Raw genomic sequence first — 56,648 nt, forward strand, 5'->3', positions numbered from 1 at the left:
TACATAGAGCTCTATTACAATAGGGTGCGCATGCATTCCACCCTGGGCTACATGTCTCCAGTGGAATACGAGCGGCAATACGCTTGAGGATCCTTAAAAGAAAGTCCAGTTTATCCTTCCCACTCCACCGGGCGCGGTCGACTTCGCCCGGCCCTCGCCGCTGCTCTTGATGCAGATGGCGTCGAGCCAGATGTAGGGGAACCGGGCGCCTGGCAGGTCGCACTCCTGCAGCCCGGCGACTGCGTCGTCGGGCGAGGAGCACATCCTGCCACCTAGCTAACGCTCATGCGGCCTATGCCCATGGACTGTGCCACGTGCTTCACTTTCCTCGTAATCACGCCGTCGGTCGGCATCTCAGACGCGGCGGCGATGGTGCGTTAGGAGCAATATATAATTGAATCAAAAGCTGGCGAGGAGGTCTTGCGTGGAGCATAAGAGCGAACGTCATATGAGGGAAATACTCGTTCCCCTTGACGATAACGACAACATGCGCATCGAAGAAGAAAACGCGAAGTTCTTACGCAAGGTCTTTGCTAGTGCACATATTAATGTCTTGCTGGGCTCTGGCTTCTCTGGAAGTGTGGTTCCCGTCCTACAAGGACGGGAACCTTGGTTTCAGGCGGTTGACGAACACATGCGCGATTGTCCGGGAAACGAGAGGGGAATGTGGCTCTCGGCACGGGCGCTCTTGCGGGCGGAGTATTTCAAATCCATTATGCACCCCCTTCGCGAGGCGCATGCCACTGAGCCGCAGAAAGCGTTTGTTGCCTCGGCGTGTAGGCTCATCGAGAATCGAGGTACGACAACCCTCCCGAAACGCCTGAACTTCTTCACGACAAACTACGACCCGTTGATAGAGCTCTCACTCGAAAGTCTCGGCATTCCTTTCAACGACGGCTTTGTTGGGCGGGGAAAGCCGCGGTTCGACCCCTCTGCATTCAGCCGGCTTATGTGCGAGCAATCGCTTTTCATGGAGTACACCTCGCAGGTGACGACTGCTAATGTGCTGAAGGCGCACGGGTCGTTGACATGGCGACGGGTAGGCGAATCTGATCGCAAAGAGGTTGTGTACTCAAACGTCGAGAGCACTTTGGACGATTGCGTCGTGGGTCACGATGGCGTTCTTGACCTTCCTGCCGTTTCTGAGCTGGCCTCGTTGGTGAAGGACCCGTGCAACGCCGCGTCGTTACAATTGTTCAAGGAACTTGTCTCCGGCCTTTCCGTTGACGATGTGGATTTGCTCCAAGCATTCGGGAAGAGCTATGACTCAACGCTTTGTATCGTGAATCCTGCCAAGCGGAAGTTTGAGGAGACCGTTCTCGAGCAAAGCTACTACGATTTGCTGCGCATCTACGCCAACGAACTTGACCGCAACAACGCGCTGCTTCTGGTGTTCGGGTTTTCGTTCGCCGACGAGCATATCCTTGAGCTCACAAAGAGGGCCATACGGTCGAACCCGAAGCTCATAGTGCTGATTTCATGCCACACTAGAGACGACGCCGCCTGGTATCGCTCCCTGTTCCCCAATGCTGACAATGTCTATCTCCTTGTTCCCAGGGAAGACAAGGAGATCGGATTGGGTGAGCTCACGGAGGTGCTGAGATGCGTGGCGAGGTGAGCGGTGACCTCCTCCTGATCGGGGAGGTCACCGATGTTCGCGGCACCAAGGTCAAGGTGAAGGTGTACAGCCAGGCGAACGAGGCGAGCGTCTTTTACCATGGCGAGCTCGTGCGCGGCGTCTCCGTTGGCGGGTACCTCCGTTTGCCTTGCGGCTACGACGATGTAATCGGAGTAGTCGAAGGGGACTACCAGCAGGAAAGCAGAGCTGTGGCTTCAAAAGGGGCCGATGGGCGCGAGGCGCCGGGCTCGTACCTTGAACGCTACGTCGACGTTTCGGTGTTCGGCAGTTTCTCCTCTGGGAGATTTAACCGCGGCATTGAGGTGCTGCCCTTGGTACGTTCGAAGGCGTATCTTCTCTCGCCCAAGCAGCTCGCGGCCGTGAATTCGCCCGTCGAAGCCACCGGCGCGGGCTTTAGGGTAGGGGAGCTGGTCGGGCATGACGGGGTCGACGTGAGACTGCCGTTCAATGCGCTGTTCGCGAGCCACATTGGAATCTTTGGGAACACCGGCTCGGGCAAGTCGAACACGCTGTGTCGACTTTTCACTGACTGTCTCGGGCAGCGTGCCGGATGCGGGAGCAGCAAGTTCGTTTTCATCGACTTTAATGGCGAGTACACTGCAAAGGCCGTATTGTGTCATGACAAGGAAGTCTACGGGCCAAGCACTAGAACGGGAGCCGGCGCCAAAATCCCCGTTCCACCTGGCTTCTTCTTTGATGTGGACATGTGGGCAATGTTGGCCAAGGCGACCGAGAAGACGCAACGGCCGTTTTTGAAAAGGTGCATTCGCAAAGCCGGGGCGATTTTGGAAATGAGCGACCCCGGTGCCTACCTGCGCGGCATGGTCAGAAAGCTTCTGGAAGACTATTGCGGCTGTGGCCCCGCTTTCGATGAGCAGCGCGAGGATTTGGTAAGGCTCTTTTCACTTGTCCCCGGCGTAGATGTAGGCAGCCTGGAAAGGGCGATTGACTCTATTGAGGTTTATCAGCAGTACAACAATGCGCTCCACAAACGCGATAGTGGGAAGCTACTTTACTCGCCCGCCGATGTGCCTGAAGTTTTCTCCGATTTATGCTATGAGAGCATGGACTACTCATCGTTGGCTTCTGACAGGCCCGCGCTGCTGGAATTCATCGCGCGATATCGGTTTATTGAGGCGGTTCGCTCTCATACGATCACTCGTGAGCATATTGCGCCCTTGATACAGCGTTACTCGGCAGAGCTGAGGGAGGCTTCAAAGCTCTACGAGCCTTGCATCAGCGGTTTCAAATCCGATGTCTCCGTCATCTCGCTTCTCAACGTTAACCTTGAGCAGAAGAAGATCGTTCCGCTCGTCGTGGCGAAGACGCTCTATCAGTTCCAGAAGGAGCGCGGGCAAAACGAGCGTGGAAGCAGTGCTCACCTGGTCATCGATGAAGCACACAACGTCTTGTCGTACTCGTCGCAGCGCGAGAGCGAGAACTGGCGCGACTACCGACTTGAGACGTTCGAGGAAATCGTCAAGGAGGGGCGCAAGTTTGGCATGTACCTCACCGTGTGCAGCCAACGGCCGGCCGACATATCGCCTACGATTCTCTCGCAGATGCACAACTACTTCATCCATAGACTCGTAAACGACGAGGACCTGAGAGCGATTAGCAAAGCTGTTTCGTTCATCGACAGCGCAAATGCGAGCATGATTCCCGTGCTTCCGCAGGGGTGCTGCATAGTGAGTGGCACGGCGACGACGTACCCGGTGCGTGTGCAGGTTGACGTCCTTGAACTTGAGAAGCAGCCTATGAGCTTCGACAGGGATCTTGCGAAGGCTTGGGGCGTTGGATGAAAGAAGTGGCTGAGGTGAATGACGATAGTTTTGCCAAAATGACTGCCGGGTTGGTGGAGAGACACCCTGCGCTCTACTATCGGATGGTGCTGGAGGATTCGCATATTCCGCTCCATGCCGTGAAGAGGGGTTTCTTCGGTGATACATTCCTCGAGGTCTTCCGGCAATACAACAATGCACTCTTCGATTCGGTCAGGCTGATGATTCGCTACGAGAAGTCGTTGATGGCATGGGGGGAGATTGTCGCGGGGGTCGACGACAAGGTTCTAAGGGACACATTGGTCATGGATTACGTCCATCCGGTGTTCATGGTAGCGTGCGATCTACCCAACGTGTTCAAAGACCGGCTTGTCCGTGGGTGTGTCAAACTCTCAACGGTCGCGAAGGGCGACTACTCGTATCTACAGGAACGCAGACGGGACTGGTATGACGCATTCCGGAAGAAGTGTGTTGATGTTCCGCTTGGGATGAAGGTGTGCGATGTCGTTGACGACGATCTCTACAAAGACGCTGATGCGACGCATTTCCGGGAGTTGCACGGCTCTAGCATGCATGACTTGTCGCAGAGTCTGGTGAGCGGGCTTGAGCAAACGGTCTCGGTGGACAATTGCATTACAATGCAGACTTATATTGGAGCTTTCGACCTTAACAAGGAACTTGAGGCCCTGGACAGGCAGAGACGCAGAATCCAGAAAGCGTACCTATTGTTCGGGGAGTACGGCGATGCGCTGTACGAGGGGCGGTCTAGTAATTAGGGCGGTGGATTGTTGTAGGAGGCTGGAATGGATAACGTTGGGCCGGGGGAGCTGGAATCATAGCGAACGTCAAAGATAGCGAGTCTCAACACTTGCCTCTGTATGATCCAGACGATTGCGAACGTTTTCCGACCTTGGATGTTTGCGATGTCTGTCAACGGGGACGCCGCAAGGCGCGACATGGGTACCGTCAGGTACCGACAACAGTGCAGGCTGCGCCATGTTGACCTCCGAATGCATCCTGACCGACGGGCTCGTGTCCCTCTTTGGGCATAGGGTCCTCGACATGAAGCTGTTCCGTGGTAAGGAACTGCTGAACCGGCGTACTGCTCGTCACAATCATCGTGTTGGGTCCCTCCTTCTCGTAGCGCATTCGTAAGCCGATTCCTCCTTTCACCGACTGGCAAAACGATTTACACCTAATTGTGGACACTGCCCACGCGATTTCTCTTTGCCCCCGCATCGATCTCGCTAAACTAATAGCTGCTGCTACCAGGGCATTTTCTGGTGCACATTCTATTGGCTCCTGCGAAGATCGGAGCGGGTATGTTTGCTGCAAAGTCCTACACCAGCCGTCATTACATTGCGATTGTTGCCATGGCCTGCCTATGCGCTTTGCTGGGCGGGCCTTCTTATGCCGCGGGCGCGGAGAGCCTCATCATCGCGGGCGCGACGTACTACGAGCCGGGCGTGTCGGGCCCCGGCTGGGCCTGGACCGATGCCGACCACCTGGAGCTTAACGGCTACGCGGGCGAGGCCATCGGCGCCGAGGGCGACCTGGTGCTGACGCTTGCCGGGCAAAACTCCGTGACGGAGTCGCATGCGCCCGATGCGGACATCACGCTGAGCGGCATGGAGGTGTGGGGCAACCTGACGCTTCGCGGTACCGGGACCCTGACGGCGACGGGCTCGCAGTGCGGGATCCACGTCTCGCAGGCGCTCGTGGTGGATGGATGCACCGTCGATGCCCGGGCGGACGGGGCCGATATTACGGATGAGGCGGTCGCCGGCGTGATCGCAGGCGACATGGCCGTGCGCGGCGGCGGGCGCGTCGTTGCCGCGGGCGCCGGGTCCGGGGCGGGCGTGCGCGCCTACGGCGTGTATCTGCAGGACGCGGGCCTTGACGCTGGCGCGGCTGGATGCCAGCTTTCCGTCGACACCTCGTGGCTTGATGCGGCCGGTGCAGATGGCGGGGTTGCTTGCCTGGGTGGGTCGCTTGTGTCCGCGCGCTTTGTGGCGCCTGCTGGCGGAACCTTTGATGCTAACGGCGTGGTGGATGCCTCCAGTGCGGTGGCACCGCACGTGGTGGTTGAGCCCCACGTTGCCACGCCACCGGCGGGGGAGACCGTTGGGGTCGATGCGCCTGGCGATAGCGTGGATAAGTCTCCCATCGATGCTAACCCCGCTGCCGGAGAGCCCACCACGGGGCCCACGGCAAATCCCTCGCTGAAACCCGCGGCCGCGACAACCAAGACATCAACGACAGTAACCAAGACCACGGTCGCCAAGACCACTAAGCCCAAGCCTGCTACAGCAACGGTGTCGTCGCTCCCCAAGACAGCCGACAACAACTGGATCGCAGCCTCCTTTACGTTTTTCTTGCTTGGAACAACGCTTCTAGCCGCCGCATATCGCTGCTAAGGCGGTGCGACGCACCTGGCTGCGATACATGAGCCCTGTTGAAGCTTTAAAGGCAACACATTCGGATAGGGAGTGTTGTGTTTTCCATACATGCAATGTCTGTCATGCATTTATAGGCGCCGGTTGACGCTCAGAGCATGTGCTTGACGGGACGCAAGTTGAAAGATACTATCATGTCAGTGATTAGGGTCCAGAAACTTTCGATGCCTGGAACCGGAGGGGAGCCTGCGGGTTCCCTTTTTATTTTTCGGGAAGAGCGACGATGCCCAAAGAATTCCTCACCTACCAGCAGCAGATGGAGAAACTCAGAAGCTCCGGCCTCAGAATCGAGAACGAAGAGGTTTGCCGGAGGGTCCTTGCGGACATCGGCTATTTCCCGGTCGTGAACGGTTACCAGTCATTTTTCCGCGACCCGAGCACCCGGGTATACCGCGAAGGCGCCACTTTTGGAGACATCCTAGCGCTTTACGAGTTCGACGTCGAGCTCAGGGAGATAATGCTCGATGCACTGCTCAAGGTCGAGGCGAAGATCAGGTCGGCGCTTGCCTACGAGTTCTGCGCTGCATATGGCGAGTCCCAGAGTAAGTATCTAGACGCTCGCTGCTACGCGACATCGAAGGGTGCGAAGCGTGTTCTTCCGAAGCTGCTGAACATGCTTGATTATATCGCCAACAAGGATACCAGCCATGAATACCTCGCCTACTACCGCAGGGCATATAAGAACGTGCCGCTGTGGGTCGCTGTGAACGCCATGACCTTCGGACAGATTTCGAAAATGCTCACGGCACTTAGGGACAACGAGAAAACCAAGATCGCCAAGAGATTCGGGGTCGGAAATCCAAAGGAGCTCTCTTCGTTTATCCGCGTTCTCGCCCTCTACAGGAACGTCTGCGCGCATGGCGAGCGCCTCTTCTCCCACCGGTGCCACGTTGAGATTCCTGACACGACCTTGCACGCCAAGCTCGGCATCGAAAAGATTGGGCCGGATTACGTTTGTGGCAAGGTAGACGTCTTCTCGGCAGTGATCACCCTTCGATACCTCCTGCGCGACGACGAATTCAAGGCATTCAAGGCTAAGCTCGTCAAGTGCGTTAACGGATACTTCTCATTGGATGAGAGCATCGGCGAGGAGCGCCTCCTTGAGGCCATGGGTTTCCCGGCCGAATGGAAGAAGATAACCAGGTATAAAATTTAAGATCGACACACCTAAAAGTAAAATGGCTAAGGACTTATCTAACATTAACCACGAATCGGATCATACAGTTGAGGCTGCCAAGAACGTAATAGACGCCGGCGGTCTTGAGCTGTTCGAGCGCCTGCAAACTGTTAAGCATGCGGGCGCTCGAATCTGAATACGATCCTTGACATAAAGTCCGACCATCGCACAATGACGGTTTTCCATGTCAAAAAGACACTGAAGTGTGAGATGATTCGAGTCTCGCTAATACAAATAATCAGCAGTTCAGGTCTTATGGGAATAATTCAATTCGCATCACGTTGCTTCTAAGCGGTTGTTTATACTTGAATGTAAACACTAAGGAGGCAGCAATGCTTTGAAGCTATGTTCAGCTTGACGACGGCACTCAGTTTGCCTACTCAGAAACACGAGATGACGGGGCCGTTCGTGTAGCCGTCGAACGATCTGTTGACTTTGGCTTTGACCATGCGGAATGCTTCTTGCCAGCGGTCAAATGGTTCAACGTCGAAGGATTTACTGCTGATGACCTCAATTTCTTGACAGAATTTGTTAGATCAAACGCTCCGTTTATCTTTGAGCTTGCAGAACGGCAAAAGGCCGGACCGGCGGCATCGGCGCTGGCCCCCTGACGCTCTACTGTTGAACGGTAATTAACTCATGATTTCGCCTACCGACATATCCACTGCCGTCACCCGCGTGCTGGCTCAATACGACGTCAGCGTAGCCTATTTATTTGGTTCGTTTGCCCGAGGCGAGCAAACGCCCGATAGCGATATTGACTTGCGCCTAGTTTGCGGCAACACCATGACGTTCGGCACGCTTTACGAACTCTCCCATGAGCTCGAGAGGGAACTTGGGCGAAAGGTTGAAATCGTCACCAACCCACTAGAGCGCATGCGCCCAGCATTCCGCAAAAGCATCAAGCAGGAAGAGATACGCCTTTATGTCTCAACATAAACGAAACGATGAGTTTACGGATACAACCCTACAGCCCTGTCCTCCCAAAGAACCTAACGCCGAAAGCCTAGAGGCCATCCGCGAAGGGGATGCGTTCTTTGCCAGTGGAGAACTAGGTCGTTTCGACAACTCCGCCGACCTTATCAATGCAGCTCTAAATGCCCCTGAAGTGTGAGAAAACTCAATCACCAAAGAGACGGCCGTCTTGGAGGTGCCAGATCGGCGAGGTACGTACCTCGCCATTTTTGTCCTTCGACGGATAGCGGTACTATCCAGCCTTCTGGCATAGCCCGAGAGCCGACGAGCGCGACCGTGTGACTTCTGGGTTTGCCTTGCAGCTCTTCCCATTCATTTGTATGCTTGACTTTGATTTTGGTCGTAAGGCGCGACCAACGGAATCAAAAGAAAGCCTGCCGAGAAGACCTTGGTCGCAGAGCACGACCAACGCAATCAAAACAATGCTCGCGGAGAAGGCGCTTTCAATCGCATTGATTGGAGGCGCCTCTAATACCAAGAGATATCTACTCTGCCGGAGAGCCAGGAGCAAAGGTGGCGGTCGAACGCGCCTGATAACGGGTATCGCTCTAACGAAACCAGTACTACGCTTGGATCCAGGACCTCGTTTCCGGAAGCCGCTCCCGCGACAAGCTCGTCAAAGAGCTAAGGCGCAATTGCGTTGTGCGTGCCGGCGACCCGTCGCGCGTATAGAATCTAAGCATCCGCACAACGGCAATGAAATTGATTGGACGCCACATGGAGATCCCCAACACCCTGTGCAGCAATGTATACGACTTTGCGTTTTGCCCCGAGCCCTGCTACGACCGCCTAGTCGACCTCGCCGATCCCGAGGACTGGGGCCCCAGTAACCGCATCCTCAAAAACTACCTGTCGTTCACGTTTAGCCGCGCGGTGTTCCTGACCGAGCGCGACGTGGACCAGACCGCGCCGTCCAACCTGCCGCTGGTGTTCGACGACGACCGATGCCTGTTCAACACCGGCCTGTACACGCGCCGCTACGAGACCATCTACGGCCTGTTTGAGCCCAACACCAAGCCCGACGCGCGCCAGCGCTGGTTTTTGAAGGGCTTCTTTAAGGAGAGCGACCCCATGCTGGTCTCGTTTGAGTACCTGCCGTGCCGCGTGCGCTTTGCCGAGGACCCCTCCGAGCTGATCTTTGACTACCGCCTTCCCATCCGCTCCAACATCGACCACATTCTGGGCGACGAGGAGAACCTTACGCGCATCCCCGCCAGCCTGATGGGGGAGGGCAACTCGCTGCTGCTGCGCCGCGCCTTTGAGGGAGCTGTCGTCGAGGCCGCCCGACGCGCCGCCGCCAACTACACGCTCGCGGTGCCGCAGTTCTACGGTGGCCGGATCCAGCTGCTCTTGCCGCTGTGCCTGACCGGCGACAAGCCAGAGCTGGCGCTGACCATCCAGCGCGAGGACGGTTTCTACGCAGCGCGCACCTGCCTCACGCTCGACATGGCCTACAACAACGCGCGACTTATCTGCCGACCCGAAACCTCGTGGATCAAGCGATAAAGGGTGGTTTAGCTGGGGGTTTGTCGGCTGCCCTGATTGCTGTGGCGCGGTTTGCGCCCGCGAATTTAAAATCGGAAGCAAAAAGTTCTTGGTAAACCACGCACGGCTATGTTAGTATCTCTTTTGCCGAAAGGCGACGGGCGATTGGCTCAGGGGTAGAGCATATCCTTCACACGGATGGGGTCACAAGTTCGAATCTTGTATCGCCCACCATCTAAAGTACAGGTCAGAGGTGTTAAGCCTCTGGCCTTTTTTGATACCAAGGGTGATTCCAAAACGAATCGTAGTCGTATAAGGCGTCATTTTTTTCGCACCCTTTTTGCTGACGCCATTGCATGTTTTGTATAAAACTCATGCATATTTTCATTGAATTCCCCATGTGATCCGCGCGCAAATGTGGAGACAGGGACCACATGCCCAAAGCTTCTTCCAGCGGTTTTCTATCACACGACGGTTTTTCGGCGGAACTCGGCATGCTTTTGTCAGCATTTGGTTTGCTTCCCGTACTTACCCGCATGATGCCCCGGTAGATAATCGGCCATGCCCGCAATCCGCACGGCCTACGGTCGAAACCAGGGGAGGCCACATGGACGAAATCGTCTGCGCAAACACCGCATTCCGCTACTGGCGCTGCCCACCGCAGGTGCATGACCTCTACCCGCACCTACCCAGCTCCGATGACGGCTGGCGGGCCCTATCCCAAGCCCCTTTCGTAACCGATGTCCTCAAGACCCCGATTATCGCTGTTGCTTCGCCAGGTTGTTGTAATCACCACTCGGGATTGCGCTCCACTATTCGCTGGGAAGGGGCTTCGAATACCGGCACAACAACCGACACTCATTTAGGCTTTAGCGTCACCAATCCGCTTAACACGTTATTTACTATGACACGCTTTGTGTCCCAAATAGATCTCGTACTGGCTATGTACGAACTTTACGGCTGGTTTTCTGTTTTCGAGCCGACCCCCGCTGTCGAAATGCAGTTAAAAATCGCGTTAAAGGAGAATCGCAATTCCAGCACGCAGGATCAGTTCGAACTTGGAGAAGGCGAAGACGAGATTCCTTGGAAACGAGTTTATGCCCGCACAACCGTAAAGGTCCCAGCAAATGAAGGCCAAACGAACAATCACGAGGATGGAAGAGAGGTTACGAAACTCAAAGGTACTTCGCTTTGGATGAGAAAGCCACTCATCGAACTGAGCGACTTGCATCGATTCGCCGAAAAGGTCAAAAGCCAGATGTGGGGAAAGCAGTTTTATGATGCCGCTCAGCAGGTTATCGGCATTGCTGCATCTCCACTCGAGGTCGCGGGGGTCCTGCTTCTAAGTCGTTCTCGACGTCTAGGTGGTTCAGGATTCAGATACGTATACCTCAACGATTTAACCCCTCTATCCGAGGAAGCCCAAAGCATCGCAGGTCAAAAGGTTTGCTACGGTGACATCGTGATTGTAAACCCAATCCTAATGAACGCAGCAATTATCGAAATCCAAGGTGAGGTCATCCATGGGTCAGGCGCGGTACTTGACCAAGATGCGGAGCGCATGACTGCGCTCCAGAGCATGGGTTTCGATGTGTTCCTGGTAACCCACGATATGCTTAACGACAAAAAACAGCTAGACGCCATAGTCAAAAGCGTCTGCAGTCGTTTGGGGATTCGATATAAAGCCAAATCCGAGGCAATGAAGCGCACCGAGACGCGACTGCGAGCAAATGTTCTGTGCAACTGGTTGGAAATCGGAAATTAGCCGGCGACAAGGCGCTAAAACGACCTAGTTTTCCTGCTAGTGAATTAGTGTCATTTCAAAACTATGCCGGATTACGGGGCTGGACCCGGACCGGCCGTCCATACCCTGCATTTCGCTGAATGCGCAAGTCGTCTACCTGCGGTTTTGATTTTACCGATTACGGCATGCTCGGGGGTTCCCGGCCCGGCCCCGTAAACCGGCATGGTTTTGAAATCGCCGGGTCGGCGGGAGCGCGATCGGCCCCGGTAACGGGCCTGGCGCCGGCAGGACGGCCGTTGGGCGGATGGCGGCCCGCGCCGCGACTGCGAAATTTTCCAAAATTGTCCTTGCATCGCCGGGGGAGTTCCCGTATAGTACTTCTTCGCACGGGGGCGTAGCTCAGCTGGGAGAGCGCTTGACTGGCAGTCAAGAGGTCAGGGGTTCGATCCCCCTCGTCTCCACCCGAGCATTGAATGAGGCTCCAACGCAAGTTGGGGCCTTTTTTCATATAGGCACACAAGGTCAAAGGCGGCACCATGATCCTCCTGGTCGACAAGATCGTGCGTTGAACGGGCGCCACGTGCATGGTACTATTTCACGACGTGGTTCAAGATAGGGACCTGTTTTGCTGGCCTCTATCGCACACGCCATTTTATAAGGGCTCTTGGCGCAACGGTTAGCGCAGGGGACTCATAATCCCTGGGTTCTGGGTTCGAATCCCGGAGGGCCCACCAAAGAATCGAGAAGCCGGGCAAATAGCCCGGCTTCTTTTTGCCATAGTTCCCACTCCATATGCCTGCCAAATTGCTTTGATAAACGTTTGCGGTTCAAATCCACGTAATTGTTAATGCTGGTTGACAAGAACCATTTCAAAACTATGTCGGATTACGGGGCTGGACCCGGACCGGCCGTCCATGCCCTGCATTTCACGGAATGCGCAAGCCGTCTAACTGCGGTTTTGATTTTACCGATGACGGCATGCTCGAGGGGTTCCCGGCCCGGCCCCGTAAACCGGCATGGTTTTGAAATCGCCGGGTCGGCGGGAGCGCGATCGGCCCCGGTAACGGGCCTGGCGCCGGCAGGACGGCCGTTGGGCGGATGGCGGCCCGCGCCGCGACTGCGAAATTTTCCAAAATTGTCCTTGCATCGCCGGGGGAGTTCCCGTATAGTACTTCTTCGCACGGGGGCGTAGCTCAGCTGGGAGAGCGCTTGACTGGCAGTCAAGAGGTCAGGGGTTCGATCCCCCTCGTCTCCACCCGAGCATTGAATGAGGCTCCAACGCAAGTTGGGGCCTTTTTTCATATAGGCACACAAGGTCAAAGGCGGCACCATGATCCTCCTGGTCGACAAGATCGAAAAAAGCTTCGGCGCGCGCGTCCTCTTTAGCGGCGCGTCCTTCCAGATCAACCCCGGCGAGCGCTTCGCGCTCGTGGGCCCCAACGGCGCCGGCAAAACCACCATGCTCAAAATCATCATGGGCATCGACAGCCCCGACGCAGGCCAGGTCCAGTATGCCAAGGACTGCCAGGTAGGCTACCTAGAGCAGGAAACCAACCTCGAGCACAAAGACACCACCATCCTCGCCGAGGTCATGGCCGCTGCCAAGGAAATCCGCCGCATGGGCGAGCGCGTCAACGAGCTGCAGGCCCAAATCACCGAGCTCTCCGAACAGGGAAAGGACGTCGACGCACTCCTCAACGAGTACGGCCAGGTCCAGGACCGCTTTGAGCATCTGGGCGGCTACGAGCTCGAGAGCAACGCCCGCAAGATCCTGTCCGGTCTGGGCTTTAAGGTCACCGACTTTGATCGCCCGTGCTCCGAGTTCTCGGGCGGCTGGCAGATGCGCATCGCGCTGGCCAAGCTCTTCCTGCGCCACCCCGACCTGCTGCTGCTCGACGAGCCCACCAACCACCTAGACCTCGAGAGCGTCCAGTGGCTGCGCGGCTTTATCGCCAACTACGACGGCGCCGTGCTCATCGTCAGCCACGACCGCGCCTTCATGGACGCCTGCGTCGATCACGTCGCCGCGCTCGAGAACCGCCGCGTGACCACCTACACCGGCAACTACAGCAGTTACCTCAAGCAACGCGAGGACAATCTGGAGCAGATGCGCGCCAAGCGCGCCGCGCAGGAGCGCGACATCGCCCACATGCAGGTCTTCGTCGACAAGTTCCGCTACAAGCCCACCAAGGCCGCCCAGGCGCAGGAGCGCATCCGCAAAATCGAGCAGATCAAAAAGGAACTTGTCATCCTGCCCGAAGGCCACAAGCACATCGACTTTAAGTTCCCCGACCCGCCGCGCTCGGGCGACATGGTCGTGGACCTGGAGGGCGTATCCAAGTCCTACGGCGACAAGCACATCTACAGCGACATCGACCTCAAACTCTACCGCGGCGAGCACGTGGCGCTCGTCGGCCCCAACGGCGCCGGCAAGTCCACGCTCATGAAGATCCTCGCCGGCCTGGAGCCGCCCACCACCGGCACCCGGGACCTGGGCACCAACGTGGGCGTGGCCTACTACGCCCAGCACGCACTCGAGGGCATGACCGAGTCCAATACCGTCCTGCAAGAGATCGACACCGTCACGCCCAAGTGGACCGTGCCGCAGCAGCGCAGCCTGCTGGGCGCCTTCCTGTTTAGCGACAACGATTCCATCGAAAAGCAGGTTCGCGTCCTCTCCGGAGGCGAAAAAGCGCGTCTGGCCCTGGCCAAAATGCTCGTGGCCCCCGAGGCGCTCCTGTGCCTGGACGAGCCCACCAACCACCTTGACATCGACTCGGTGGACATGCTCGAGAACGCCTTGCAAAACTTCCCCGGAACCATCGTGCTGATCAGCCACGACGAGCACCTGGTACGCGCCGTGGCCAACCGCATCATCGACATCCGCGACGGTAAGGTCACTGTCTACGACGGCGACTACGACTACTACCTCTACAAGCGCGAGGACCTCGCGGCACGCGCCGCCGCCGAGGCAGCAGGGGAGAGTGCGCCGGCGGCGGGCAAGTCCGCCAAAGTCACCGCGGCCCAGCCCGATGCGCCCGCCGCCGCTCCCAAGCCGGCCGAGGGCAAGAAGACCAAGGAGCAAAAGCGTGCCGAGGCCCAGGCCCGTGCTGCGCTCAACAAAAAGCTCAAGGGCGTGCGCAACCAGCTCAAGAAGATCGAGACGGAGCTCGACAAAAAGCGCGCCCGCTATGACGAGCTTATGGAATTGATGGCAAGCGAAGAGCTTTATGCCGATCAGGATAAGTTCAACGCCGCGCTGGGGGAATATAACGGCCTTAAGCAGGAGCTGCCCAAGCTCGAGGACGAATGGCTGGAGCTTTCCACCCAGATCGAAGAGGAGACCGCGCGTGAACTCTCGTAAGGCCGCTGCCGTGGCGATGAATATCATCGCCATCGCCTGTCGCATCTGCGGCATCTTTATGAGCGCGATGACCGTGTTGCTGTGCTTTAGCGGCCTCACCGCTAAGCTGCAGATCGTGGGCTTTGTCGTTGAGCTTTCGCGCGCGCTGCCGAACGCCATCGCCGGCTACGGCGTCATCACATCGCCCTTTGGCGGCGTGTTCCGCCTGGATTACGCAATCGTGGCCGTCATCCTGTTTGTGGCCGACTACTTGCTCACGCGCGCCTCGCGCCGCGTCCGCTAGGGGAGCGCCATGTCCAGCAGCTACATCATGAACCTGCTCGCCAGCGCCGTCGCCGTCATTGTGGGCATCGTCATCCACGAGAGTGCGCACGCCGCCGCGGCCTGGGCACTCGGCGATAAGACGGCCCGTTCGCGCGGACGCGTCTCGCTCAACCCGCTCAACCATATCGACCCGTTTGGCACCATCATCTTGCCGCTGCTCATGCTTGCCGCCGGCGGCCCTGTGTTCGCCTTCGCCAAGCCCGTGCCCGTCTACCTCAACAACCTCAAGCACCCCAAGCGCGACGAGGTCCTGGTGAGCGCGGCCGGCCCCGCATCGAACATCGCACTCGCGTGTCTCGCGGCCGCCCTCATGCACGCGGCATACGGCAACCTCTACACCAGCATGTCCTTTGCCGTTGCATCACAAATCATGAACTTCGGCGCCACGTTTATCGTGGTCAACCTATCGCTCGCGTTCTTTAACCTCATCCCGATCCCGCCGCTCGACGGCTCGTCGATTATCGTGCCGTTCCTCAAAGGCAAGGCGCTCGCCAACTACTATCGTTTGCAGCAATACGCCATGCCCATCCTCATCCTGGTGCTGTACCTGCTGCCCATGTGGACCGGCATCGATGTGATCGGGCGCTATTTCGACGTTACCGTGTATCCGCTGGCCGAGTGGCTGCTCAACTTCGCAATCGCCGGCATCTAGGGTAAACTTACAGATCGACCGTGCAAAACGGTCGCAACATGCACCCAAACCGCGCCGCGAAGGCGCCGTCAAAGGAGGTCGAAGATGTCGTATCGCGTGTCGACGCAGGTATACAGCGGACCGTTCGACCTGTTGCTGCAGCTGGTAACTCGCCAAAAAGTTGATATCGGAGCCATCTCGATCAGCGAGGTGGCCGAGCAATACCTGGCCGAGGTCGAGCGCATCGAGGCGCTGGACCTGGACGTGGCGAGCGACTTTTTGCTGGTCGCGGCAACCCTTTTGGACATCAAGGCCGCCTCGCTGGTGCCCCAGGAGGCCCCGCGCAAGACAGACGACGATGACGAGGACGACGAAGACCTCGAGGAACTCAGTGCGCTCGACGGCGACGCCCTGCGCGAAGTCCTGATCCAGCGCCTGATCGCCTATAAGCAGTTTAAGGGCGCGGCGGCAGCCCTTGGCGCTCGCATGCAGGCCGAGAGCCGCATGCATCCGCGCGTGGCCGGCCCCGACCCCGAGTTCCTAGGCCTTATGCCCGACTACCTGGCCGGCATTACCCTGCGCGGCCTCGCCGTCATCTGCGCCGACCTGGACGGCAAGCGCCAGACCTTCCTGCTGGAGGCCGAGCACGTAGCACCGCATCGCGTGCCGCTCGACCTGACGGTGGCCTCGGTCGACCGCTTTACCATGGAGCACCAAACCTGCACTTTCCGCGAGCTGTTGGACGGCGATGCCACCACCGAGCAGCTCGTCGTCACCTTCCTGGCCATGCTCGAGCTCGCCAAGCGCGGCTCGCTCACGCTGAGCCAGGACGAGATCTTTGGAACCATTCAAATCAACCGCGTCGAGGGCGCCGAGGCCTATGTGCCCGGCGAGGGCCCCGAGCTCACCGAATAGGAGCCGCAACCATGTCAACCCTTTCCACGCTGGAGGCAAACAGCCTTAAAGGCGCCCTCGAGGCACTGCTGCTGGTGTCGAGCGACCCGGTGAGTGCGCCCGCGCTGGCCGGCGCACTGGATATCGCCCCCGGCGAGTGCGCGTCGCTGCTCGCCGAGCTCAAGGTTGAGTACGAGGAGGCCAACCGCGGCTTTCAGCTGCGCGAGGTCGCCGGCGGTTGGCGCTTGTTCACGCACCCCGCCTACCACGACGTGGTCGAGGCCTATGTGTTGAGCTGGGACACGCAAAAGCTGTCGCAGGCGGCACTCGAAACCCTGGCCGTGATCGCCTACCACCAGCCCGTGACGCGCGAGGTGGTCAAGGGCATCCGCGGCGTCAACTCCGATGGCGTCATCGCGTCGCTCGTTGACAAGGGTCTGGTGCGCGAGCTCGGCCGTGACCCCCAGCGCGGTCAGGCCATCATCTACGGCACGACCAACGCCTTCTTGGAAAAGTTCGGTCTGCGCTCCACCCGCGATCTGCCCGATCTGGAGCAGTTTGCCCCCGACGAGCAATCACGTCAGTTTATCCGCGAGCGTCTGAGCGGCCGCAGTATTCAGTCCACGCTCGAGGAGCAAGCCGAGGACCTGGACGAAGAGCGCGAACTGCTCGATACCGATGTTGAAGATGTTGAGGCAGTCGAGGACTTGGAGACCCTGGTCGTCGACGAGACCTCGGAGGATTTGCATGACGAGGACTAACGAAGTAGGGGAGACGCGCACCGTCGCTGCGGCGCCTAACGCGGATACGCACAAGTCCGACGCCCAGCACGTCTACCCGCACACCATGCGCCTGCAGCGCTTTTTGGCGCGCGCGGGTGTGGCGAGCCGCCGCGGTTCGGAGGACCTGATGACCGCTGGTCGTGTGACGGTAAACGGCGAGGTCGCAACCGAGCTGGGAACCAAGGTCGATGTCGACCGCGACCGTATCGAGGTCGACGGCATGCCGGTCAAGCTCAACCAGGGCGCCGTGTACCTGATGCTCTACAAGCCGACTGGCTACCTAACCACCATGAGCGACCCGCAGGAGCGCCCCTGTGTGGCGGACCTGATTCCCCGCGACCGCTTTCCGGGCCTGTTCCCGGTGGGCCGCCTGGACCGCGACACCACGGGCCTTTTGCTCTTTACCACCGACGGCGACCTGTCTCAGGACCTGCTGCACCCCAGCAAGCACGTCTACAAGACCTACCAGGCACTCGTGGACGGGCAGCTAACCGACCTCGATCTAGAACCGCTCCGTCGCGGCATCGAGCTCGACGACGGCCTCTGCCAGCCGGCAATCTGCCGCGTCATCACTGCACGCGAGGCCGAGGCCGTGGCTCCCCAGGGCGTCAAGCCCGGCACCACCGCCGTGGAGGTCATCATCCGCGAGGGCCGCAAGAATCAGGTTAAGCGCATGCTGAGCAAGATCCACCACCCGGTGATCCGCCTGCACCGCTGTAACTTTGCCGGCCTGGAGCTCAAGGATGTGGCCAAGGGTTCGTGGCGCGAGCTCACCGACCGCGAGGTACAGATCCTCAAGGCCGGTGGCATCCCGCCCAAGCAGGCCAGCTCCAAGCGCAACAGCGGCAAGCCCCAGGACACGCCCGCGGCACGCACGCGTCACCACGGCAGCCACGGCTCCGCACCCAAGCGCAACACCTACCGCGAGCGCTACACGGGCTAGGCAAACCGCCGCACCCCAACGCCCGCGAACCATACCAGCACGTCAACCACCGAAAGGAAGCATTGCATGATCGTTGCCATCGACGGCCCCGCCGGATCCGGCAAGTCCACCATCGCCAAGGAGATCGCCCGCCAGCTGGGCTTTAACAAGCTCGACACGGGCGCCATGTACCGCGCCGTCACCTTTGCCGCGCTCGACCGCGGCATCGATCTGGACGACGAGGCGGCCATCGACGCCCTCGCCGAGCAGATCGAGATCCGCTTTACCAACGGCACCGGCGAGGACACGCGCCTGACTATTGACGGCCAGGACGCCTCGGCTGCCATCCGCACCCCGCAGGTCGACGCCAACGTGTCCAAGGTCTCGGCCTACCCGGGCGTGCGCACCGCCATGCTCATCCATCAGCGCCGTGCTGCCGAGGACCGCGATATCGTGGCCGAGGGTCGCGACATCGGAACCGTCGTGTTCCCCAACGCGCAGGTCAAGGTCTTCCTGACCGCCGACCCGCGCGAGCGCGCCCGCCGCCGCGTGCTGCAGCGTCACCAAAACGACGCCCAGCCGCTCACTTCCGAGCAGCTCGAAGCCGAGGTCGACGAGACCCTCGACGCCCTCAAGCAGCGCGATAAGCTCGACAGCAGCCGCGAGGTCGCCCCGCTCGTGCCCGCCGAGGACGCCGTACACGTCGACTCCACCGCCCACACCATCGACGAGGTCGTCCGCATTATCGAAGACCTCATCAACCAAAGGAGGTAGCCCATGCGCCTGTTTAAGCAGACGCCCGAGGATTATTACAACGCCCCCTATGCCGAGTTCCCGGTGCTCATCCGCGGCATCGTCGTCGTGGTCATGGCCATCCTTTGGGCCTTCTCCAAGCTCATGTGGCGCTGGAAGGTCGAGGACGCCGACCTGCTGTTTGAGCGCCAGGACAGCCGCGGCAGCGTGGTCATCTGCAACCACACCTCGATGGCCGAGCTCTTGGCCGTGGAGACGGCACTGTTCTTTGGGGGCCGCCGCATTCGTCCCATCTTTAAGTCCGAGTTCGCCAAGAGCAAGATTGTGCGTTGGGCCTTTAGCCGCGTCGGCGGTATCCCCGTCGAGCGCGGTACCGCCGACATGAAGTGCCTGCGCGCCGCCCAGCATGCGCTGCAGCGCGGCGAGGACGTCCTGATCTTCCCCGAGGGCACGCGCATCCGCTCGCGCGAGATCAAGCCCGAGGTCCACGGCGGCTTTGCGCTCATTGCCCAGATGGGCAAGGCGCCCGTCAACCCGCTCGCTATCTGCGGCTGGTCCGATATTACGCCTGCGGGCAAAAAGCTCATGCGCCCTAAAAAGTGCTGGATCCGTGCCGGCAAGGCCATCTCGCTATCCGATGCACCGGCCGAGCTCAAGCGCAAGGAGCGCCTGGCATGGTTTGAGTCCGAGGCCATGAACCGCGTCTACGCTATGCGCGACGACCTGTGCGCCGAGCATCCGGGAAGGTTCTAACCATGAGCGAGGAAGTCATGAGCACTGCCGAGCCTGCGCCCGGCAAGGCAGACGCTCCCACCATCGAAATCGCAGCCCACGCCGGCACCTGCTACGGTGTACAGCGTGCGCTCGATATGGCGCTGGCCGCCGCGCCGCAGGCAGGGGAGAGCACTCAGGTCCATACCTTGGGTCCGCTCATTCATAACCCCATCGTGGTACGCGAGCTCGCTGAGGCAGGCGTTGGCTTGGCCGAGAACCTGGATAATGCCGCAACCGGCACCGTGATCATCCGCGCCCACGGTGTGGTGCCGCAGGTCATCGATGCCGCTCGCGAGCGTGGCCTTAACGTCATCGACGCCACCTGCCCTTACGTCAAGAAGGTCCACGTGGCAGCCGAGCGCCTGGTGCGCGAGGGCTACCACGTGGTGGTCGTGGGTGAGCCGGGGCATCCCGAGGTGGAGGGCATTCTGGGTCACGCCGGCAATGATGCGCAGGTCGTGAGCTGTGCCGCCGATGCCAACGCTTTGCCGCTCAAGGGCAAGGTGGGCTTGGTTGTGCAGACCACCCAGACCGCGCAGAACCTCGCCGAGGTCGTGGCTGCCATCACCCCGCGCGTGCAGGAGCTGCGCGTGATCAACACCATCTGCGCCGCCACGAGCGAGCGTCAACAGGCAGCAGCCACACTTGCCAACCGCTGCGACTGCATGGTCGTCGTAGGCGGCAAGAACTCGGGCAACACCCGCCGCCTGGCTCAAATTTGCGCAGACGCCTGCGAGCACACGCATCATATCGAGGAAGCTTCCGAGCTCCAGGACGCGTGGTTTACCGACGCTCACCACATCGGCATCACCGCCGGAGCCTCCACCCCGCAAGAACACATCGAGCGCGCCGTCGAGCGCATCAAGGAGCTTTACCGCTAACCATGGACCAGACCGTACCCGCATACGCCGCCGAGGTGGCCGATTACGGGCGCAGCCGCGACCCCGAGCCGGGTGAGGGCGCGCTCGTAAAGAACGTGCGTCCCGAATCGCCCGCATGGGATGTGGGTATCGAGCCGGGCATGCGCGTGCTCACGGTCAACGGCGAGCAGCTCACCGACATGATCGTGTGGCTCTGGGAGGCAGACGACGACACCGTCGAGCTGGAGGTATTCGACCCGCGCGACGGCACCGTCACCCCCGTCGAGCTCGACCGCTTCCCGGGCGAGGACTGGGGTTTGGAGTTCGATGGCCCCATCTTCGACGGCATGCGTACCTGCGTAAACGCCTGCGTGTTCTGCTTTATGACCATGTTGCCCAAGGGCGGCCGCTCCACGCTCTATATTCGCGACGACGACTACCGCCTGAGCTTTTTGCAGGGCAACTTCGTCACGCTCACGAACCTCACCGACGAGGACGTGCAAAACGTCATCCAACGCAACATGAGCCCTATGAACGTGTCGGTCCATGCCGTGAGCCCCGACGTCCGCCGTCGTATGATGGGCCGCAACGCCCAGCGCGGCATGGACGTACTCGAGGCCATCATGGCCGCCGGCATAGAGATTCACGCGCAGATCGTGTTGTGCCCCGGCATGAACGACGGCGAGGAGCTAGAAAAGACTCTGCGCTTTTGCGAGGAGCACGAGCAGATCACGAGCCTGGGCATCGTGCCGCTCGGTTTTACCAAGCACCAGAACCGTTTTAGCTGGTCCTACAGCGACAAGCCCGAGCTAGCGCGCGAGACCATTGCCATGATCCGTCCCTACCAGGACCGCGCCTTCGAGCGTTTTGGCCGCCACACCTTCCAGATGAGCGACGAGTTCTACCTGGACGCCGGCATCGAGCCGCCCGAGGCGGACTTTTACGACGGCTATCCGCAGTACTACGACGGTATCGGCATGATCCGCTCATACCTAGACGAGACGGACGATGTGCTTGCCGCCGATGCCGAGCGACTGGCCCGCGTCCGCGAGGCCATCGCCGCTCGCAGCCAGCACCTGCTGTGCCTCTCGGGCGCCAGCGCACGCGACACCGTGGCACGTTTCGTGGAATCGCCGCAGGGACTCGCCGGCACTGTCACGGCCATCAAGAACCGCTACTTTGGCGGCAACGTGGACGTGACCGGCCTCATCGTCGCGTGTGACATTCTGGAGCAGCTGCCGCAGGACCTCTCGGGGGTTATGCTCTTTGTGCCTAAGCTCATGTTCAACGCTGACGGCATGACGCTTGACGAGTATCATCGTGACGATTTACTCGCAAGCCTTACCAGTCGCGGCGCCGAGGTTCATGTGGTGTCGACCATGCCGCATGAGCTGCTCGATACCCTGGAGCACATCCTTGGCATTGTGCCCGCGGACTCTAACATTTCCACTGACCCTACCCATTAAAGGAGTGCAGATGAAACCTATCGTCGCCGTCGTCGGACGCCCCAACGTGGGCAAGTCCACGCTCGTTAACCGCCTGGCCCAGACCTCGGACGCCATCGTCCACGAGTCCCGCGGCGTCACGCGCGACCGCTCGTACCACACGGCCGATTGGAACGGCCGCGAGTTCACCATCGTCGACACGGGCGGCATCGAACCGCTCAAGAGCGATGACGTCTTCGCCACGTCCATTCGCGACCAGGCCCTCGCCGCCGCCGAGGAAGCCGCCGTCATCCTGTTTGTGGTCGACGGCCGCACCGGCGTCACCGAGGAGGACGAGTCGGTCGCCCGCATGCTCAAGCGCTGCGACAAGCCGGTCTTTCTGCTGGTGAACAAGCTCGACAACCCCGATCGCGAGAACGACAGCATCTGGGAGTTCTATTCGCTCGGCATCGGTGAGCCCACGCCGCTCTCGGCCCTGCATGGTCATGGCACGGGCGACCTGCTCGACGATATCGTGGCCCTGCTTCCGGAGGAAGAGGACGAGGTCGCCGATGAGTTCCCCGACGCGCTGAACGTCGCCATCATCGGCCGCCCCAACGCCGGTAAGTCTTCGCTGTTCAACCGCATCCTGGGCGCCGACCGCTCCATCGTGTCCAACATTGCCGGCACCACGCGCGACGCCATCGACACGGTCGTCGAGCGCAACGGCAAGCACTACCGCATGGTCGACACCGCGGGCATTCGCAAGAAGAGCACCGTGTACGAGAACATCGAGTACTACTCCATGGTTCGCGGCCTGCGCGCCATCGACCGCGCCGACGTGGCGCTGCTCGTCGTCGACGCCTCCGTGGGCGTTACCGAGCAGGACCAGAAGGTCATGGGTCTTGCCATCGAGCGCGGATGCGCCATCGTGGTGCTGCTCAACAAGTGGGACCTGCTCGACGACGACCGCAAGCGCGAGGCCTGCATGGAGACCATCGACCGCCGTCTGGGCGTCATGGCTCCCTGGGCCCAGTACCTGCGCATCTCTGCCCTGACCGGCCGCAGCGTCGAGAAGATCTGGGCAATGGTAGACGCCGCCGAAAAGACGCGCTCGCAAAAGATCAGCACCTCGCGCCTCAACACGTTCCTCACCGACCTGCGCGAGTTCGGTCATACCGTGGTGGACGGCAAGCGCCGCCTGCGCATGCACTACGTGACCCAGACGGGCGTCAACCCGCCGACGTTCACGTTCTTCGTCAACCACAGCGATCTGGTCAACGACACCTATCAGCGCTACATCGAGAACCGCATGCGCTCGACCTTCGACTTTGCCGGCACACCCATCCGACTCTTCTTTAGGAAGAAGGAGCAAAAGGATGCATAATCCAATTCTGCTGACCGCCATCTGCGCCGTGGTCTCGTTCTTTATCGGAGCGATTCCGTTTGGCCTGATCTTGGGCCGCGTGTTCAACCACACGGACATCCGCAAGGCGGGCTCCGGTAACATCGGCACCACCAACGCCCTGCGCGTAGCCGGCCCCAAGGTCGCGGCGCTCACGCTGCTGCTCGACTGCCTGAAGGGCGCCATCTGCGTTGTCATCGCCCGTCCGCTTATCGCCGATCTGGGCTATGGTTTTCCGCCGAGCATTATGGCTCCCGGTGCTGCCGGCGACTGGATGCTCGGCGTCATTTGCCTGGCGGCCGTGTGGGGACACATCTTCTCGCCCTACCTTAACTTCCACGGCGGTAAGGGTATCGCCGTGGGCCTGGGCGTCATCCTCGCCTGGTACTGGCCCATTGGCCTGTCGCTGCTGGGCATGTTTATCGTGGCCGTCGCCATCACCAAGTTTGTGTCGGTGGGCTCGCTCGCCGCTGCCATCGGACTTCCCATCGCTGCCTGCGCAGTCTTTCCGTACAGCAGCCTGGGCCTCAAGTTTTGCATGGCGCTAATCGGCATCACCGTGGTGTGGGCCCATCGCGCGAACATCAAAAAGCTCATGACCGGTAAGGAGTCCAAGCTCTCGTTTACCAAGCGCGTCACCGAGCCCGACGATAAGTAGGAGAGAGTCATGAATGTTGCGCTGATTGGCTCCGGCTCCTGGGGAACCGCCGTCGCCGGCCTTGCCGCTGCGCGAGCCGAGCGCGTGACCATGTGGGCCCATAGCGAGCAGACGGCCGCCGGCATTAACGGTGAGCATCGCAACCCCCGCTATCTGGTGGACTACGTGCTGCCCTGCAACGTCTTCGCCACGACGGAGCTGATGCAGGCACTCGACGGCGCCGAGGCCATCATCTTTGCCGTTCCTTCGACGCACCTTCGCAGCGTGTGCCACCAGGCCGCGCCCTTTATCGCCGCCGATACCCCGGTGCTCTGCCTCACCAAGGGCATTGAGCCCGAGTCCGGCCTGCTCATGAGCGAGGTCATCGCCAGCGAGATCGGCAACGAAGCACGTGTCGCGGCGCTTTCGGGCCCCAACCATGCTGAGGAAATCTGCCGCGGCGGACTTTCTGCCGCCGTCATCGCCAGCAAAAATCCGCAGATAGGGGAGACCTTTAAGGACCTGCTCCTGTCCACGGCCTTCCGCATCTACCTCTCGCAAGACATGACCGGTGTCGAGGTTTGCGGCGCCATGAAAAATGTCATCGCCATCGTGTGCGGCATCTCCGCCGGCTCGGGCGCAGGCGACAACACGCTTGCCCTTATCATGACGCGCGGTCTGGCCGAGATCAGCCGTCTGGTGCACGCCCGCGGCGGTCAAGCTATGACCTGTATGGGACTTGCCGGCATGGGCGACCTCATTGCCACCTGCACCTCGGAGCATTCACGCAACCGCACCTTTGGCTACGAGTTTGCCCACGGCGTGTCGCTCGACGAGTATCAGGAGCGCACGCATATGGTGGTCGAGGGCGCCGTCGCGGCCCGCAGCGTCAGCGAACTTGCCCGTTCACTGGGCGTAGACATTCCGCTCACCTTTGCCGTGGAGCAAACGCTCTACAACGGTGTTACTTTGGATAGGGCGCTCGAGATTCTTACCGAACGCGTCCCTTCTCAAGAGTTCTACGGACTCACCGACTAGCGCAGAAAGGCTTCTACCATGGGTTCCATCAAAATCGCTCCGTCCGTCCTTTCGGCCGACATGGCCAACCTCAAGGGCGAGCTCGACAAAATCGCCGGCGCCGACTTTGTGCACTTCGACGTTATGGACGGTCATTTTACCGGCAACCTCACCTTTGGCGTTGACATCCTTAAGGCCGTCAAGCGCTCCACCGATGTGCCGGTCGACGCGCACCTGATGGTGTCGAACCCCGACGAGACGGTCGATTGGTACGCCGACGCCGGTGCCGACATGATCACCGTGCACTACGAGGCCTCCACGCACCTGCACCGCACGCTCACGCATCTGCAGCAGCGCGGCGTCAAGGCCGGTGTGGTGCTCAACCCCGCCACGCCCGTCTGCGTGCTCGATAGCATCATCGACATTGTTGACATGGTGCTGCTCATGAGCGTGAACCCCGGCTTTGGCGGCCAGAGCTTTATCCCCGGCACCATCGCCAAACTGCACGAGCTCAAGGCCATGTGTGAGCGCCACGGCGTGTCGCCCATGATCGAGGTCGACGGCGGCATCTCTTCCAAAAACATCGCCGAGGTCGTTAAGGCCGGTGCCGATGTTCTGGTGGCCGGCTCCGCCGTATTTAAGTCCGAAGATCCCGCTGCCGAGGTTGCGCTGCTGCAGAAGCTGGGCAACGAGGCCGCACAGGAGGCATAAACCCTTATGACCGCAGGTCAAAACCGCATCCCCGTGAATCTTGACTATGCCGCCTCGACGCCCATGCGCGCCGAGGCGCTCCTTGCGCAGCGCGAGTACGACGACAGCGAGATTGCCGGCGTCAACCCCAACTCGCTGCACTCGCTTGGCCGCAAGGCCGCCGCACGCCTAGAAGTCGCTCGTCGCGAGATCGCCCGTAGCTTTGGCGCACGCGTTCGCCCGTCCGAGATCATCCTTACCAACGGCGGCACCGAGGCCAACCAGCTGGCGCTGCTCGGTCTTGCCGAGGGTGCTCGTCAGCGCGATCGCAAGCGCGATCGTGTAATCGTTTCGGCCATCGAGCACGATTCGATTCTGGACAACCTGCCGCTGCTGCGTGCCGCCGGCTTTACCGTCGACTTGGTGCAGCCCTGCCGCATGGGCTACATTGAGCCTGCCACGCTTGTCGAACTGCTCGGCAACGACGTGGCGCTCGTGAGCATCATGGTTGCCAACAACGAGACCGGCGTGGCGCAGCCCATCCGCGAGCTTGCCGCGGCCGCACATGCTGCCGGCGCCCTGTTTCATACCGATGCCATCCAAGGGTACTTGCATATTCCGCTCGATGTCACCGAGCTGGGCGTCGATGCTATGACCGTTGCCGCGCACAAGATCGGCGGCCCCGTGGCATCCGGCGCGCTCTACCTTAAGAGCCGCACGCCGCTGCGCCCGCGCATCTTTGGCGGCGGACAGGAGGCCGGTCTTCGTGCCGGCACGCAGGACCTGCGTACACAGCTTGCTTTTGCCGCTGCCGCTTCCGCGCTGTTGCCGAACGTGGCCCAGGAGCGCGCGACGCTGCAGGTCTTATCCGATAAGCTCTACGCCACGCTTACGGCTCATCCGCGTATTCATGCCACCATGGGCGACTACGCACAGGCCGATCGTCTGCCGGGCATGGTTTCCATCTACGTCGACGGCATGGACTCCGAGGAGCTCATCATCAAGCTAGACACCGCCGGCTTTGAGGTATCGGCCGGTTCTGCCTGCTCGAGCGGCAGCATGGACCCGAGCCATGTTCTCAGCGCCATGGGCATTGGCCGCGAGCAGGCCCTGGGTGCACTGCGCATCTCCTTCGATGACCGTGTGAATCCGGGCGATCTGGACGAGTTTGCCCAGACGCTGCTCTCGATCGTGGGTGCCGCATGATCGTCGCCGAGCTTGAACGTGCGCTGCTGGCGCGCTACCCCAAGATGGACGCCGAGGGCTGGGATCATGTTGGGCTATCTGTGGGAGATCCCGCTGCTGAGATCACCGGTGTTGCCTGCGCGCTCGATGCGACCGAAGCTAATGTTCTCCGCGCCCAAGAAGCCGGTGCAAACGTGCTGCTGACGCATCATCCTGTCTATATCAAGGCGCCCGAGGCGTTTTGTCCAGCGGATACCACTCGCCCCCAGTGCAGCGCGGCACTCTATGAGGCGGCCCGTTGCGGCGTGAGCATCATATCGCTCCACACCAACCTGGACCGCTCGCACGAAGCCCGTGTCTGCCTGAGCGAGCTGCTGGGTGCCGCACCCGTGAGCTCACTGGAGCACGTGGACGACCCCGAGGCAACCGGCCTGGGCGCGCTTGCAACGCTCAACGACCCGTACACGCTGCGCGATCTTGCCACCCGTGCTGCCACGGCCTTCGGCAGCGACCCGCGTGTGTGGGGCGAAGCCGATCGCCCGTGCCGCACCGTCGCCATTTTGGGCGGCTCCCTGGGCGACTTTGGAGAGCTCGCCATCGCCGCGAGCGCGGACGTTGTCGTGACGGGCGAGGCGGGATACCACGTGGCGCAAGACCTTGCCTTGCGCGGGCTGTCGGTGATCTTGCTCGGCCACGACCGCTCCGAGGAACCGTTCGTTGATATATTGATGAACTCTGCAGTTGACGCCGGGGTCGACCCCCGTCATGCGATTAAAATACTGAACCCTTGCCAATGGTGGACTGTGACAAAAGGAGAGAACTTATGAGCGCCGGCGCTACGCTACTCAAGCTGCAACAGATCGATTTGGAGCTCGCCCGTAACAAGAGCGAACTTGCCAATATGCCGGAGCTCAAGGAGCTCGCTTCCAAGCGCAAGACCTATGTGAAGCTCAAGTCCGAGATGACCAAGCTCTACGCCCAGCGCAAGGATCTGGACATTGAGCTCGACGATCTCAACACCACCGAGATTCAGACTAACAACGCCATTGAGGCTGCCAAGAAGCGCCACGTCGACGGCTCCGACTACCGCGAGGTTCAGGACCTGGAGAACGAGCTCGCCACCCTGGCCAAGCGTCTGGACAAGATCGAGCACACCCGCAAGGACGTCGTTGTCGCCCATAAGGAGGCGCTCGACCGCGAGGCTCGCGCGCAGGCTATCATCGCCAAGTTCGAGGAGGGCGTGAAGGCAGATACCAAGGCTGCCCGCGCCAAGGCCGCCGACCTCCAGGCACAGATTGATGCCGCCATCAAGGAGCGCACCGCGCTTGCCGCCACACTGCCGACCGACGTGCTCACCGACTACGAGCGCCTGCTCAAGCAGTTCCGCGGCCTGGCCGTCGAGACCATCAAGGGCAACATCCCCACGGTCTGCCACACTGCGCTGCAGGCGTCGTCCATGAGCGACCTCAACCACGACGGCAGTGAGATTACGCACTGCCCGTACTGCCACCGCCTGCTCGTGCTCCCCAGCAAGGAAGCCTAACGATGACGGCGGCACCCAACAATTCAATGCAACTTGAGGGAAAAACGATCCTGCTGGGCATTACCGGCGGGATCGCCGCCTATAAGTCGTGCAATATCGTGCGCCTGCTGCAAAAGCGAGGCGCCCGCGTTAAGGTCGTCATGAGCGAACATGCCACGGAGTTCGTGGGGCCGCTCACCTTCCGTGCGCTCACGGGCGAGCCGGTCGCTGTGGGCCTGTTCGACGACCCCTCCGACCCCATCCACCATATCTCGCTGGCGCAGGAGCCCGATCTGGTGGTCGTGGCGCCCGCGACGGCCAATATCATCGCCAAGATGGCCAACGGCGTCGCCGATGACCTCATCTCCACCACGCTGCTTGCGACGCCGCGACCCATCGTGATCGCACCCGCTATGAACAACGGCATGTGGAAGGCGCCGGCGACGCAGGCCAACATGGCCACGCTGCTCGAGCGCGGTGTCCATGTGGTGGGTCCGGGCAGCGGCTACCTTGCCTGCGGCGACGTGGACACGGGACGCATGAGCGAGCCCGAGGACATCGTAGAGGCTGTCTGTGAGGTGCTCAACCCCGCGCCACAGGACCTGGCAGGTAAGCGCATCGTAATTACCGCCGGTCCCACGCACGAGCCGATCGACCCCGTGCGATTCATTGGCAACCGCTCTTCGGGCAAGATGGGCATCGCCCTGGCGGGGGAGGCCGCACGCCGCGGCGCTGCGGTCACGCTCGTGTTGGGACCGACATCACTCGATGTGCTCCGCGGCGTGGAGTGCGTGCGCGTGCAGACCGCCGCAGAGATGCTCCAGGCGGCCCTGAGCGCCTTCCAGACGGCCGATGCAGCAATTTGTGCGGCCGCCGTCGCCGACTACACCCCCGCGGCCCCTGCGGACCATAAGCTCAAAAAGGCCAACGAGCGCCTGGATCGCATCGAACTGGTCGAGACGGTCGATATTTTGGCCGAGCTCTCGCGCCAGAAGGGCGAGCGATGCGTGATCGGATTTGCGGCCGAGACCGATAACGTCGTGGAGTACGCGCAGCGCAAGCTCGCCCGCAAGGGCTGCGATGCCATTATCGCCAACGATGTCTCGCGCGCCGATTCGGGCTTTGGAACCGATACCAACAAGGCCTGGATTGTGAGCACAACGGGTACGCAAGAGCTTCCCGTGCTAACAAAACCCCAGCTCGCAGATACAATTTTGGACTTGCTTCAAAATTTATAAAAAAGTTCTTGCACAAGTCTAAAGTTTCGGGTTAATATACTCCCTGTTGCGAGCGAGAGCAGAGCAACAAACAAAAGCTTCGGGACGTGGCGCAGCTTGGTAGCGCACTTGACTGGGGGTCAAGGGGTCGCTGGTTCGAATCCAGTCGTCCCGACCAGAAGTTTGCAGGTCAGGCACCTAGTGCCTGACCTTTTTTTATGCTGGGTCACCAGATGGGTCACGAATGGGTCACCGGCTGTTTTTTTAGATGATAAAGACATGCCTTTCTACCTGCCGCGCCCAACCCGGATATAGCCCCTCAAATCGCCTCTCATGGGCTGGGGTGGGGGATTGCGATCAGTTCCCGCACGGCGAGCCCCGTCACTGCGGCTCATAGTTCGTCAACAGCACCTCCACCACCGGTTGGCTCGGCCGCCACGTGCGCATGTCCCTTCCGCAACCCAATCACACGCACGAAAAACCTATCAAGCCAGAAGATTGATGTGGCAAAAAAGAAGAAGAGGCATTACATCCCTCCTTCCGGACAGCCTGTATCCCGGTTCCCTGCCTGCCAGTTCGCCCTCCCCGAAACCCTCGGGGCGCTATGGGGTCGAGCCCCTCCGCATGGAAAATTCTATCGCGGCCATGCCCGCTATGCGTGTCACGCACACCACGCCAAACGTCAGGTTTACCAGCCGGGACTGAGCCCTCTTTCGAGAGCAGGGTTATATTAGCATCTACAAACTCGAAAAACCCTGCCGCATTTGAGGAGTACCAAGAAAAAGGTCTACACCTTGAATATCAACCTCATCCGAACACCTCCCGCATTCATCCGAACAAGTACGGATGAATGCGGGAATCCGATACCCTGAGGGCCGGATCGGCCGAGCCACTGGGCACAAGCGGGACACGGTCCAGAGGATGCCGGGGCGCGGGGTCCCGTGCGGGGAGATCGCGAGGGAGCCGGGCAGGTCGCCCTCGACGATGAGCGCAGAGATACCGTCGCGCCCACCCATGAAAAGAGGGTTCCCTCGCAGGCGCCGCATCCGCACGCCCCCGCAAAGAAACCCTCGCACTCGCATCTCTACCTGCGAACCCGCACGTGCCCTCGCGCACGCGCCGCGGCAGCCGCTAGTCGCGGTAGAACGAGCCCATGTAGCGGATGTACTCGTCCTCGGTGTGGTTGGCCTTCCAGTCGTGGACGGAGTCCTTGTTGCGCTGGCCGGCGATGACGGAGAGCTCCTTACCCAGCTTCTCAAAGGCCTCGTCGACGCACTCCTCGGGGGTGAGGGCGATCTTCATGACGGACTCGCCCTGCGGGCCGCCGGGGAGGTTGGACAGCAGGCTGGGGGTTAGGGTGGTGCCGAGGGTGATGACCTCGACGTCGACACCGGTGCCCTCGCACTCGCAGGCCACGGCCTCGGTCATCTTGAGGATGAAGGCCTTGCCCGCGCCGTACTGGCCGTTCCAGGGGCTGGAGCTGATGCCGGTCATCGACGAGACGTTGATCACGGCGCCGCGGTCCTGGGTGGCAAAGATCCGCATGTAGTGGTGGAAGCACTTGAGGAAGGTCACGACGTTGACGTTGATCATGGCCTCGTGCTTCTCCCAGGGGGTGTCCTGGATCTTGCCGAAGCTGTGCAGGCAGGCAACGTAGCTCATGAAGCCCATGTCCAGGCCCTCGGTCGCGGCGAAGACGGTCTCGGCCGCGCCGGGCTGGCTAAAGTCGGCGCGCACGACCTTGGTCTCCACGCCGTAGGTCTCGCGGATCTCGCCGGCGAGCACGTTCAGCTTCTCCTCGCGACGGCCGACCATGACGACATTCATGCCGCCGGCGGCGATCTTCTCGCAGAACGCCTTGCCGACGCCCTCGGTCGCGCCCAGGATCACGCCCCACTCACCGTACTTCTCCCTCAGGTTCATGCTGCATCCTCTCTCTCGATGCCCATGCGGGCACATCTCCTTTAGCGTGCGGCCGCACAGCCGCACACGGTGCACCATTATGCGCTGAACAAGAGGGGAGCGTGTTCACGACTTTGCGAACGAGCCCGTAACAACGATGAACGGTGTCGGTCTATCACCGCGAAGAAACCCTTGCGGCATCGAGAGAGGAGGTGCTGGCAGGTGGAACCAAAAGGTGAACGCCGCCATCTCTAGCTCCACCTTATCGGGTTTCCCGTCGCAAGCGATGCTTCAAAGAGCTTGCGCAGCGAAACGTTGGCGAAGGTCCAGGACCACGCTTTGCTGCTGCCCACTGTGACTCGGCCCTCGGCTCTGCGTAGAACCCGAAGCCGCTTTTGCAGTCGATGCGATTGACCCCGTCGAGGTCGGTGAGGGTGTAGCTTTCGCCCTCTCCATCCTGGCTCGAGCGTCCCTTGCGCTCGAAAGCAAAGTGACTTGACGCGAAGAGCACCTCACCAGCGCCGTTATTTTTTGGCATCTTTGGGGGCTGATGTACACAAATGCGACTCCACGTGCCGACCAGCAACGTCCTCCACATGTCTGGACTCTCTATGCTTGCGCTGGATAGACATCGCCGGAACGGGTATAGTATCGAAAGTTTTGTCGTTAACCAGCGGGGGAGTCCTGTGGGCATCAAAAAGAAGATCAAAAAGGAGCTTATCGGCACTTCCGATTACCCGTCGAATAAGATCTTTACGATCTCCAATTTCATCACCTTTACGCGCCTGATCCTCACCCTGGTATTTCTGTACCTGTTTGTGACGGATAACAACCGTGTCATCGCCATCGTTATCTACGCCGTTGCCGCCTCCACCGACTGGATGGACGGTCAGATCGCCCGCATGACTAAGACGGTCTCGTGGCTCGGCAAGGTCATGGATCCCATTTGCGACCGTGCGCTGCTGTTCACCGGCGTACTTGGACTGGTGGTCCGCGGAGAGCTGCCCATCTGGGTCTGCGTACTCATTATTGGCCGCGACATCTATCTGGGAATCGGCACGCTTATCGTGCGTCATTATCACCGTCGCCCCATCGATGTGGTCTTTCCCGGAAAGATTGCCACGGCGCTGCTCATGACCGGCTTCTCACTCATGCTGCTCGGTTTCCCCGTTATTGACGGCCTGCACCTTTTATCTTCAACCCTTACGGCCTTCCCGGGCCTCAACGGAAGCTCGGTGCCCCTCGGCATCTTCTTTGTGTACGGCGGCGTGATCTTCTCCATGCTCACGGCTGTCATCTACTCCATTAAGGGCGGAGTGACCATTAAACAGGCTCTCGCGCATCCCGAGGACGAGGACATCGACTTTCTGAACCCTGAAATCGAAGACTGATTCGTTGGGGTATGATTACGTACGGTTCATTATTTGCGGCACGTCCGCGATAAGTTAGGGGTTGTCATGGACAACATGGTTAACAATATGCCTCAGAATGATAAGACTGCTGACGCTACCTGCGTATTCCGCGTGCCTTCAAGCGACGTCACCGTTCCCGACCTCATGGCCAACGTGCGCATCACCGCCCCCGTCCTGTCCATCGTCAAGGGTCCGCAGACTGGTGCCGCCTTTGAGCTCGAGGACGACGTGACCACCATCGGCCGCGATCCCGCGAACGGCATCTTCCTTAATGACATGACCGTTTCGCGCAGCCACGCGCGCATTATTCGCGAGGGCCTCGGCGCTCGCATCGAGGACCTGGGCTCGCTCAATGGTACCTGGGTCGACGGTGCCATTGTCAATGCAGCCCCGCTGCACGACGGTTCTTCCGTTCAGATCGGTACGTTTACGCTCATCTACCACGAGAGCACGCCGGAGCGCATCGAAACCGGTGAGTAGGGCATGGCCGAACGCAACTATCTGAGTATCGGCCAAGTCGTCAACCTACTTCGAGGCGCATACCCCGATCTTTCGAACTCAAAAATTAGATTTCTAGAGGATGAGGGGCTCATTACCCCTCATCGTACGCCTAAGGGATACCGTCAGTACTCCAAGGAGGACGTTGATCGCCTAGAGGTCATTCTGCACTTGCAGAAGACTCGCTACATGCCGCTCAATGTGATTAAGCAGCGCTTGGAAAACGCCACGGACCTGTCAACGCTCGCCTACGAGGTGGGCTTGCTGTCCGATGTTCCGCTCAAGACGGAGCCCAAGGAGACTAAGCAAAAGCTGCATCCCATCGAGACCATTCCCGATATGCTGGGCGTCGAGATTTCGTTTATCCGCTCGCTCGCCGAGAACGACCTCATTCGCATCATCAAGAGTCCGCAGAATCGTGAGCTCGTCGATGGCCGAGATTTCCCGATCATCCGCTACTGCTCCGAGCTGTCACGCTTCCATATCGAGCCGCGCAACCTGCGTCAGTACGTGTCTTCCGCCAACCGCGAGTCCTCCATGTTTGAGCAGGTGCTCGTGAGCATGCTCGGAATGGATACCTCCGATGACGAGCGCGACGCCAAGCTCGAACGTGCGTTTAAGAAGCTTCACGACCTAACGGAAGGTGTGCACACCGCACTGCTCAAGAACCGCGTTTTTGAGTCGCTCAACGCCGTGGTCGAGGACGCCGACATCGATGCACTCGATGAGGAAATCACTCGTTCCGAGTCCACCAAGGCCAAAAACGAAGAGATAGCTGCGCCGGCTCCACACGAGGATTCTCTCGTAAAGCCGCTCAAGGTTGTCGCCCCTTCGCACTCCGGAACCGCCACCGCGGGCAAATAACAGCTGCTGTAATTTCGGCAACCCATTGAAAGGTCATGCAATGTACGACTTCGAATCTCAAATCGTCGATATCCCCGACTATCCCGAGCCCGGAGTCATCTTTAAGGACATCACGCCGCTCTTTGGCAATCCCGAGGCGCTCAAAGCCATGACCGATGCCCTCGCCGAGCACTTTGCCGGCATGGGAATCACCAAGGTCGTGGGTCCCGAGGCTCGCGGCTTTATGGTTGGCGTACCGGTGGCTGTAGCCCTTGGCGCTGGCTTTGTTCCTGCACGTAAACCGGGCAAGCTGCCGCGTGAGACCGTAAGCCAGAGCTACGAGCTCGAGTACGGCACCGATTCAATTGAGATCCATGCCGACGCTATCAGCTCTAAAGATACCGTGTTGATTCTGGACGACTTGGTCGCGACGGGCGGAACCGTCGAGGCAACAGGTAAACTGGTGCGAGATATGGGCGCAAAGCTTGTCGGTTACGGTTGTATCCTTGAGCTTGCGTTTCTCAACCCGCGCGAGAAGCTCACGCCGTCTAATGACGATGTGGAGCTCTTTAGCCTGGTGACGGTGGACTAGCCGTTACCCTTAGTTACTGGAAAGGAAGCTACATGCGCACAGCAAACACGCACAAAAACATGGCACGCTGCGCTGCTACGGCAACCCTCGCTTGTGTTTTGGGCTTGGGCCTCGCGGCTCCTGCCTACGCCGATACCGCATCCGACCTTGCCGCTGCTCGTACGAAGCTCGAGCAGATCGGTACGCAAACCCAGCAGATTTACGATGAGCTCGCCACGCAAACGCAGGCGCTCGATCAGACTGCCGGCGAGATCACGCAAAAACAGCAGGAGATCGCCGATGGCCAGGCCAAGCTCTCGACCTATGTCGCCGGCGAGTACAAAACCGGCGGTCTGAGCCTGCTTCAGGTTCTGACGGGTGTCGATGACCTGAGCGATATGCTCAACCGTCTGTTCTACTACGGCAAAGTTTCCGATAAGCAGGCTCAGACCATTCAAGAGGTCAAGGAGCTTAAGCAGCAGCTCACCGATAAGCAGGCCGAGCAGGAAAAGAACGTCGCCGCCACGCAAAAGAAGGTCGACGAGCTTAACGCCCAGCAGGCTGAAGCCCAGAACGTCGTAAACTCCCTGGATTCGCAGCTGCAAGCCGAGCTTGCCGCAGAGGCCGAGGCCAACGCCGCGCTGCAGGCCGGCATCAACGCCAGCACCGCCGAGAAGGCCACGGTGAGCAACGAGACTGCCGGTACGACCGAGAAGACCAACAACGGTGGCCAGACCAGCAATAACAACAACCAGGGCGGCAACACTCCGGCTCCTACGCCGGCACCTGCTCCGACGCCGCAGCCCTCCACGCCCGCTCCAGCTCCGACGCCTTCTGCTCCGAGCCAGTCCGTCGACGGCGGTTCTGTTGTATCGCGTGCATACAGTAAGCTTGGTTGCGCTTATTCCTGGGGCGGAATTGGCCCGAACAGCTTCGACTGCTCTGGTTTTGTTAGCTATTGCCTCACTGGTCGCTATTGCCGCCTGGGCACCACGGGTACCTTTATGGGCTGGACGCGTGTGTCCGATCCGCAGCCCGGTGACGTTGTGGTCAACTCGTACCACACCGGCATTTACATCGGTGGTGGTCAGATGATTCATGCTTCCGACTACAACACGGGTGTTATCATCAGCTCCGTTGCCGCCGGCATGAACAATAACTACATCTTCGTGCGCTACTAAGTATTCAGATAAAGCAATCGGATATGGACCTCGTGGCTTTGAGTCATGGGGTCCATTCTTTTACCTTTCGTGCAGGTCGCTATCTAGTTTTGAATACTAGATAGCGACCCAATCGGTCTGCAAGATGGCTATAATTGTTAGGGAACAATTAGAAAGGACCCTCTATGAGCTGGGCACTTATCTCCGATTCAAGCTGCAACCTCCGCGATTGGCAACCGACCGCGCCCCATACCACCTTTTCATTTGCGCCCCTCAAAATTCGAGTGGGGGAGCGTGAATTCGTCGATGACCTTTCGCTTGATGTTCATGAGCTCAACTGCGCTGTTCAGGCGGAGACGAACGCTTCTTCGAGCGCTTGTCCCAGCGTAGGGGAGTGGGCCGAGCTCTTCAAATTGGCAGACAAGACCATCTGCATGCCGATCTCTGAGGGCGTGTCGGGCAGCTACAACGCGGCAGCCACGGCTCGCGATATGGTTCTTGCCGAGGAACCGGACCGACAGATTCATCTAGTCAATTCACGCGCAGCTGGCGGCAAAATGGACCTCATTTTCCTGCTGTTCGACCGCTATCTTGCAAGCAACCCGAATGTCTCATTCGAGGATGCTTGCGCATACTTCGATAGTCTTGAACAGAACAGCAAAATCCTCTTCAGTTTGTGCAATTACGAAAACCTCGCCAAAGCCGGACGTATCCCTAAGGCAGCCGGCGTCATTGCCAACAAGCTCAATATCCGCATTTTGGGCACGGCGAGCGAGGCCGGTAAAATCGAACTCGTCGGGCACACGCGTGGCGAAAAGAAGATGCTCAACAAGATCATCGATACCATGGAAGCCGAGGGTTTTACGGGCGGTGAGGTCATCATCGATCACGTTGAGAACGAAGCTGGAGCCCAGGCGCTTACTGACCGCATAGTCGAGCATTGGCCCGGCTCCAAAACCATCATCATGCCCTGTAACGGGCTAGATTCATACTATGCCGAAATGCATGGGCTCATTATCGGCTACGGCATGGGCGTGGCTTCGGGCAAATAAAGTCCAATCAAGCAAAAATACGGGCGGTACAAAGCGACAGATGGCTTTTTGTACCGCCCGTTTTATACGTCGGCTAGCTATTAAACCCGTTGAACTTGAGATAGCTCATCAAGTAAGCCTTCGAAACGAAGGACGATACCGCGCTACGCACAAGCAGCGACTCACGCGTTACCTGATGCGCCGTATCGGGCACGGGAGTCTGCTCGACGGAAAACGCCGCACGAATCGATGCCTCGAGCTGATCGACCACATAATCAAAGGCCGTCGGGGCATCGTAGCTCAAACGCTGAATGTTAAAGAGTGCCTGTACCGCAGCAATAGGTAGCACCTGTTTAAAGATGCAGATAGCGATCAGGCGGGCAATCTGCTCACGGCCATATTGCTTTTTGACCGGAGCAGGCACCAGACCGACCTTCACGTAGTTATTGATCATCGATGGCGTAATGACAGGCTGCTCAACGCAAATAGACAGCGGCTCCATCCACAGCGCAACATACTCAATGACCTGGTCGCGGTAGAGCGTCACATTGGGCAACTGGTCATAGCGCGGCAGACTCAACGTATTGAGTTTGCGCACGATATCGGACTGAATAAATGCATCGGGCAGCACAGTGGGCTGAATATCCTCAGGCTTAATGCTGACCGACGAATCGGACATCGGGATAACGCGTTTGGCGTGGTTCATAAGGATCCTCCGTTCATTAGCTATATTGTATTCTAGGTTATCTAGTTTTGCATACTATATAGCAGGAAAGTAAAAGTGGTTGGACAGCACATTGATGCACCGTCCAACCACTTTGTTTTAAAGATAGCAACCTTACATAAGATATATTATCGTACTTATCCGCGGAGAAACGCGTATGCGCCCGTTGCTGCTATGGCTCCGTCAGAAACGGCGGTCACAACCTGACGTAAGCGCTTGGAACGGATATCGCCAGCAGCAAATAGACCTGGCGTGCGGGTCGCCATGGATTCATCAGTCAGAATGCCGCCATCAGGCGCCAGATCGACAAGATGCTCAACAAGCTCGGTATGGGGTTGCGTCCCGGTAAAGACAAAGATGCCAAACGAGCCAGGCTCAAAGGTCTCAGCATGCGTCTTACCGCTTGCATTGTCCTTGAACGTAATTGTCGTGGGCATCGCTTCACCAGAAAGCTCAACAATACTAGTTTGGTACCTAACTGTAATATTGTCCTTTTTGAGTACTTTCTGAACAACACCATCAGGCGCACGGAACTGGTCGCGGCGCAGCACGATGGTCACACTGCTGGCAATGTCTGACAGGAACAGTGCCTCTTCGCATGCCGAATTGCCACCACCGATTACAAAGACCTGTTTGCCGCGGAAGAACATGCCGTCACATGTTGCGCAATATGAAACGCCACGACCGCGATAGGTATCCTCGCCAGCGAAACCTGCCGGACGCGGCGTGGCACCCATGCAAGCGATAACGCTCGAGGCAAGCGTATCGCCCATATCGTGATGCACCGTAAACAGCGCTGCATCGGCATCGTAATCGATACCCGTAACCATGCTCCATGTAACCTGCGCTCCCAGCCCCTCTGCATGTTGCTGAAAACGCTCGCCGAGTTCGGCGCCACTCAAGAGCGGAATGCCCGGATAGTTCTCGACCTCATTGGTCGTGGCGATCTGTCCACCCGACATGCCCTGCTCAATCACGGTCGTCGTCAGGTTGGCACGCGCAGCGTAAATGGCGGCAGCATAGCCCGCGGGGCCTCCACCGATAATCGCAACATCAATCGGCTGATCGGTAGTCATGAAGAATCCTCTCGTCGAAACGTTGTCGTTCTTTGCGCTCATACCCAAATTTACGTGAACATGACACTCATGCACTACAATGATAAATCGCGTAACAAAGCTGAAGGGGAGTTATCGATGGATCAAACGCAGACGAGCAATAGCGCTCCCCTGCCCATGCAAGCCACTCCCCAACCGGAGCAAATGACCGTTTTACCTGCACAAAAACCCCTGGTAACCATTGTGCACGCATCAGTTGGATCGGGCCACAAAGCCGCCGCCAACGCGATTGCACAAGCATTTGACCTTATCCGCGGCACCAAGGGAATCCCTGAGGATATTGAAATTGAAGTGCTCGATATCCTTGATTTTGGACGTATTAAATTCGACGGCAATAAGACCGCGGCTTCTTTTACGGGAGCAACACGCCCCATTTACGACCTGACCTGGCGATATACGCTTACGGGGCATCTTCTCTGGGGTGGCGGCACGGCATGGTCGCGAATTATGTTCCCCGCCTTCAACGAATATATTCGTCGCCGCAGGCCTATAGCCGTGGTCGCAACGCACATCACAGCAGCCAATGTTGCCGTGGGTGCCCGCGTTATTACGGGTATCGATTATCCGGTCATCTGCGTACCAACAGACTATGAAGTCGAAGGCTTTTGGCCCCACAAGGACACCGACCTGTTCTGCGTGGCCAACGAGTTTATGGCCGAAACGCTGCGCCCCCGCAAAGTTCCCGAGTCAAAGATCCGCATAACGGGCATCCCCATCCGAGCCGGTTTCGATTCAAATTACGATCGCGAGGAAGAGCTGAGCAAGTTCAATCTCCCCATAGACAAAACCGTCGTATTGGTGATGGCCGGCGCCAGTTTGCCCCAACCATACGTGCGTTTCCGTGCCGCGATGGACCACACGCTCCCCTTCTTACGCAGCTTTGAGGACATGCACTTTGTCTTTTTACCGGGCAAGGATAAGGAATACGCCGCCCGACTCAAGACGCTCTTCGACGCCATGAAGCTCGACAACGTCACGGTTCTGGACTACGTGGACGACATGGCGGCCCTCATGCACGGCTGCGACCTGGCAATCCTCAAATCAGGCGGACTCACGGTCACCGAGTGCCTGTGCGCTCATCTGCCGATGATCCTGCTGGGCAAATCATACGGTCAGGAAAAGGCCAACACCACGATGCTTACCGGCATGGGCGCCAGCATGCACGTCACCACCGCACGTGAACTCATCGTAACCCTACGTCACTTGCACGACCATCCCGAATCACTCAAAGCCCTACTCATCAACGGCGAAGTACTACGCCGCCCCCACGCAGCCGAAGACATAGCCATCGCCACCATGGAGCTCGAAGGCAAACCCCAAAATCGCAAACGAGCCTTCTGCCGCTTCTACTGGGGAGGAAAGCCCGCGCATATCCGCTAGTCGAATGTCCGCCGCTCTGCCGGAGCCGCCCTTATATCATTCCATGCTCAAACATTCTCGCTTCGCTGCGAAACTGCGCGTGGAACGATATAAGGGCGGCTCCGGCAGAGCGGCTGCGTTTACTTACTAGCAGCTACTTCGGTATCCCCTCCATTAGAACCTGCAAAGGTAAAACAGGAAAATATAAATACAGTAAGCCGATGCGACAAAGGGACAGCCCCTTTGTCGCATCGGCTTACTAGAAAAGTAAATATTGTTTCAAGCGAGTAGCCGCCCGCCCGGGGCTTACCTATATCGTTCCACGCGCAGTTTCGCAGCGAGCGAAGCGACGCGAGAATGTTTGAGCATGGAATGATATAGGTAAGCCCCGGGCGGGAGGGATACGAGCGCCCCTAGGCGACGCCGCTGGAGCCGAAGCCTCCGTTGCCTCGGTCGGTTTCGTCTAGTTCTTCTACTTCTATGAGGTTAACCGTGGGGACTTCTTGGATGACGAGTTGGGCTATGCGGTCGCCTTTGTTGATTTGGATGTTGTTTGAGGGGTCCAGGTTGATGAGGATAACCTTGAGTTCTCCTCGGTAGTGGGCGTCGATGAGGCCAGGCGTATTGACTATAGACAGGCCCTGCTTGATGGCGAGACCGCTGCGGGGCTGGACGAAGCCGGCGTAGCCATCGGGCAGGGCGATGGCCAGCCCGGTAGAGACCAGACGACGTTCGAAGGGCTTCAGGACGCAGTCCTCGTTGGAGCGCAGATCCAAGCCGGCATCGGTGGGATGGGCGTATTTGGGAAGCTCGACGGTGGGGTCGAGACGCTTTATGTTGACGGTAATGCAGGACATGGAATCACCTTAGCTTGTCGAGCTCTTGCAGAAACTCATCGACGTCTTTGAAATCGCGGTAGACCGAGGCAAAGCGGATGTACGCCACCTTATCGATCTTGGCCAAGCGCTTGAGCACCATGTCACCCAACTCATGCGACGTGACGGCCGTCAACGTGCGAGAGCGCAGCTCGACCTCGATATCGTCGATAATCTCATTGAGCTTCTTAGTGTCGATATCGCGCTTGATGGTGGCACGCATCAAGCCGACGAGCAGCTTATTGCGATCGAACCGCTGCTTAGTTCCGTCCGACTTAATGACCTCAATTGGGTCTTCGCATCGCTCGAACGTTGTAAAGCGGTAGTTACACGAGCAACATTCGCGACGGCGCTTAATGGTGTTATTTGACTCCTGCATACGGGAATCAACGACGCGGGTATGTGCCTTGCCGCATTTAGGACAGCGCATGGTACCTCCTCTTAAACGATAACAAGAGTACCATGCGCAGCGCGATAATGATTACGAACGAGCAGGAACCTTAAGATGCGCACTGGCGGCGAGCGAACCATGCTCCAGATGATTGACGTTACGGATCATGTCGGAAGTCTCTTGCGTGGAAAGGCCTTCGATTGGATATTCCTCGGCAAGCGACCAAAGAGAATCACCAGGCTGAACGCGAATGGTCTCGTAGGTAACGTTGGAAACGGACTCGGCATACGCGGCGTGACGAGCGCTAAAGACCGACGTAGCGAGGACAAAGAAGAGCGTGAGCGCAACGGCGACGGCAACAATCGTCGAGACCTTCAGGGCAGCGGGAGTCGGCGCGGCAACAGCATACTGAGTGCGAGCAGACTTTACGGGCAAAGGCTGATAACCGGAACGTCCACCCTTGACAACAGTAAAAGCGGGCGCGGCAGGCGTCTCGAGCTTAAGGGCGAGGTTTCCCTGGACCATATTCGTTGCGTTCATCATGTTCTCCTCTCGCGTGTTTTGCTGAGAACAGTTTTATCAAGCCGCGCGGACAAAAATGTCTAGCGCGAGAACGAATGTTCGGTTATTATTATCTTCGAACAGTTGTTCCTGTCAAGCAAAATTCGAACATTTGTTTGACATGGGTAGAGAGGATGCCCTGATGGCTCGCAAAATTACCAAGCGTCAGCAGCAAATTTACGACTTCATCAAGGAATATCAGCAGGAGAAGGGTTATCCGCCCAGCGTGCGCGAGATGGCTTCTGCCGTGGGCCTATCCTCTCCCAGCACCGTGCACGCCCATCTCTCTGCCCTGGAGGCGCGCGGGCTACTCAAGCGCGATGCCACCAAACCGCGCGCCCTGGAACTCTTTAACGAGGACGGTTCCTCTGTCTCAATTTCTAAATCTGACGAGCCCACCGCACCTCGCGGAACGGTCTCGCTACCGCTCGTTGGTCGCGTCGCGGCTGGGATTCCCATTCTGGCCGAGCAGAATATCGAAGACACTTTTACTATCCCGACCGAAATCGCCACTGATCAGGGTTCCTTTATCCTTGAGGTGCATGGGAGCTCAATGATCAATGTCGGCATCTTCAATGGCGATTACATCATCGTCCGTGAACAAAAGAGTGCCATGAACGGCGAAATTGTCGTGGCCATGATTGATGGTTCAGCGACCGTCAAGACGTTCTACAAGGAGCAGGGACGCGTACGCCTGCAGCCCGAGAATGACACCATGGAGCCTATCTATGCAACGAATCCCATCATCTTGGGCAAAGTCGTCGGCTTAATGCGCCGGTTCTCGTAATGCAAAAACGCATCACCATCTTTGATACCGTCCGCGGGTTTACGATGATTTCAATGGCAGGTTTTCACGCTTGCTACGATCTCGCCTACCTGTACGACTGGGATATGCCCTGGTTTACCCAGACCGTCTTTCAAGACATCTGGCGCGCCAGCATCAGCTGGGTATTTTTGTTTATCGCGGGTTGGATGTGCACCCTTTCGCGCAACAATATCAAACGTGCCGCCAAATACGCCTTAGCAGCACTCGTCGTCTGGCTGGCAACAACACTTGTCTCAGTCGACGATTCGGTTAATTTTGGCATCATCTACTGCATGGCCGCATGTACCGGCATCGTGGCGTTGACCGATCCCGTCCTTAAGAAGATATCGGCGAGATGGGGCATGTCGCTATGCCTTGTGTTGTTCGCCCTCACCTGGAGTATCCCCAAAACGATCTACCCTGTCCCCTACCTGGCGTGGCTGGGATTTCCGAGCCTTGGGTTTGTTTCAGGTGATTACTACCCCATCATCCCGTTTATCTTTATGTATCTTGCAGGATACTTCGCCGCACATATAGCGCAGGGAATCGATAAGACCGCCCTAAGCTGGGCCTACGCCAACCCCCTGCCGGCGCTCGCCAGCCTTGGACGTCATGCACTCCCCTTTTATCTGCTGCATCAACCCATTATTCTGGGCTTTTTGGAGCTCGTCTACTCGGTGCGATAACGCTTGAGCCGCGGCGCGATACGGGCCGGCAGCTTCGCCACAATACGAACGCCGTCCTCAAGATATTCCTCGTGCAAAAGGGTTCCCTGCTCATGCACCAGCGTGATGAGGGCGCCCTCGCGATACGGGATATCAGCAGAGAGCAACACATCGGTAGCAGCCGCCTCACGAGCAATACGGTCGACGAAATCGTCGAGTCCCTCGCCCGTCTGGGCCGAGAACAGCACGGCCTCGGGATAGCGACGACGGAAGCTCAGACGATCAACGCTATCGAGAAGATCGATTTTATTGAATACGGTCAGCGTTAAACGCTCTCCAGCGCCGATCTCATCAAGAACGCGGTCGACAGCCTCAAGCTGCCGCTCATAGTCCTCGTCAGACGCATCTACGACTTTGAGAATTAGATCGGCACCCAACACCTCGGACAGCGTCGATTTAAAGGCATCGACCAGACCATGCGGCAGCTTTTGAATAAAGCCGACGGTATCAGTAATCGTCATGCCGCGACCGCCGGGCAGGCGATACGAACGCGTCGTCGGGTCGAGCGTAGCAAACAGCTTGTCCTGCGAAAGTACCGTAGAGCCGGTCAGGCGATTGAGCAACGTCGATTTACCGGCATTGGTATAACCGGCTAACGCGACGCGAAACGCCGGTGACTCAATGCGGCTCTTGGACTGGACATCGCGATGCTGTTCAACCTGCTTGAGCTCACGACGAAGCGCGGCAATCTTATTGCGAATCAAGCGACGGTCAACCTCGAGCTGGCTTTCACCCTGGCCAAAGCGCGAACCGATGCCGCCGCGCGTCTGCTCCTTGGCAAGATGGCTCCAAATGCCACGCAGACGAGGCAACAGATATTGAAGCTGCGCCAGCTGCACCTGTAGACGACCCTCGCGCGTCTGGGCATGCAGGCCGAAAATATCAAGAATGAGCGCCGTGCGATCGATGATCTTAACCGGTTCGCCCACGGCCTTCTCCAGATAGGACTGCTGTGAAGGCGTCAGATCGTCGTCAAAAATAACGACATCGGCATCCATGCGATGCACTAAGCCGCACAGCTCTTCAACCTTGCCGGAACCGATAAACGATTTAGGATAGGGTTTAACCAGTCGCTGCGACAAACGAGCAACACACCGGGCGCCAGCCGTGTGCGCCAGGCGCTCAAGCTCATCGAGCGAGCGATCGAGCGGCCACGCATTGTCGCGCCACTCGACGCCGACAAGAATGGCACGCTCAGGCTCGGGTGCTGTGGGAACGAGGGGAAACCGGGCCATCAGGCAGCCTCGATGCGATGCAAGATATCCTCAACGACCTCATCGACCGTATATTCGTCCATATCGAACCACACAATACGATCGTCGCGCTTAAACCACGAAAGCTGACGCTTGGCATAGCGACGCGAACGCATCTTAATGAGTTCACGAGCCTCATCCATAGTCATCACACCGTTAAAAGCATCAATGATTTCTTTGTAGCCAATCGCCTGCATCGAAGTGAGCGCATCTTCAAGCCCCTGGTCCATAAGGCCACGGACCTCATCAACAAGACCCTGCTCAAACATGAGGTCAACGCGCAGGTTAATGCGCTCGTAAAGCAGCTCACGATTGCGTGTCAAGCCAAACCACAAGGCATGATAATGCTCACATGGAACACTAAACTGTGACTTTTGCTGTGCGTAGGAAACGCCGTCATCATGCATTTCGAGCGCACGAATCACGCGGCGCACATTATGAGGATGAATGACCGCGGCAGACTCAGGATCGCGCTCGGCAAGCAGCTTATGCAGCGCTTCCTCACCAATGCGCTCGGCAAGTTCCTGATAACCCGCACGGCGATCGTCCTCAAGTTCTCCCGAGGGAAAATCCATCTCATCGAGGGCGGCCTTGAGATACAGGCCCGTACCCCCGCAAAACACCGGAAGACGTCCAGACCCGAGCAGGCGCTCAACATGCGCGCGAGCGTCTGCCTGGTAAAGCGCCGCAGAGTACGCGACGCCCGGCTCTACGATGTCAACGAGACGCAGAGGCGCCGTACACTCATCGGGCGTCATCTTTGCGGTGCCGATATCCATACCGCGATAGATTTGCATCGCATCGCACGACAGCACTTCAGACGAAAGGCGAGCGGCCAAACGGTCAGCGACGTCACTTTTACCAACCGCCGTCGGACCGACGATCGCAACGGCGGAAAGACCTGCCCCGGGAGAAATCATTAGCGCGGCTCACCCACAACGGAGCCTGACAAATACCACGTCTTAGCAACGTCGACGTCAACATCAACGATCTTACCGACAAGCTGGTCGATGCTATATCCCTCGGGAATGGGCGCATGAACGGTCTGATTCTTGGGGCTCTTGCCCAGCAGCACCGCATCGTTCTTTTTACTCGTACCCTCAATGAGCGCCGGCACCACGGTATGGAGCTCACCCTGGTTGTACTCGTGCGCTGTCGTCTCGATAACCTTGACCAGACGGTTAAAGCGCTCAAGGATGACCTCGTGCGGTGTGGGATCATCAATCTCGGCGGCCGGGGTACCAGCGCGCTTGGAGTAGATGAAGGTATAGGCCTGGGCATAGCGGACCGTCTCGGCAAGCGAGAGCGTCTGCTCAAAGTCTTCTTCAGTCTCGCCTGGGAAGCCAACGATAATGTCGGTCGAGAGCGCGATATCGGGCATACGGTTGCGAATGCGATCGACCAGGCCCAAATAGTCCTCACGTGTATAACGGCGATTCATCTCTTTGAGGATCCGCGTCGAACCTGACTGGACGGCCAAGTGCAGCTGCGGCATAACGGCAGGCGTCTCGGCCATGGCGTCGATGGTCTCGGGCAACAGGTCCTTGGGATGCGAAGACGTAAAGAAGATGCGCTCCACACCCGTATCGCCCACGGCACGCAGCAGATCGGCAAAACGCGGCTTGCCAAACAGATCGCGACCATATGAGTTAACGTTTTGGCCCAGCAGCGTAATCTCACGCACGCCCTGGCGCACCAAACCGGTCACCTCGTCGACAATCTCCTCGAAGGGGCGGCTCTTTTCGCGACCGCGCACGTACGGCACGATGCAATAGGTGCAGAAATTATTGCAGCCCGTCATGATGGGCACCCAAGCGTGATACTGGGTCTCTCGATGCCACGGCATGCTCATGGCATCCGTATCCTCATGCTCATTGGTGCGGATATGACGCTTGCCGTCAAGGAACGCCTCGGCAATGAGCTCGGCCACATGTGCGATAGAATGCGTGCCAAAGATGACATTGACGTTATCGACGTTGGTGAGCAGTCCCTCGCCATCACGCTGCGCGATGCAGCCGCCCACGGCAACCACACGCTTGCCCGAAGGCGAAGGCGGCAGGCTTTTGCAGGAATTGCACTGACCGTACAGGCGAGTATCGGCGGCCTCGCGCACGCAGCATGTCATGAAGACAACGATATCGGCATGCTCAAGATCGAGCGCCATGAGGCAACCATACGAATCGAGCAGACCGCTCACGCGCTCAGAGTCGTGCTGATTCATCTGGCAGCCAAAGGTGCGGATAAAGTAGGTTTTACCGGCAAGAATATCGCGTACGGAACGCTGATCCATGTGCATAAGTCCTAACGTTGGGGAGCGAAACGAGGCTAGCAGAAGCTATGCCACAGGCTTAACATCATCCATGACGACGTTATCCATAGCAGCTCGATTGATCTGGTGAACGTAGATAGAAAGGCGGATGGCCGTGCGCGACTCCCCGTTAATGAGAATGTCGGAGAACACGGGCGCGCAGGAAATATCAAAACCGGTTGGGATCAAAAAACCGCGCGCGATGGCAACGGCCTTAATGGCCTGGTTGACAGCACCGGCGCCGACACACTGGATGTTGACGGGTACACCATCCTTGACCATGCCGGCGATGGCGCCGGCAACGGACGCGGGCGATGATTTGCTTGATACCTTCAGGCAATCCATGAAGAAACTCCTGCGTTTAAAAGTACGTTTTAACTGCAATAACTGTATCGTACCGAGAGGACTCGGTAAAGGCACTATTCCTCTTTGGCAAGATCGAAGGTCACAGTGATTCGATCACGCGAAACACGAATCTTTGGGTCGCCGCAAAGGTTGAGATAGTACCTGGCGGCAAGGTCATTGAAGTCCCGCTCCACAGCACGCGAAAACTGTGCCATGTCATCCTTGGCAATACGTAGCCCGCGACGATCCTTCGCGAGATCGACAGGAGCCGGCGCATGCGAGGACGAATCACGCTCGCGCAGCAGACGCGCGGTCACACCGCGAACGGGCTTAATCTGCCCTGCCAAAATGCGATGTGCCGTGCGCTCGGACATCCCAAGACCCAAACCCGAGCAGATACGGATAAAGTCCTCGGCATCAGAGGCAAGGCCTAAACGATCGACAACCGGAAGCTCGCTCTCGTCATCAATAAACAGGAGACGAGACGTATCGAGCCGACTTGACGCCTGAGCATAAAGGGTCGCGGCAATCTCAGACGGAGAACCAAGATAGACATCGCAACCACGCAGCTCCTCGAGCGCAAACTCACAGGCAGCGCGAATAATATTATGCGGGCCGCGAGCACAGACATAACGTCCGTCCTCATCCTTGACGGCCTGGGGCCAGCTGGACTGATCGGCACGCTCACTGAGGCGGTCGGCTGCAACGCTCACCTTAAAGGCTGAACCAAGATCGACGCCGGACGTGACCACACGGGCCTCGTCGGTGTTCTGCTTGATCGAAAACAATGCCATGCCACGACCGTGAACGCCCCAACGGTCCATCTTCATGCTCTCAAGCTTGGAGGTAACGCGGGCATCGAAGATTCGCTCTTGCATATCCTGCGGAACGCCCGAACCGTTATCCAGAAAGACAAGCGTGCGAACGCCATCTTCCTTGGTCGTAGCGAGATAGACTTTGTCGGCGCCGGCATCGCGAGCATTACGGAGCATTTCGATGACGATATCCTCGACATGCTGAATGTCGTGCTTTGCCTGGCGCCGCTCGGCCTCCGAAACGCGGAGGCGGACATACCCCTCGCCAAGGTTCTCCTCGACGCGAAGGTTGCCCTCCCCCGACATCGACGCGATAAATGAGATGAGCTCGTTCGCGTCGCTCATGTTATTTAGCGATATCGACAGCGCGGCTCTCGCGAATCACGACGACGCGCACCTGACCGGGATACTCCATCTCTTCCTCGATCTGATGGGCGATATCGTGAGCCAGGACCGTGGACTGGGCATCGGAGATCTTGTCCGGCTGAACCATGACGTGGACCTCGCGACCGGCCTGCATGGCATAGGTACGCTCGACGCCGTCATGGGAGTTGGCGATCTCCTCGAGCTTCTCAAGACGCTTGATGTAGTTCTCGGCAGACTCGCGACGGGCACCGGGGCGAGAGGCAGAGACAGCATCGGCGGCCTGTACCAGGACATCGAGCACCGTGTTGGGATCGACATCGGCATGGTGAGCCTCGATAGCGTGGACGATAACGGGCTTCTCACCATAACGGCGGGCAAGCTCGGCGCCGATGACGGCATGCGGGCCCTCGACGTCGTGGTCGATTGCCTTGCCCAGGTCGTGCAGCAGACCGGCGCGCTTGGCGGTCACAACGTCCAGGCCAAGCTCGGAAGCCATCACGCCGCACAGGTCGGAGACCTCGAGGGAGTGCTGAAGCACGTTCTGGCCAAACGAGGTGCGGTAACGAAGAGCACCGAGGGTCTTGACGATCTCGGGGTGCAGATCATGAATGCCGGTGTCGAAAGCAGCCTGCTCGCCGGCCTCGCGCACGCGCTGCTGAACCAGGTCGGCAGCCTTGTGATACATCTCCTCGATGCGGGAGGGGTGAATGCGGCCGTCGGCGATGAGGTTCTCGAGGGCGACACGGGCGGTCTCGCGACGGACCGGGTCGAAGCTCGAAAGAACGACGGTCTCGGGCGTGTCGTCGATCACGAGGTTGACGCCGGAAACCTGCTCGAAGGTCCGGATGTTGCGACCCTCGCGACCGATGATACGGCCCTTGAGGTCATCAGAGGGAATGTGCACGGAGGTAACGGTGACCTCGGCTGTGTGGTCGGCAGCGCAGCGCTGAATCGCCAGGGACAGAATCTCCTGGGCGGTCTTGTGGCACTCGGCGCGAACCTGCTGCTCGGACTCGCGAATGATCGTGGCAGCCTCGTGGGTGACCTCGCCGCGAACCTTATCGAGGAGCTCCTTGTGGGCGTCCTCGCGGGTCAGGTCGGCGATACGCTCGAGCTCGGAGGTCTGCTTGGCGCAGAGCTCCTCAAGCTCGCGGGAGCGCTTCTCGACCTGACCGGCCTGGCTGGACAGCTGGTGCTCACGCTTGTCGAGAGCGTCGTTTCGGCGATCAAGGGACTCCTCGCGCTGCATCACGCGGTTCTCGAGCGTACGAATCTCGCTCTTACGCTGCTTGTCCTCGGCCTCGGCGGCCTGCTTGTTCTTGATGATCTCCTCTTTAGCCTCGAGCAGAGCCTCTTTTTTGAGGGCCTCGGCCTGACGCTTAGCATCACCGATCAGGGACTCAGCCTGTGCGTGTGCCGACTGGATCTTTTCGTCGGCCTCGTGAAGACTACCCTGCTTGGCGGTGCGCATGTAGGCAATGGCGGCGATGGCACCCAAAACGATGCCAACGAGCGCTGCGATGATAGGCATGCTCACTCCTTTTTATGGATTCGTTACACAACAAAGCGAACCGTCCTTACGAACGGCTCGCGACATTTGAGTAATATGGGCGCAGCTTATGCGGGTCGGATACAGATAAACATATAAACAAACTCATCACAGATGAGCACATATCACAAAGCAAATGACAGTGTTTATCGTACGTTGAACCACAACAACTGTCAAATAAATGGCCCCAGCACGGCGGCTAAAACGCGGTGAACGGCAGGGCCACAAAGCGCATACGCCTAAACTGCACATTCCTCGCGTTCGGCATCGAGACGTACCTTAACGGCATCGGCGGCGATGTGATACGAGAAGCCTTTGCCTATCAAAAACCGAACCAGTTTTTCGAATCCGCGCGTCTCTGGAACACGACGCTTGGCGAGCAGGGCTGACGCACGCGCCAAATCGTCTTCGACGGCAAAATAATCCTCGGGATAACCGGGAATGTCATCGAGCACGACATGACGGCGCTTGAGCTCGGTCTCGATTTTGCGCTGTCCCCAACCGCGCCGCTTGCGCTCCTCGATAAAGTACGAGCAAAAGCGGCTCTCGTCTAAAAAGCGATACTCGGTGGCGCGCTCGACGGCGAAATCGATCGCAGGCTGGTGAAAGCCGTAGCGAGCCAGCTTGTCACGGACCTCACCCGTCGCATGGTCGCGGCGCGATAACATCTCGGTCACCATGGTAAGTGCACATTTACGCTCAATGAGCTGCACCGCCTCACGGAAGTTGTTCCAATCACAGGGAAGATCGGGGCGGTTTTTGACATACAGCCGCGCGACCCGCACGGGAATCCAAATGGACCGCTCAAAACCGCCCTCAAGCTCACAATCGATATGTGCGCAAGGCTTTTTGGACGCATACCCGCTCGAGAACGAGGAGGCCGCCTTCTTATCGGGAAAGACGACCGTGGCCTCGGTCACCGTATACGACATGAGCGTAACCGCTACTCGTCGTCATCATCGAGCATGGCGGAACCATCGATGGCGTAAAGCTCGTCAAACTCCTCAGGCGCAGGCTGATCGGTCAGCTCGACCTCGGACGGAGCATCGTCATCAAACTCAAGTCCGCAGGCAAGGCGGACCTTATGCTCAATCTCGTCAGCGCAATCGGGGTGTTCGCGCAGGAACGCCTTGGCGGCCTCGCGACCGTTGCCGAGCTTGTCCTCGCCATAGGCAAACCAGGAGCCCATCTTCTTGCAGATGCCGCACTCGACAGCCATGTCCAGAATCGAGCCCTCCTTGGAGATGCCCGTACCGTACATGATGTCGAACTCAGCAGAACGGAACGGAGCTGCCACCTTGTTCTTAACGACCTTGGCGCGCACGCGGTTACCGATAACCTCGTCCTTAAGCTTAATGCTGTCGATACGGCGAATGTCGATACGCACCGAAGAGAAGAACTTAAGGGCGCGGCCGCCCGTCGTAGTCTCGGGGTTGCCGAACATGACGCCGATCTTCTCACGCAGCTGGTTAATGAAGATGCACGTCGTGTTGGACTTGGACAGCGAGCCGGCGAGCTTGCGGAGCGCCTGGCTCATCAGGCGAGCCTGAAGACCGACCGTAGTATCGCCGATTTCTCCCTCGATCTCGGCACGCGGGGTCAGCGCGGCGACGGAGTCGACGACGATGGCATCGATGGCGCCGGAACGCACGAGCATGTCAACGATTTCGAGCGCCTGCTCGCCCGTATCGGGCTGGGAAATGAGCACCTCGTCGATATCCACGCCGATGCGCGCGGCATACGTGGGATCAAGCGCGTGCTCGGCATCGATAAATGCCACAACGCCACCCATTGCCTGGGCCTCAGCCAGGATCTCGAGCGAAAGCGTCGTCTTACCGGAGGACTCAGGACCGTAAATCTCGACGATACGGCCGCGCGGCACGCCGCCGATACCCAGCGCGGCATCGAGGGCCAGGGCGCCCGTGGGAATGGCCTCGACCTCGAGCTCGGGGCCACCGTCGCCGTACCTCATGATGGAACCCTGGCCGAATTTCTTCTCGATCTCGGCCTTGGTGGTGGCGATCATCTCATCGCGCTCTTTACCCGTCGTGCGAGCATGAACGGTACGTACGGGACCTGAATTCTTGGCCATGAATAGCCCTCCTCTTAACAACCTGCATCGATAATAAACGAACGGCTGTTCGTGGTCAACCGTTCAGGCCAATCATATGCAGGCGGTCTTTCCAAAACCCAACCAAACGCCGACCAAACACTGACCAAATGCTTGACCACAAAGGACCAAATATGAACAAGGCAGGCAAAAATACATCTACAACCAGCACAAACGCCAAATGAGCCTAAGGTCCCTATCTCCACAATTAAGGGGCTCGGAGGCCCCTTAAAACACGTCTATTCCATAGAGTTGAGCACAAGGGCAATGCGACCCAATGCCTCCGTGACCGCATGGGCACGAACACACGAACGGTCACCCTCATAGTGGCAGCGCAAAGAGTCCACGACCGGCACGCCCCCATCGGCGGAACGATGCGCCCAGCCAATATAGAAAGTGCCCGCCGGATCGTCCTCAGTGCCACCGCCGGGGCCGGCATAACCCGTTGCGCTCACTGCAATATCGCTCTGGTACAGCTCCAGCGAACCCACCGCCATCTCGCGCGCGGTCTGATGCGACACCGCGGTATAGCGGTCGAGCGTCTCCTGCTCAACACCAAGAACACGATGCTTAATCTCATCGCAATAGGTCACCGCACCGCCACGCAGCACCGCCGAGGCGCCCGGGATATCGGCAATCGTCGAGGCGATCATACCCGCCGTCAGCGACTCAGCCGTCGAAACCGTCACGCCCCGAGCGCTCGCGCGCTCGACAATATCACGCGCCAGTTCCTCGTTATGTGCGGAAATCTGCTCAAAAGAGTCCGTCATACCCACCAGGACCTAGACCGAAAAGACGATCTTGCGGCAGTTCCAGAAGTACTGGGCGCCCGAGATAACGGTCAGGACAACGGCAACGGCGTACAGGAAGCGCGACACCGAGTAGATGCCGAGCGTCAGCGCCACCGGGCCAAGGTGCAAGCCGGCCATAGCAAAAACGCACAGGTAACCGCAGATGGAGACCATTGTGGTTGCCGTCTTGTACTTGCCGAGCTTATCGGCCGCAACGACCACACCGGCAGCACTCGCGACCATGCGAAGGGCACTCACCAGCAGCTCACGGAACAGGATAATGAACACCGACCACACGGTCACCGCGCCAAAATCCAAGAACAGCAGCAGGGCCGAGAACACCAGCAGCTTGTCGGCGATGGGGTCCAAGAACTTGCCGAAATCGGTGATCTCGTTGCGCGAGCGTGCCAGATAACCGTCGACCTTATCGGTGCACGACAGGATCACATACAGAATGAAGGCAGCGGCGGCGAGCGGGCCGTCGAAGGCACTCCAATCCGTACCGGCAACACTCGTGTGAGAAAGCGCCGACACGATCATGAACACCGGGATAAAGACGATGCGAACGCACGTCACGATGTTGGCGGGCGTCCAGACACTCGTCAGTTCCTTATTGCTCTCGTTAGCCACGACGCTCTCCTACTCCACAACATGACCGATAAGCTCATAGCAGAAGCTATCGGTAAACTCGACGGTCAGAATATCGCCCACGGACGCCTCGCTGGCGTCCAGATGGACCGCGCCATCGGAATCGGGCGCCTGGAACCAGGCATGGCCGATCAGCTCGGCGCCATCCTCGGTCTCTTCGATACCGTCGACGATTACCTGGGCGCGCTCGCCCACATGTGCGGCGGTGGCGGCAAAACCGAGCGACTCGGCCAGGTCCATGGCCTCCTGGGCGCGCTCGAGCTTAACCTCCTCATCGACCTGGCCCTCCATCTTGGCGGCCAGGCTGCCTTCCTCACGCGAGTAGGCAAAAACACTCGTGTAGTCAAAGCCGACGGTGTCCATAAAGTCGATAAGGTCGCGGAACTCGTCGTCGGTCTCGGTCGGGAAGCCGACCATGGCCGTGGAACGAATCACGATGCCGGGGATGCGCTCGCGAAGGTCGCGGAACAGATCCTCGAGCTCCTGGCGCGAACCGGAGCGACGCATGGCCTTGAGAATGCGCGCGTCGCAGTGCTGCACGGGGATATCGATATAGGGCAGCACCTCGGGCGTATCGCGAATCGTCTCGATGAGTTCGTCAGTCATGCCCTCGGGCTGCAGATAGAGCACGCGGACCCAGACGTTGTGCGGGCGCACGGCCTCGGCGACGGCACGCAGCAGCTGCGCCAGATTGCGCGGCGAGCCATCGGCGACGCCCTCGTCGGCAAAGTCGGTACCCCAGATGCCCGTGTCCTGGCCGATCAGCACGATCTCGCGCACACCGCCGGCAACCAGGTCGCGCACCTCGGAGATGATGCTCTCGGCATTGCGCGAATGATAGCGGCCGCGGATGTAGGGAATCATGCAGAAGCTGCAGAAGCGGTTGCAGCCATCGGAAATCTTGACGTAGGCGACAGCACCCTCGACGGTACGTTTGACCTGCGGGATATAGGCTGCAATCTCACGCTCGACACCCAGCACGCCATCGATGACCGCCACGATGCCGTCTTCCTCGTCGGCCTTCACAAAGGCAGCGACCTCGGGCAGCTCGTCAGGCAGGTCATCGCCATAGCGCGACGGCACGCAGCCGCACATGACGATGGGGCAAGAACGAACGCCGTCCTGAACCTCGTTGGCGAGCTCGAGCGTGGTCTCGATGCTCTCGGACGTTGCGGAGGCGAGGAACGAGCAAGTATTGACGATGGCGATATCGGCATCCTGCGGGTCGAATGCCTCCTCGTAGCCCGCGGCGGTCAAAAGAGAACGCATGCGGTCGGTGTCAACCTCGTTCTTAGCGCACCCGAGGGTGATGTAGAGCACGGAGCCCAACGGTGTATCCATGTTGGAGAGCAGTCCTTTCGATTGATATTAGCGGTAGTTGGTGAACTGCAGCGGCTGGCCGTAGTCCTGGTCGCGCAGGAACTGGATCACGGTCTGCAACGCGTCCTTCGAAGCAGAGGAAACACGCAGTTTGTCGGCCTCGATGGTCACCTTGACCTTGAGCTTTTGATCCTTGATGTCCTTGTTGATCTTCTTGGCGGTCGCCTGGTCGATACCCTCGACGATACGGCCGAGTACGCGCACGGTGCCGCCCGATGCCGCCTGCGGTGCATCCCACGAGACAGCCTTGAGGTCGATGCCGCGCTTGATGAGCTTGGAGCTCAGCACGTCGACAATCTGCTTGGAGACAAAGTCGGCCGGGGCGTTGATCGTAAAGAGCTTGTCGCCCTTCGAAAGCTCAATCGTGGCGCCGGAATCCTTAAGGTCATAGCGCTGGGAAATCTCGCGCGTGGTCTGCTGAAAGGCGTTGTCGACCTCTTGCATGTTGACCTCGGACACGACGTCGAAGCTGGAATCTTTAGCCATGATGTTTCCTTTCGCGTACGAGCGGCTTAGTAGCTATCGTACGAATAGTCGGTAGAATCGCTGGGCGTCTGACCGTCAGTTGCGGTATCGGCGCCATCCGTGGACTGGGCATCGGTACCGTCGGTGGTATCGGTACCATCGGTGGTGTCGGTACCATCAGAACTTTCACCATTCTCGGAATCAGACGTCTCCTTCTTGGGAACGGTGATCGTCACGCGCGCCACGCCCGAGGTCTTGGTATCGTAACGGACCTTTTCACCGTTCTTGGTAACGGTGACATCGGAAGGCTTGGACGTGGTGATCTCGATTGAGGACTCGGGCGTGTACTCCTGCTCAAAGGGGCCAGTCGCCTGGGCGCCATAGACCGACTTTCCGTCGACCTTGACCTCAATCCACGCGGTCTTTCCCTTGGCAACGGAGACTTTGACCTTCGTGACCTCGTTCTCTTCCTTCTTGGCCGTCGTCTTGGTAGCGTCCGAATCAGTCGACTCATCCGTCGCCTCATCGGTGTCTTCGTCCTCGTCGACCGTTTCGGTCTTCTTAGAAGACTTCTTGGTCGTCGTCTTGGTAGCAGTGGGCGTCTCGGGCGTGTTCTCGGGCGCCGAAGATGCGCAACCGCGCAGAAGCAACACGATGAGCACAATCAACAGCAGCGCAACGGCGCCGATGCCGGCGTAGACGATACGCGGATCGAGCCCGTTGTTTTGAGGAGTACGTGATCCGCCGCGTCCACGACCGGAACTGCTGCGGCCGCTTCCCTGAGGCATACGACCGCGATTGCTATCGGAACGGCCGCGATAGCCGCCCTGGCCCTGAAGGCTGCGCTGACCCGAGCGGGGCGCAAGTTCACCGCGGCCTTGATAGCCACGCTGGCCCGAACGCGGAGCCGAAGAGCGCTGGCCATACGGCTGTGATTGAGAGCGAAGACGCGGCGTCACCTGCGTGGTATCGGCATCCGCATAGCCAC

At 58.9% G+C, this 56,648-nt stretch carries 55 protein-coding genes and 5 tRNA genes (1 of these 60 running past the window's edge); 40 read left to right on the plus strand and 20 right to left on the minus strand.

Annotated features, from left to right (window positions below):
* The first annotated feature begins 424 nt into the window (after window positions 1-424).
* Genes AAAX35_RS03860 through AAAX35_RS03870 form a run of 3 tightly spaced genes read left to right on the plus strand, consistent with a single transcriptional unit; the run spans window position 425 to window position 4,196 of the window.
* On the plus strand, window positions 425-1,618 hold the full coding sequence (locus AAAX35_RS03860; protein ID WP_349116812.1) for a hypothetical protein: 1,194 nt from the start codon (window positions 425-427) through the stop codon (window positions 1,616-1,618).
* Window positions 1,603-3,441 (plus strand): ATP-binding protein, encoded by a 1,839-nt coding sequence (locus tag AAAX35_RS03865; RefSeq protein WP_349116813.1) that lies wholly within the window; start codon window positions 1,603-1,605, stop codon window positions 3,439-3,441. The genes AAAX35_RS03860 and AAAX35_RS03865 overlap by 16 nt, the downstream gene beginning before the upstream one ends.
* Window positions 3,442-3,446: 5 nt before the next feature.
* Complete coding sequence (locus AAAX35_RS03870) at window positions 3,447-4,196, plus strand: hypothetical protein (RefSeq protein ID WP_349116815.1); 750 nt, start codon at window positions 3,447-3,449, stop codon at window positions 4,194-4,196.
* A gap of 190 nt (window positions 4,197-4,386) precedes the next feature.
* Here AAAX35_RS03870 and AAAX35_RS03875 read toward each other — a convergent pair whose 3' ends face one another.
* Window positions 4,387-4,569 carry a hypothetical protein gene (locus AAAX35_RS03875; protein WP_152068135.1) on the minus strand — a complete coding sequence of 61 codons (183 nt, stop codon included), beginning with the start codon at window positions 4,567-4,569 and terminating at the stop codon, window positions 4,387-4,389.
* Window positions 4,570-4,742: 173 nt separating this feature from the next.
* Here AAAX35_RS03875 and AAAX35_RS03880 point away from each other — a divergent pair, with 173 nt between their 5' ends.
* From AAAX35_RS03880 to AAAX35_RS04015, 28 genes are all read left to right on the plus strand, one after another.
* Complete coding sequence (locus tag AAAX35_RS03880) at window positions 4,743-5,837, plus strand: hypothetical protein (protein ID WP_349116816.1); 1,095 nt, start codon at window positions 4,743-4,745, stop codon at window positions 5,835-5,837.
* A 262-nt stretch (window positions 5,838-6,099) separates the two neighbouring features.
* Window positions 6,100-7,032, plus strand: a complete 933-nt coding sequence (locus AAAX35_RS03885) for an Abi family protein (RefSeq protein WP_349116817.1) — start codon at window positions 6,100-6,102, stop codon at window positions 7,030-7,032.
* Between the two features lie 660 nt (window positions 7,033-7,692).
* Entirely contained in the window at window positions 7,693-7,992 is a 300-nt protein-coding gene (locus AAAX35_RS03890; protein ID WP_349116818.1) for a nucleotidyltransferase domain-containing protein, read from the plus strand.
* A gap of 753 nt (window positions 7,993-8,745) precedes the next feature.
* Window positions 8,746-9,534, plus strand: a complete 789-nt coding sequence (locus AAAX35_RS03895) for a DUF3825 domain-containing protein (RefSeq protein WP_349116819.1) — start codon at window positions 8,746-8,748, stop codon at window positions 9,532-9,534.
* 138 nt (window positions 9,535-9,672) lie between these two features.
* A tRNA-Val gene (locus AAAX35_RS03900) sits at window positions 9,673-9,747 on the plus strand.
* A gap of 373 nt (window positions 9,748-10,120) precedes the next feature.
* Entirely contained in the window at window positions 10,121-11,278 is a 1,158-nt protein-coding gene (locus AAAX35_RS03905) for a hypothetical protein (RefSeq protein WP_349116820.1), read from the plus strand.
* 367 nt (window positions 11,279-11,645) lie between these two features.
* Window positions 11,646-11,718, plus strand: a tRNA-Ala gene (locus tag AAAX35_RS03910).
* Window positions 11,719-11,915: 197 nt separating this feature from the next.
* Window positions 11,916-11,991, plus strand: a tRNA-Ile gene (locus AAAX35_RS03915).
* A 448-nt stretch (window positions 11,992-12,439) separates the two neighbouring features.
* Window positions 12,440-12,512, plus strand: a tRNA-Ala gene (locus tag AAAX35_RS03920).
* A gap of 75 nt (window positions 12,513-12,587) precedes the next feature.
* Complete coding sequence (locus AAAX35_RS03925) at window positions 12,588-14,621, plus strand: ABC-F family ATP-binding cassette domain-containing protein (protein ID WP_349116821.1); 2,034 nt, start codon at window positions 12,588-12,590, stop codon at window positions 14,619-14,621.
* The gene (locus tag AAAX35_RS03930) at window positions 14,608-14,904 is read left to right on the plus strand and encodes a hypothetical protein (RefSeq protein ID WP_349116822.1); all 297 of its coding nucleotides are present in this window, start codon (window positions 14,608-14,610) and stop codon (window positions 14,902-14,904) included. Before AAAX35_RS03925 ends, AAAX35_RS03930 begins: the two co-directional genes overlap by 14 nt.
* A gap of 9 nt (window positions 14,905-14,913) precedes the next feature.
* A complete protein-coding gene (locus AAAX35_RS03935; protein WP_349116823.1) occupies window positions 14,914-15,597 on the plus strand; it encodes a site-2 protease family protein in 684 nt (227 codons plus the stop codon).
* A gap of 84 nt (window positions 15,598-15,681) precedes the next feature.
* The gene (locus tag AAAX35_RS03940; protein WP_349116824.1) at window positions 15,682-16,491 is read left to right on the plus strand and encodes a segregation/condensation protein A; all 810 of its coding nucleotides are present in this window, start codon (window positions 15,682-15,684) and stop codon (window positions 16,489-16,491) included.
* Between the two features lie 11 nt (window positions 16,492-16,502).
* Window positions 16,503-17,231, plus strand: a complete 729-nt coding sequence (gene scpB / locus AAAX35_RS03945) for an SMC-Scp complex subunit ScpB (protein WP_089571912.1) — start codon at window positions 16,503-16,505, stop codon at window positions 17,229-17,231.
* Window positions 17,218-18,195 (plus strand): pseudouridine synthase, encoded by a 978-nt coding sequence (locus AAAX35_RS03950; protein ID WP_349116825.1) that lies wholly within the window; start codon window positions 17,218-17,220, stop codon window positions 18,193-18,195. Before scpB ends, AAAX35_RS03950 begins: the two co-directional genes overlap by 14 nt.
* A gap of 66 nt (window positions 18,196-18,261) precedes the next feature.
* Window positions 18,262-18,948 (plus strand): (d)CMP kinase, encoded by a 687-nt coding sequence (gene cmk / locus AAAX35_RS03955; RefSeq protein WP_349114119.1) that lies wholly within the window; start codon window positions 18,262-18,264, stop codon window positions 18,946-18,948.
* Between the two features lie 3 nt (window positions 18,949-18,951).
* Window positions 18,952-19,680, plus strand: a complete 729-nt coding sequence (locus AAAX35_RS03960; protein WP_349116826.1) for a lysophospholipid acyltransferase family protein — start codon at window positions 18,952-18,954, stop codon at window positions 19,678-19,680.
* Between the two features lie 2 nt (window positions 19,681-19,682).
* Window positions 19,683-20,582 carry a 4-hydroxy-3-methylbut-2-enyl diphosphate reductase gene (locus tag AAAX35_RS03965; RefSeq protein ID WP_349116827.1) on the plus strand — a complete coding sequence of 300 codons (900 nt, stop codon included), beginning with the start codon at window positions 19,683-19,685 and terminating at the stop codon, window positions 20,580-20,582.
* Window positions 20,583-20,584: 2 nt separating this feature from the next.
* The gene (locus AAAX35_RS03970) at window positions 20,585-22,027 is read left to right on the plus strand and encodes a DUF512 domain-containing protein (protein ID WP_349116828.1); all 1,443 of its coding nucleotides are present in this window, start codon (window positions 20,585-20,587) and stop codon (window positions 22,025-22,027) included.
* 10 nt (window positions 22,028-22,037) lie between these two features.
* A complete protein-coding gene (der, locus tag AAAX35_RS03975; protein WP_035138458.1) occupies window positions 22,038-23,372 on the plus strand; it encodes a ribosome biogenesis GTPase Der in 1,335 nt (444 codons plus the stop codon).
* Window positions 23,365-24,048, plus strand: coding sequence for a glycerol-3-phosphate 1-O-acyltransferase PlsY (gene plsY, locus AAAX35_RS03980; protein ID WP_349088399.1), 684 nt, complete (start codon window positions 23,365-23,367; stop codon window positions 24,046-24,048). The genes der and plsY overlap by 8 nt, the downstream gene beginning before the upstream one ends.
* 9 nt (window positions 24,049-24,057) lie before the next feature.
* Window positions 24,058-25,065, plus strand: coding sequence for an NAD(P)H-dependent glycerol-3-phosphate dehydrogenase (locus AAAX35_RS03985; protein WP_227790826.1), 1,008 nt, complete (start codon window positions 24,058-24,060; stop codon window positions 25,063-25,065).
* Between the two features lie 18 nt (window positions 25,066-25,083).
* The gene (gene rpe, locus AAAX35_RS03990; protein ID WP_349116829.1) at window positions 25,084-25,755 is read left to right on the plus strand and encodes a ribulose-phosphate 3-epimerase; all 672 of its coding nucleotides are present in this window, start codon (window positions 25,084-25,086) and stop codon (window positions 25,753-25,755) included.
* A gap of 6 nt (window positions 25,756-25,761) precedes the next feature.
* A complete protein-coding gene (locus AAAX35_RS03995) occupies window positions 25,762-26,940 on the plus strand; it encodes an aminotransferase class V-fold PLP-dependent enzyme (protein ID WP_349116830.1) in 1,179 nt (392 codons plus the stop codon).
* On the plus strand, window positions 26,937-27,746 hold the full coding sequence (locus AAAX35_RS04000) for a Nif3-like dinuclear metal center hexameric protein (RefSeq protein WP_117769697.1): 810 nt from the start codon (window positions 26,937-26,939) through the stop codon (window positions 27,744-27,746). Before AAAX35_RS03995 ends, AAAX35_RS04000 begins: the two co-directional genes overlap by 4 nt.
* On the plus strand, window positions 27,743-28,462 hold the full coding sequence (locus AAAX35_RS04005; protein WP_117769698.1) for a hypothetical protein: 720 nt from the start codon (window positions 27,743-27,745) through the stop codon (window positions 28,460-28,462). The genes AAAX35_RS04000 and AAAX35_RS04005 overlap by 4 nt, the downstream gene beginning before the upstream one ends.
* Before the next feature lie 2 nt (window positions 28,463-28,464).
* Window positions 28,465-29,679, plus strand: a complete 1,215-nt coding sequence (gene coaBC, locus AAAX35_RS04010) for a bifunctional phosphopantothenoylcysteine decarboxylase/phosphopantothenate--cysteine ligase CoaBC (RefSeq protein WP_233504593.1) — start codon at window positions 28,465-28,467, stop codon at window positions 29,677-29,679.
* Window positions 29,680-29,759: 80 nt separating this feature from the next.
* A tRNA-Pro gene (locus AAAX35_RS04015) sits at window positions 29,760-29,836 on the plus strand.
* Between the two features lie 953 nt (window positions 29,837-30,789).
* Here AAAX35_RS04015 and AAAX35_RS04020 read toward each other — a convergent pair.
* Entirely contained in the window at window positions 30,790-31,581 is a 792-nt protein-coding gene (locus AAAX35_RS04020; protein ID WP_349116832.1) for an SDR family NAD(P)-dependent oxidoreductase, read from the minus strand.
* 665 nt (window positions 31,582-32,246) lie between these two features.
* Here AAAX35_RS04020 and AAAX35_RS04025 point away from each other — a divergent pair.
* The 6 genes from AAAX35_RS04025 (at window position 32,247) to AAAX35_RS04050 (ending at window position 37,096) form a co-directional block, all read left to right on the plus strand.
* A complete protein-coding gene (locus AAAX35_RS04025) occupies window positions 32,247-32,951 on the plus strand; it encodes a CDP-alcohol phosphatidyltransferase family protein (protein ID WP_349116833.1) in 705 nt (234 codons plus the stop codon).
* A gap of 66 nt (window positions 32,952-33,017) precedes the next feature.
* Window positions 33,018-33,452 (plus strand): FHA domain-containing protein, encoded by a 435-nt coding sequence (locus tag AAAX35_RS04030; protein ID WP_006236002.1) that lies wholly within the window; start codon window positions 33,018-33,020, stop codon window positions 33,450-33,452.
* Between the two features lie 3 nt (window positions 33,453-33,455).
* Entirely contained in the window at window positions 33,456-34,334 is an 879-nt protein-coding gene (locus AAAX35_RS04035; RefSeq protein ID WP_349116834.1) for a MerR family transcriptional regulator, read from the plus strand.
* A 40-nt stretch (window positions 34,335-34,374) separates the two neighbouring features.
* On the plus strand, window positions 34,375-34,905 hold the full coding sequence (locus AAAX35_RS04040) for an adenine phosphoribosyltransferase (RefSeq protein ID WP_118227237.1): 531 nt from the start codon (window positions 34,375-34,377) through the stop codon (window positions 34,903-34,905).
* A gap of 32 nt (window positions 34,906-34,937) precedes the next feature.
* Window positions 34,938-36,065 carry an NlpC/P60 family protein gene (locus AAAX35_RS04045; RefSeq protein WP_349116835.1) on the plus strand — a complete coding sequence of 376 codons (1,128 nt, stop codon included), beginning with the start codon at window positions 34,938-34,940 and terminating at the stop codon, window positions 36,063-36,065.
* Between the two features lie 164 nt (window positions 36,066-36,229).
* Window positions 36,230-37,096 (plus strand): DegV family protein, encoded by an 867-nt coding sequence (locus AAAX35_RS04050; RefSeq protein WP_349116836.1) that lies wholly within the window; start codon window positions 36,230-36,232, stop codon window positions 37,094-37,096.
* Between the two features lie 73 nt (window positions 37,097-37,169).
* Here AAAX35_RS04050 and AAAX35_RS04055 read toward each other — a convergent pair whose 3' ends face one another.
* Both AAAX35_RS04055 and AAAX35_RS04060 read right to left on the minus strand, forming a co-directional pair.
* Window positions 37,170-37,781, minus strand: coding sequence for a DUF1836 domain-containing protein (locus tag AAAX35_RS04055; protein WP_346981274.1), 612 nt, complete (start codon window positions 37,779-37,781; stop codon window positions 37,170-37,172).
* A gap of 155 nt (window positions 37,782-37,936) precedes the next feature.
* Window positions 37,937-38,875: an FAD-dependent oxidoreductase gene (locus AAAX35_RS04060; protein ID WP_349091206.1), complete on the minus strand. Its 939-nt coding sequence runs from the start codon at window positions 38,873-38,875 to the stop codon at window positions 37,937-37,939.
* 117 nt (window positions 38,876-38,992) lie between these two features.
* Between AAAX35_RS04060 and AAAX35_RS04065 the strand changes: the two genes are divergently transcribed.
* Window positions 38,993-40,294, plus strand: a complete 1,302-nt coding sequence (locus AAAX35_RS04065) for a glycosyltransferase (protein WP_349116837.1) — start codon at window positions 38,993-38,995, stop codon at window positions 40,292-40,294.
* Window positions 40,295-40,686: 392 nt separating this feature from the next.
* On the opposite strand, the gene dut is transcribed toward AAAX35_RS04065, so the two are convergent.
* The 3 genes from dut to AAAX35_RS04080 are packed head-to-tail and all read right to left on the minus strand — an operon-like array spanning window position 40,687 to window position 42,079.
* Window positions 40,687-41,130 carry a dUTP diphosphatase gene (gene dut / locus AAAX35_RS04070; RefSeq protein WP_035138481.1) on the minus strand — a complete coding sequence of 148 codons (444 nt, stop codon included), beginning with the start codon at window positions 41,128-41,130 and terminating at the stop codon, window positions 40,687-40,689.
* A 4-nt stretch (window positions 41,131-41,134) separates the two neighbouring features.
* The gene (gene nrdR / locus AAAX35_RS04075; RefSeq protein ID WP_022093781.1) at window positions 41,135-41,578 is read right to left on the minus strand and encodes a transcriptional regulator NrdR; all 444 of its coding nucleotides are present in this window, start codon (window positions 41,576-41,578) and stop codon (window positions 41,135-41,137) included.
* A 51-nt stretch (window positions 41,579-41,629) separates the two neighbouring features.
* Window positions 41,630-42,079, minus strand: a complete 450-nt coding sequence (locus AAAX35_RS04080) for a LysM peptidoglycan-binding domain-containing protein (protein WP_035138484.1) — start codon at window positions 42,077-42,079, stop codon at window positions 41,630-41,632.
* Window positions 42,080-42,242: 163 nt separating this feature from the next.
* On the opposite strand from AAAX35_RS04080, the gene lexA reads away from it, so the two are divergent.
* Window positions 42,243-42,887 (plus strand): transcriptional repressor LexA, encoded by a 645-nt coding sequence (gene lexA, locus AAAX35_RS04085; protein WP_035138488.1) that lies wholly within the window; start codon window positions 42,243-42,245, stop codon window positions 42,885-42,887.
* Entirely contained in the window at window positions 42,887-43,591 is a 705-nt protein-coding gene (locus tag AAAX35_RS04090) for a heparan-alpha-glucosaminide N-acetyltransferase (RefSeq protein ID WP_035138489.1), read from the plus strand. The genes lexA and AAAX35_RS04090 overlap by 1 nt, the downstream gene beginning before the upstream one ends.
* Here AAAX35_RS04090 and hflX read toward each other — a convergent pair.
* The 13 genes from hflX to AAAX35_RS04155 all read right to left on the minus strand — a co-directional run.
* Complete coding sequence (hflX, locus tag AAAX35_RS04095) at window positions 43,576-44,865, minus strand: GTPase HflX (protein ID WP_349116838.1); 1,290 nt, start codon at window positions 44,863-44,865, stop codon at window positions 43,576-43,578. The genes AAAX35_RS04090 and hflX overlap by 16 nt on opposite strands.
* The gene (gene miaA / locus AAAX35_RS04100; RefSeq protein WP_055285165.1) at window positions 44,865-45,803 is read right to left on the minus strand and encodes a tRNA (adenosine(37)-N6)-dimethylallyltransferase MiaA; all 939 of its coding nucleotides are present in this window, start codon (window positions 45,801-45,803) and stop codon (window positions 44,865-44,867) included. The genes hflX and miaA overlap by 1 nt, the downstream gene beginning before the upstream one ends.
* Window positions 45,803-47,173: a tRNA (N6-isopentenyl adenosine(37)-C2)-methylthiotransferase MiaB gene (gene miaB, locus AAAX35_RS04105; protein WP_161115796.1), complete on the minus strand. Its 1,371-nt coding sequence runs from the start codon at window positions 47,171-47,173 to the stop codon at window positions 45,803-45,805. The genes miaA and miaB overlap by 1 nt, the downstream gene beginning before the upstream one ends.
* A gap of 45 nt (window positions 47,174-47,218) precedes the next feature.
* Window positions 47,219-47,536 (minus strand): stage V sporulation protein S, encoded by a 318-nt coding sequence (locus AAAX35_RS04110; RefSeq protein WP_006235982.1) that lies wholly within the window; start codon window positions 47,534-47,536, stop codon window positions 47,219-47,221.
* A gap of 74 nt (window positions 47,537-47,610) precedes the next feature.
* Window positions 47,611-48,696 (minus strand): ATP-binding protein, encoded by a 1,086-nt coding sequence (locus AAAX35_RS04115; protein WP_035138498.1) that lies wholly within the window; start codon window positions 48,694-48,696, stop codon window positions 47,611-47,613.
* 1 nt (window position 48,697) lies between these two features.
* The gene (gene rny / locus AAAX35_RS04120) at window positions 48,698-50,248 is read right to left on the minus strand and encodes a ribonuclease Y (RefSeq protein ID WP_349116839.1); all 1,551 of its coding nucleotides are present in this window, start codon (window positions 50,246-50,248) and stop codon (window positions 48,698-48,700) included.
* Window positions 50,249-50,505: 257 nt separating this feature from the next.
* Window positions 50,506-51,198, minus strand: coding sequence for a regulatory protein RecX (locus tag AAAX35_RS04125; RefSeq protein ID WP_349116840.1), 693 nt, complete (start codon window positions 51,196-51,198; stop codon window positions 50,506-50,508).
* An 11-nt stretch (window positions 51,199-51,209) separates the two neighbouring features.
* Complete coding sequence (recA, locus tag AAAX35_RS04130) at window positions 51,210-52,358, minus strand: recombinase RecA (RefSeq protein WP_022094695.1); 1,149 nt, start codon at window positions 52,356-52,358, stop codon at window positions 51,210-51,212.
* Between the two features lie 257 nt (window positions 52,359-52,615).
* Window positions 52,616-53,146, minus strand: a complete 531-nt coding sequence (locus AAAX35_RS04135) for a CinA family protein (protein WP_349116841.1) — start codon at window positions 53,144-53,146, stop codon at window positions 52,616-52,618.
* A gap of 12 nt (window positions 53,147-53,158) precedes the next feature.
* The gene (gene pgsA / locus AAAX35_RS04140; RefSeq protein WP_346965327.1) at window positions 53,159-53,797 is read right to left on the minus strand and encodes a CDP-diacylglycerol--glycerol-3-phosphate 3-phosphatidyltransferase; all 639 of its coding nucleotides are present in this window, start codon (window positions 53,795-53,797) and stop codon (window positions 53,159-53,161) included.
* Window positions 53,798-53,806: 9 nt separating this feature from the next.
* Window positions 53,807-55,156: a 30S ribosomal protein S12 methylthiotransferase RimO gene (gene rimO / locus AAAX35_RS04145; RefSeq protein WP_349116842.1), complete on the minus strand. Its 1,350-nt coding sequence runs from the start codon at window positions 55,154-55,156 to the stop codon at window positions 53,807-53,809.
* A 27-nt stretch (window positions 55,157-55,183) separates the two neighbouring features.
* Entirely contained in the window at window positions 55,184-55,681 is a 498-nt protein-coding gene (locus tag AAAX35_RS04150; RefSeq protein ID WP_349116843.1) for a YajQ family cyclic di-GMP-binding protein, read from the minus strand.
* A gap of 26 nt (window positions 55,682-55,707) precedes the next feature.
* Window positions 55,708-56,648 carry the 3' portion of a RodZ domain-containing protein gene (locus AAAX35_RS04155; RefSeq protein ID WP_349116844.1) on the minus strand. Its footprint extends 571 nt past the window's final position, so only the last 941 of its 1,512 coding nucleotides appear in the window; the start codon falls outside the window, past its right edge; it ends in the stop codon at window positions 55,708-55,710.

It is taken from the genome of Collinsella sp. CLA-ER-H11 (genome assembly GCF_040092445.1).
Classification (GTDB): Bacteria; Actinomycetota; Coriobacteriia; order Coriobacteriales; family Coriobacteriaceae; genus Collinsella.

Bases quoted from the DNA above. Each gene is read 5' to 3' on its own strand.
- AAAX35_RS03865 (WP_349116813.1), top strand. From the start codon at position 1,603: ATGCGTGGCGAGGTGAGCGGTGACCTCCTCCTGATCGGGGAGGTCACC.
- AAAX35_RS03875 (WP_152068135.1), bottom strand. From the start codon at position 4,569: ATGCGCTACGAGAAGGAGGGACCCAACACGATGATTGTGACGAGCAGT.
- AAAX35_RS03880 (WP_349116816.1), top strand. From the start codon at position 4,743: ATGTTTGCTGCAAAGTCCTACACCAGCCGTCATTACATTGCGATTGTT.
- AAAX35_RS03885 (WP_349116817.1), top strand. From the start codon at position 6,100: ATGCCCAAAGAATTCCTCACCTACCAGCAGCAGATGGAGAAACTCAGA.
- AAAX35_RS03890 (WP_349116818.1), top strand. From the start codon at position 7,693: ATGATTTCGCCTACCGACATATCCACTGCCGTCACCCGCGTGCTGGCT.
- AAAX35_RS03895 (WP_349116819.1), top strand. From the start codon at position 8,746: ATGGAGATCCCCAACACCCTGTGCAGCAATGTATACGACTTTGCGTTT.
- AAAX35_RS03905 (WP_349116820.1), top strand. From the start codon at position 10,121: ATGGACGAAATCGTCTGCGCAAACACCGCATTCCGCTACTGGCGCTGC.
- AAAX35_RS03925 (WP_349116821.1), top strand. From the start codon at position 12,588: ATGATCCTCCTGGTCGACAAGATCGAAAAAAGCTTCGGCGCGCGCGTC.
- AAAX35_RS03935 (WP_349116823.1), top strand. From the start codon at position 14,914: ATGTCCAGCAGCTACATCATGAACCTGCTCGCCAGCGCCGTCGCCGTC.
- AAAX35_RS03940 (WP_349116824.1), top strand. From the start codon at position 15,682: ATGTCGTATCGCGTGTCGACGCAGGTATACAGCGGACCGTTCGACCTG.
- scpB (WP_089571912.1), top strand. From the start codon at position 16,503: ATGTCAACCCTTTCCACGCTGGAGGCAAACAGCCTTAAAGGCGCCCTC.
- AAAX35_RS03950 (WP_349116825.1), top strand. From the start codon at position 17,218: ATGACGAGGACTAACGAAGTAGGGGAGACGCGCACCGTCGCTGCGGCG.
- cmk (WP_349114119.1), top strand. From the start codon at position 18,262: ATGATCGTTGCCATCGACGGCCCCGCCGGATCCGGCAAGTCCACCATC.
- AAAX35_RS03960 (WP_349116826.1), top strand. From the start codon at position 18,952: ATGCGCCTGTTTAAGCAGACGCCCGAGGATTATTACAACGCCCCCTAT.
- AAAX35_RS03965 (WP_349116827.1), top strand. From the start codon at position 19,683: ATGAGCGAGGAAGTCATGAGCACTGCCGAGCCTGCGCCCGGCAAGGCA.
- AAAX35_RS03970 (WP_349116828.1), top strand. From the start codon at position 20,585: ATGGACCAGACCGTACCCGCATACGCCGCCGAGGTGGCCGATTACGGG.
- der (WP_035138458.1), top strand. From the start codon at position 22,038: ATGAAACCTATCGTCGCCGTCGTCGGACGCCCCAACGTGGGCAAGTCC.
- plsY (WP_349088399.1), top strand. From the start codon at position 23,365: ATGCATAATCCAATTCTGCTGACCGCCATCTGCGCCGTGGTCTCGTTC.
- AAAX35_RS03985 (WP_227790826.1), top strand. From the start codon at position 24,058: ATGAATGTTGCGCTGATTGGCTCCGGCTCCTGGGGAACCGCCGTCGCC.
- rpe (WP_349116829.1), top strand. From the start codon at position 25,084: ATGGGTTCCATCAAAATCGCTCCGTCCGTCCTTTCGGCCGACATGGCC.
- AAAX35_RS03995 (WP_349116830.1), top strand. From the start codon at position 25,762: ATGACCGCAGGTCAAAACCGCATCCCCGTGAATCTTGACTATGCCGCC.
- AAAX35_RS04000 (WP_117769697.1), top strand. From the start codon at position 26,937: ATGATCGTCGCCGAGCTTGAACGTGCGCTGCTGGCGCGCTACCCCAAG.
- AAAX35_RS04005 (WP_117769698.1), top strand. From the start codon at position 27,743: ATGAGCGCCGGCGCTACGCTACTCAAGCTGCAACAGATCGATTTGGAG.
- coaBC (WP_233504593.1), top strand. From the start codon at position 28,465: ATGACGGCGGCACCCAACAATTCAATGCAACTTGAGGGAAAAACGATC.
- AAAX35_RS04020 (WP_349116832.1), bottom strand. From the start codon at position 31,581: ATGAACCTGAGGGAGAAGTACGGTGAGTGGGGCGTGATCCTGGGCGCG.
- AAAX35_RS04030 (WP_006236002.1), top strand. From the start codon at position 33,018: ATGGACAACATGGTTAACAATATGCCTCAGAATGATAAGACTGCTGAC.
- AAAX35_RS04035 (WP_349116834.1), top strand. From the start codon at position 33,456: ATGGCCGAACGCAACTATCTGAGTATCGGCCAAGTCGTCAACCTACTT.
- AAAX35_RS04040 (WP_118227237.1), top strand. From the start codon at position 34,375: ATGTACGACTTCGAATCTCAAATCGTCGATATCCCCGACTATCCCGAG.
- AAAX35_RS04045 (WP_349116835.1), top strand. From the start codon at position 34,938: ATGCGCACAGCAAACACGCACAAAAACATGGCACGCTGCGCTGCTACG.
- AAAX35_RS04050 (WP_349116836.1), top strand. From the start codon at position 36,230: ATGAGCTGGGCACTTATCTCCGATTCAAGCTGCAACCTCCGCGATTGG.
- AAAX35_RS04055 (WP_346981274.1), bottom strand. From the start codon at position 37,781: ATGAACCACGCCAAACGCGTTATCCCGATGTCCGATTCGTCGGTCAGC.
- AAAX35_RS04060 (WP_349091206.1), bottom strand. From the start codon at position 38,875: ATGACTACCGATCAGCCGATTGATGTTGCGATTATCGGTGGAGGCCCC.
- AAAX35_RS04065 (WP_349116837.1), top strand. From the start codon at position 38,993: ATGGATCAAACGCAGACGAGCAATAGCGCTCCCCTGCCCATGCAAGCC.
- dut (WP_035138481.1), bottom strand. From the start codon at position 41,130: ATGTCCTGCATTACCGTCAACATAAAGCGTCTCGACCCCACCGTCGAG.
- nrdR (WP_022093781.1), bottom strand. From the start codon at position 41,578: ATGCGCTGTCCTAAATGCGGCAAGGCACATACCCGCGTCGTTGATTCC.
- AAAX35_RS04080 (WP_035138484.1), bottom strand. From the start codon at position 42,079: ATGAACGCAACGAATATGGTCCAGGGAAACCTCGCCCTTAAGCTCGAG.
- lexA (WP_035138488.1), top strand. From the start codon at position 42,243: ATGGCTCGCAAAATTACCAAGCGTCAGCAGCAAATTTACGACTTCATC.
- AAAX35_RS04090 (WP_035138489.1), top strand. From the start codon at position 42,887: ATGCAAAAACGCATCACCATCTTTGATACCGTCCGCGGGTTTACGATG.
- hflX (WP_349116838.1), bottom strand. From the start codon at position 44,865: ATGGCCCGGTTTCCCCTCGTTCCCACAGCACCCGAGCCTGAGCGTGCC.
- miaA (WP_055285165.1), bottom strand. From the start codon at position 45,803: ATGATTTCTCCCGGGGCAGGTCTTTCCGCCGTTGCGATCGTCGGTCCG.
- miaB (WP_161115796.1), bottom strand. From the start codon at position 47,173: ATGGATCAGCGTTCCGTACGCGATATTCTTGCCGGTAAAACCTACTTT.
- AAAX35_RS04110 (WP_006235982.1), bottom strand. From the start codon at position 47,536: ATGGATTGCCTGAAGGTATCAAGCAAATCATCGCCCGCGTCCGTTGCC.
- AAAX35_RS04115 (WP_035138498.1), bottom strand. From the start codon at position 48,696: ATGAGCGACGCGAACGAGCTCATCTCATTTATCGCGTCGATGTCGGGG.
- rny (WP_349116839.1), bottom strand. From the start codon at position 50,248: ATGCCTATCATCGCAGCGCTCGTTGGCATCGTTTTGGGTGCCATCGCC.
- AAAX35_RS04125 (WP_349116840.1), bottom strand. From the start codon at position 51,198: ATGTCGTATACGGTGACCGAGGCCACGGTCGTCTTTCCCGATAAGAAG.
- recA (WP_022094695.1), bottom strand. From the start codon at position 52,358: ATGGCCAAGAATTCAGGTCCCGTACGTACCGTTCATGCTCGCACGACG.
- AAAX35_RS04135 (WP_349116841.1), bottom strand. From the start codon at position 53,146: ATGACGGACTCTTTTGAGCAGATTTCCGCACATAACGAGGAACTGGCG.
- rimO (WP_349116842.1), bottom strand. From the start codon at position 55,156: ATGGATACACCGTTGGGCTCCGTGCTCTACATCACCCTCGGGTGCGCT.
- AAAX35_RS04150 (WP_349116843.1), bottom strand. From the start codon at position 55,681: ATGGCTAAAGATTCCAGCTTCGACGTCGTGTCCGAGGTCAACATGCAA.